Origin of the sequence: Bacteroides salyersiae WAL 10018 = DSM 18765 = JCM 12988, from assembly GCF_000381365.1 — a bacterium.
GTDB lineage: Bacteria > Bacteroidota > Bacteroidia > Bacteroidales > Bacteroidaceae > Bacteroides > Bacteroides salyersiae.
On the sequence record NZ_KB905467.1, the window covers coordinates 1,414,315 to 1,471,845 of the forward strand.

59 protein-coding genes and 1 tRNA gene (2 of these 60 cut by a window edge) are annotated in these 57,531 nt (G+C 49.3%); 9 read left to right on the plus strand and 51 right to left on the minus strand.

Annotated features, from left to right (window positions below; all coding sequences use genetic code 11):
• Positions 1-1,084, plus strand: partial view of a long-chain fatty acid--CoA ligase gene (locus tag HMPREF1532_RS17185; protein ID WP_005932357.1) — the 3' portion only. The gene continues 581 nt to the left of window position 1, outside the view; 1,084 of the gene's 1,665 nt are visible here — the last part of the coding sequence; its start codon lies beyond the left edge, outside the window; its stop codon occupies positions 1,082-1,084.
• A gap of 26 nt (positions 1,085-1,110) precedes the next feature.
• On the opposite strand, the gene HMPREF1532_RS17190 is transcribed toward HMPREF1532_RS17185, so the two are convergent.
• The 23 genes from HMPREF1532_RS17190 to HMPREF1532_RS17300 form a co-directional block, all read right to left on the minus strand.
• Positions 1,111-2,709 (minus strand): glycoside hydrolase family 31 protein, encoded by a 1,599-nt coding sequence (locus tag HMPREF1532_RS17190; protein ID WP_005932360.1) that lies wholly within the window; start codon positions 2,707-2,709, stop codon positions 1,111-1,113.
• Between the two features lie 10 nt (positions 2,710-2,719).
• On the minus strand, positions 2,720-3,103 hold the full coding sequence (locus HMPREF1532_RS17195; protein WP_005932363.1) for a DUF3037 domain-containing protein: 384 nt from the start codon (positions 3,101-3,103) through the stop codon (positions 2,720-2,722).
• Positions 3,081-3,863, minus strand: coding sequence for a HipA family kinase (locus tag HMPREF1532_RS17200; RefSeq protein WP_044094033.1), 783 nt, complete (start codon positions 3,861-3,863; stop codon positions 3,081-3,083). The genes HMPREF1532_RS17195 and HMPREF1532_RS17200 overlap by 23 nt, the downstream gene beginning before the upstream one ends.
• A 269-nt stretch (positions 3,864-4,132) precedes the next feature.
• On the minus strand, positions 4,133-4,537 hold the full coding sequence (locus HMPREF1532_RS17205; protein WP_005932369.1) for a hypothetical protein: 405 nt from the start codon (positions 4,535-4,537) through the stop codon (positions 4,133-4,135).
• On the minus strand, positions 4,537-4,851 hold the full coding sequence (locus tag HMPREF1532_RS17210; RefSeq protein WP_244266435.1) for a LytTR family DNA-binding domain-containing protein: 315 nt from the start codon (positions 4,849-4,851) through the stop codon (positions 4,537-4,539). Before HMPREF1532_RS17210 ends, HMPREF1532_RS17205 begins: the two co-directional genes overlap by 1 nt.
• A 230-nt stretch (positions 4,852-5,081) precedes the next feature.
• A complete protein-coding gene (locus HMPREF1532_RS17215) occupies positions 5,082-5,936 on the minus strand; it encodes a DNA adenine methylase (RefSeq protein ID WP_004326018.1) in 855 nt (284 codons plus the stop codon).
• A gap of 95 nt (positions 5,937-6,031) precedes the next feature.
• The gene (locus tag HMPREF1532_RS17220) at positions 6,032-6,676 is read right to left on the minus strand and encodes a thymidylate synthase (protein ID WP_004326020.1); all 645 of its coding nucleotides are present in this window, start codon (positions 6,674-6,676) and stop codon (positions 6,032-6,034) included.
• Between the two features lie 72 nt (positions 6,677-6,748).
• A complete protein-coding gene (locus HMPREF1532_RS17225; protein WP_004326021.1) occupies positions 6,749-6,991 on the minus strand; it encodes a hypothetical protein in 243 nt (80 codons plus the stop codon).
• A gap of 179 nt (positions 6,992-7,170) precedes the next feature.
• Positions 7,171-7,656: a DUF4376 domain-containing protein gene (locus tag HMPREF1532_RS17230; RefSeq protein ID WP_004326022.1), complete on the minus strand. Its 486-nt coding sequence runs from the start codon at positions 7,654-7,656 to the stop codon at positions 7,171-7,173.
• Positions 7,653-8,957 carry a reverse transcriptase domain-containing protein gene (locus HMPREF1532_RS17235; RefSeq protein ID WP_005932374.1) on the minus strand — a complete coding sequence of 435 codons (1,305 nt, stop codon included), beginning with the start codon at positions 8,955-8,957 and terminating at the stop codon, positions 7,653-7,655. The genes HMPREF1532_RS17230 and HMPREF1532_RS17235 overlap by 4 nt, the downstream gene beginning before the upstream one ends.
• Before the next feature lie 516 nt (positions 8,958-9,473).
• The gene (locus HMPREF1532_RS17240) at positions 9,474-16,211 is read right to left on the minus strand and encodes a leucine-rich repeat domain-containing protein (RefSeq protein WP_005932377.1); all 6,738 of its coding nucleotides are present in this window, start codon (positions 16,209-16,211) and stop codon (positions 9,474-9,476) included.
• A 26-nt stretch (positions 16,212-16,237) separates the two neighbouring features.
• A complete protein-coding gene (locus HMPREF1532_RS17245; protein WP_005932379.1) occupies positions 16,238-20,254 on the minus strand; it encodes a hypothetical protein in 4,017 nt (1,338 codons plus the stop codon).
• 46 nt (positions 20,255-20,300) lie between these two features.
• Positions 20,301-20,765 (minus strand): hypothetical protein, encoded by a 465-nt coding sequence (locus HMPREF1532_RS17250; RefSeq protein WP_004326780.1) that lies wholly within the window; start codon positions 20,763-20,765, stop codon positions 20,301-20,303.
• A gap of 1 nt (position 20,766) precedes the next feature.
• Positions 20,767-25,158 (minus strand): tape measure protein, encoded by a 4,392-nt coding sequence (locus HMPREF1532_RS17255; protein WP_005932381.1) that lies wholly within the window; start codon positions 25,156-25,158, stop codon positions 20,767-20,769.
• Positions 25,159-25,359 (minus strand): hypothetical protein, encoded by a 201-nt coding sequence (locus tag HMPREF1532_RS17260; RefSeq protein WP_005846360.1) that lies wholly within the window; start codon positions 25,357-25,359, stop codon positions 25,159-25,161. It abuts the gene before it with no gap.
• A 38-nt stretch (positions 25,360-25,397) separates the two neighbouring features.
• Positions 25,398-25,889 (minus strand): hypothetical protein, encoded by a 492-nt coding sequence (locus HMPREF1532_RS17265; protein WP_004327425.1) that lies wholly within the window; start codon positions 25,887-25,889, stop codon positions 25,398-25,400.
• 3 nt (positions 25,890-25,892) lie between these two features.
• A complete protein-coding gene (locus HMPREF1532_RS17270) occupies positions 25,893-26,453 on the minus strand; it encodes a hypothetical protein (RefSeq protein WP_004327424.1) in 561 nt (186 codons plus the stop codon).
• An 11-nt stretch (positions 26,454-26,464) separates the two neighbouring features.
• On the minus strand, positions 26,465-26,788 hold the full coding sequence (locus HMPREF1532_RS17275) for a hypothetical protein (RefSeq protein WP_025066778.1): 324 nt from the start codon (positions 26,786-26,788) through the stop codon (positions 26,465-26,467).
• Positions 26,754-27,233 (minus strand): hypothetical protein, encoded by a 480-nt coding sequence (locus HMPREF1532_RS17280; RefSeq protein ID WP_004327423.1) that lies wholly within the window; start codon positions 27,231-27,233, stop codon positions 26,754-26,756. The genes HMPREF1532_RS17275 and HMPREF1532_RS17280 overlap by 35 nt, the downstream gene beginning before the upstream one ends.
• Before the next feature lie 27 nt (positions 27,234-27,260).
• Positions 27,261-27,647 carry a hypothetical protein gene (locus HMPREF1532_RS17285; RefSeq protein WP_004327422.1) on the minus strand — a complete coding sequence of 129 codons (387 nt, stop codon included), beginning with the start codon at positions 27,645-27,647 and terminating at the stop codon, positions 27,261-27,263.
• Between the two features lie 12 nt (positions 27,648-27,659).
• The gene (locus HMPREF1532_RS17290) at positions 27,660-28,124 is read right to left on the minus strand and encodes an N-acetylmuramoyl-L-alanine amidase (protein WP_004327421.1); all 465 of its coding nucleotides are present in this window, start codon (positions 28,122-28,124) and stop codon (positions 27,660-27,662) included.
• Positions 28,124-29,347, minus strand: coding sequence for a BACON domain-containing protein (locus HMPREF1532_RS17295; RefSeq protein WP_004327420.1), 1,224 nt, complete (start codon positions 29,345-29,347; stop codon positions 28,124-28,126). Before HMPREF1532_RS17295 ends, HMPREF1532_RS17290 begins: the two co-directional genes overlap by 1 nt.
• An 11-nt stretch (positions 29,348-29,358) precedes the next feature.
• Entirely contained in the window at positions 29,359-30,396 is a 1,038-nt protein-coding gene (locus tag HMPREF1532_RS17300; RefSeq protein ID WP_005846345.1) for a head maturation protease, ClpP-related, read from the minus strand.
• A 196-nt stretch (positions 30,397-30,592) separates the two neighbouring features.
• Between HMPREF1532_RS17300 and HMPREF1532_RS17305 the strand changes: the two genes are divergently transcribed.
• Genes HMPREF1532_RS17305 through HMPREF1532_RS17325 form a run of 5 tightly spaced genes read left to right on the plus strand, consistent with a single transcriptional unit; the run spans position 30,593 to position 35,876 of the window.
• A complete protein-coding gene (locus HMPREF1532_RS17305) occupies positions 30,593-31,039 on the plus strand; it encodes a hypothetical protein (protein ID WP_004327418.1) in 447 nt (148 codons plus the stop codon).
• A gap of 1 nt (position 31,040) precedes the next feature.
• Positions 31,041-32,609, plus strand: coding sequence for a hypothetical protein (locus HMPREF1532_RS17310; RefSeq protein ID WP_005932391.1), 1,569 nt, complete (start codon positions 31,041-31,043; stop codon positions 32,607-32,609).
• Between the two features lie 18 nt (positions 32,610-32,627).
• Positions 32,628-33,053, plus strand: a complete 426-nt coding sequence (locus tag HMPREF1532_RS17315; protein ID WP_004327405.1) for a phage protein Gp36 family protein — start codon at positions 32,628-32,630, stop codon at positions 33,051-33,053.
• A 1-nt stretch (position 33,054) separates the two neighbouring features.
• Positions 33,055-34,443: a phage portal protein family protein gene (locus HMPREF1532_RS17320; RefSeq protein ID WP_004327406.1), complete on the plus strand. Its 1,389-nt coding sequence runs from the start codon at positions 33,055-33,057 to the stop codon at positions 34,441-34,443.
• A gap of 17 nt (positions 34,444-34,460) precedes the next feature.
• Positions 34,461-35,876, plus strand: a complete 1,416-nt coding sequence (locus HMPREF1532_RS17325; protein ID WP_004327407.1) for a phage minor head protein — start codon at positions 34,461-34,463, stop codon at positions 35,874-35,876.
• On the opposite strand, the gene HMPREF1532_RS17330 is transcribed toward HMPREF1532_RS17325, so the two are convergent.
• Positions 35,859-36,074: a hypothetical protein gene (locus tag HMPREF1532_RS17330; protein ID WP_225683884.1), complete on the minus strand. Its 216-nt coding sequence runs from the start codon at positions 36,072-36,074 to the stop codon at positions 35,859-35,861. The genes HMPREF1532_RS17325 and HMPREF1532_RS17330 overlap by 18 nt on opposite strands.
• Before the next feature lie 86 nt (positions 36,075-36,160).
• Here HMPREF1532_RS17330 and HMPREF1532_RS17335 point away from each other — a divergent pair, with 86 nt between their 5' ends.
• A complete protein-coding gene (locus HMPREF1532_RS17335) occupies positions 36,161-36,793 on the plus strand; it encodes a hypothetical protein (protein ID WP_004327409.1) in 633 nt (210 codons plus the stop codon).
• A gap of 4 nt (positions 36,794-36,797) precedes the next feature.
• The gene (locus tag HMPREF1532_RS17340; RefSeq protein ID WP_004327410.1) at positions 36,798-37,244 is read left to right on the plus strand and encodes a hypothetical protein; all 447 of its coding nucleotides are present in this window, start codon (positions 36,798-36,800) and stop codon (positions 37,242-37,244) included.
• Between the two features lie 9 nt (positions 37,245-37,253).
• Here HMPREF1532_RS17340 and HMPREF1532_RS17345 read toward each other — a convergent pair whose 3' ends face one another.
• From HMPREF1532_RS17345 to HMPREF1532_RS17425, 17 genes are all read right to left on the minus strand, one after another.
• Positions 37,254-37,523 (minus strand): hypothetical protein, encoded by a 270-nt coding sequence (locus HMPREF1532_RS17345; RefSeq protein WP_008652653.1) that lies wholly within the window; start codon positions 37,521-37,523, stop codon positions 37,254-37,256.
• 107 nt (positions 37,524-37,630) lie between these two features.
• Positions 37,631-37,846: a hypothetical protein gene (locus HMPREF1532_RS21650; protein WP_008652655.1), complete on the minus strand. Its 216-nt coding sequence runs from the start codon at positions 37,844-37,846 to the stop codon at positions 37,631-37,633.
• Positions 37,847-37,848: 2 nt separating this feature from the next.
• Positions 37,849-38,499: a DUF3164 family protein gene (locus tag HMPREF1532_RS17355; protein ID WP_004327411.1), complete on the minus strand. Its 651-nt coding sequence runs from the start codon at positions 38,497-38,499 to the stop codon at positions 37,849-37,851.
• Positions 38,500-38,520: 21 nt separating this feature from the next.
• Entirely contained in the window at positions 38,521-38,964 is a 444-nt protein-coding gene (locus HMPREF1532_RS17360) for a hypothetical protein (RefSeq protein ID WP_005932407.1), read from the minus strand.
• A 183-nt stretch (positions 38,965-39,147) separates the two neighbouring features.
• Complete coding sequence (locus tag HMPREF1532_RS17365) at positions 39,148-39,357, minus strand: hypothetical protein (RefSeq protein WP_008652657.1); 210 nt, start codon at positions 39,355-39,357, stop codon at positions 39,148-39,150.
• A gap of 20 nt (positions 39,358-39,377) precedes the next feature.
• The gene (locus HMPREF1532_RS17370; protein ID WP_004327414.1) at positions 39,378-39,890 is read right to left on the minus strand and encodes a hypothetical protein; all 513 of its coding nucleotides are present in this window, start codon (positions 39,888-39,890) and stop codon (positions 39,378-39,380) included.
• A 20-nt stretch (positions 39,891-39,910) separates the two neighbouring features.
• Positions 39,911-40,216 carry a hypothetical protein gene (locus tag HMPREF1532_RS17375; RefSeq protein ID WP_004327415.1) on the minus strand — a complete coding sequence of 102 codons (306 nt, stop codon included), beginning with the start codon at positions 40,214-40,216 and terminating at the stop codon, positions 39,911-39,913.
• A gap of 19 nt (positions 40,217-40,235) precedes the next feature.
• Complete coding sequence (locus tag HMPREF1532_RS17380) at positions 40,236-41,141, minus strand: hypothetical protein (protein WP_004326986.1); 906 nt, start codon at positions 41,139-41,141, stop codon at positions 40,236-40,238.
• Positions 41,142-41,144: 3 nt separating this feature from the next.
• Entirely contained in the window at positions 41,145-41,381 is a 237-nt protein-coding gene (locus HMPREF1532_RS17385) for a hypothetical protein (RefSeq protein ID WP_004326987.1), read from the minus strand.
• Entirely contained in the window at positions 41,378-42,055 is a 678-nt protein-coding gene (locus HMPREF1532_RS17390; protein ID WP_004325648.1) for a hypothetical protein, read from the minus strand. The genes HMPREF1532_RS17385 and HMPREF1532_RS17390 overlap by 4 nt, the downstream gene beginning before the upstream one ends.
• A gap of 2 nt (positions 42,056-42,057) precedes the next feature.
• On the minus strand, positions 42,058-42,456 hold the full coding sequence (locus tag HMPREF1532_RS17395; RefSeq protein WP_005932412.1) for a hypothetical protein: 399 nt from the start codon (positions 42,454-42,456) through the stop codon (positions 42,058-42,060).
• Positions 42,453-43,322, minus strand: coding sequence for an ATP-binding protein (locus tag HMPREF1532_RS17400; RefSeq protein WP_005932415.1), 870 nt, complete (start codon positions 43,320-43,322; stop codon positions 42,453-42,455). Before HMPREF1532_RS17400 ends, HMPREF1532_RS17395 begins: the two co-directional genes overlap by 4 nt.
• A gap of 35 nt (positions 43,323-43,357) precedes the next feature.
• Positions 43,358-45,397, minus strand: a complete 2,040-nt coding sequence (locus HMPREF1532_RS17405; protein ID WP_004327299.1) for a hypothetical protein — start codon at positions 45,395-45,397, stop codon at positions 43,358-43,360.
• A 15-nt stretch (positions 45,398-45,412) separates the two neighbouring features.
• Entirely contained in the window at positions 45,413-45,634 is a 222-nt protein-coding gene (locus tag HMPREF1532_RS17410; protein ID WP_005932418.1) for a hypothetical protein, read from the minus strand.
• Complete coding sequence (locus tag HMPREF1532_RS17415) at positions 45,624-45,824, minus strand: hypothetical protein (protein WP_004327297.1); 201 nt, start codon at positions 45,822-45,824, stop codon at positions 45,624-45,626. Before HMPREF1532_RS17415 ends, HMPREF1532_RS17410 begins: the two co-directional genes overlap by 11 nt.
• A gap of 26 nt (positions 45,825-45,850) precedes the next feature.
• Positions 45,851-45,933 (minus strand) — tRNA-OTHER (locus HMPREF1532_RS17420).
• A 10-nt stretch (positions 45,934-45,943) separates the two neighbouring features.
• Positions 45,944-46,135: a hypothetical protein gene (locus tag HMPREF1532_RS17425; protein WP_004327296.1), complete on the minus strand. Its 192-nt coding sequence runs from the start codon at positions 46,133-46,135 to the stop codon at positions 45,944-45,946.
• Between the two features lie 135 nt (positions 46,136-46,270).
• Between HMPREF1532_RS17425 and HMPREF1532_RS17430 the strand changes: the two genes are divergently transcribed.
• The gene (locus HMPREF1532_RS17430) at positions 46,271-46,690 is read left to right on the plus strand and encodes a helix-turn-helix domain-containing protein (RefSeq protein ID WP_004327295.1); all 420 of its coding nucleotides are present in this window, start codon (positions 46,271-46,273) and stop codon (positions 46,688-46,690) included.
• 399 nt (positions 46,691-47,089) lie between these two features.
• Here the strand turns inward: HMPREF1532_RS17430 and HMPREF1532_RS17440 are convergent, their stop codons facing one another.
• The 10 genes from HMPREF1532_RS17440 to HMPREF1532_RS17485 form a co-directional block, all read right to left on the minus strand.
• Positions 47,090-47,302, minus strand: a complete 213-nt coding sequence (locus HMPREF1532_RS17440; protein WP_004327294.1) for a hypothetical protein — start codon at positions 47,300-47,302, stop codon at positions 47,090-47,092.
• A gap of 559 nt (positions 47,303-47,861) precedes the next feature.
• Complete coding sequence (locus tag HMPREF1532_RS17445; RefSeq protein ID WP_005932425.1) at positions 47,862-48,884, minus strand: WG repeat-containing protein; 1,023 nt, start codon at positions 48,882-48,884, stop codon at positions 47,862-47,864.
• A gap of 783 nt (positions 48,885-49,667) precedes the next feature.
• Positions 49,668-50,750, minus strand: coding sequence for a vWA domain-containing protein (locus tag HMPREF1532_RS17450; protein WP_005932427.1), 1,083 nt, complete (start codon positions 50,748-50,750; stop codon positions 49,668-49,670).
• A 210-nt stretch (positions 50,751-50,960) separates the two neighbouring features.
• Entirely contained in the window at positions 50,961-51,491 is a 531-nt protein-coding gene (locus tag HMPREF1532_RS17455) for a hypothetical protein (RefSeq protein ID WP_005932429.1), read from the minus strand.
• A gap of 110 nt (positions 51,492-51,601) precedes the next feature.
• A complete protein-coding gene (locus HMPREF1532_RS20585) occupies positions 51,602-52,648 on the minus strand; it encodes a YqiA/YcfP family alpha/beta fold hydrolase (protein WP_005932431.1) in 1,047 nt (348 codons plus the stop codon).
• Between the two features lie 12 nt (positions 52,649-52,660).
• On the minus strand, positions 52,661-52,891 hold the full coding sequence (locus HMPREF1532_RS17465) for a hypothetical protein (RefSeq protein WP_005932433.1): 231 nt from the start codon (positions 52,889-52,891) through the stop codon (positions 52,661-52,663).
• A 406-nt stretch (positions 52,892-53,297) separates the two neighbouring features.
• Positions 53,298-53,732: a YkvA family protein gene (locus tag HMPREF1532_RS17470; RefSeq protein ID WP_005932439.1), complete on the minus strand. Its 435-nt coding sequence runs from the start codon at positions 53,730-53,732 to the stop codon at positions 53,298-53,300.
• A gap of 67 nt (positions 53,733-53,799) precedes the next feature.
• On the minus strand, positions 53,800-54,105 hold the full coding sequence (locus HMPREF1532_RS17475) for a leucine-rich repeat domain-containing protein (protein WP_081623173.1): 306 nt from the start codon (positions 54,103-54,105) through the stop codon (positions 53,800-53,802).
• A gap of 127 nt (positions 54,106-54,232) precedes the next feature.
• Positions 54,233-56,386: a UvrD-helicase domain-containing protein gene (locus HMPREF1532_RS17480; RefSeq protein WP_005932445.1), complete on the minus strand. Its 2,154-nt coding sequence runs from the start codon at positions 56,384-56,386 to the stop codon at positions 54,233-54,235.
• A 160-nt stretch (positions 56,387-56,546) separates the two neighbouring features.
• Positions 56,547-57,531, minus strand: the 3' portion of a protein-coding gene (locus HMPREF1532_RS17485) for an ATP-dependent nuclease (RefSeq protein ID WP_005932449.1). Its footprint extends 953 nt past the window's final position; the window shows 985 of its 1,938 coding nt (coding positions 954-1,938); the start codon falls outside the window, past its right edge; the stop codon is at positions 56,547-56,549.

A 57,531-nucleotide genomic window follows, 5' to 3' on the forward strand; every position in this document is an offset into this window, starting at 1 on the left:
TATGTTACCCGCCCGCAGTATGTGGTCCAATATCACCTACTGTTATGAAATGCGTCCTTTAAAAACAGGAGATACGGTCGTATCGATGCTCCCATTAGGGCACGTATTCGGTATGACGTATGACTTTCTTTATGGTTTCTCAGCAGGAGCGCATCTCTATTTTCTCACTCGGATGCCCTCCCCTAAAATCATAGCGCAATCTTTTGCCGAAATCAGGCCGAAGTTGATTTCATGCGTACCGTTAATTGTAGAAAAGATCATTAAAAAAGACGTATTGCCCAAACTTGACAATAAAATCGGCAAGCTACTTTTGCGTGTTCCCATTCTTAATGACAAGCTAAAATCAAGGGCACGGCAGGAAGCTATGGAGATATTCGGTGGTAATTTCAATGATATTATTATCGGAGGTGCCCCCTTCAATGCAGAAATAGAAGCTTTCCTGAAAAAAATAGGATTTCCTTATACCATCGCTTATGGAATGACAGAATGCGGGCCTATCATTTGCTCAAGCCACTGGCAAGATTTAAAGAAAGCCTCCTGTGGAAAAGCAGCCAGCCGCATGGAAGTAAAAATAGATTCTCCCGATCCAAACACGCATGCCGGTGAGATTATTTGCAGGGGAACCAATCTCATGTTGGGTTATTATAAAAATCCCGAAGCTACCGCTCAAATCATAGATAAAGACGGGTGGTTGCATACCGGAGATTTGGGTACAATGGACAATCAAGGTTATGTTACGATACGCGGTCGTAGCAAAAATCTGTTACTAAACTCCAGTGGACACAATATCTATCCCGAAGAGATAGAGAGCAAGCTGAATAACATGCTGTATGTCTCAGAATCATTGATCGTGTTACAAAATGATAAGTTAGTGGCACTGATATATCCGGACTTTGATGAAGCTTTTGCCAATGGTCTGCAACAACCGGACATTGAAAAAGCGATGGAAAACAACCGTATCGAGTTAAATCTTCAGCTACCATCGTACAGTCAGATAACCAAAGTCAAAATTCACTTCGAGGAATTTGAAAAAACAGCAAAGAAAAGTATCAAGCGATTTATGTATCAAGAGGCGAAAGGGTAATTCTTCCTTTCGTCTCTTTTTTAGTTTTATTTTATCTTCTCATAATAAGGTAAACGGTTCAAAGGAACATCCGTGTCAATTACTTTCGGACCTTTAAAAATTTGCCCTCTCTCATCTTTCCATTTACCTTTGGGCAGCTTCACCGTACGTTTTACTCCGGGAGTCACCATAGGAGCTACCAGATACTTGTCCCCCAACATATATTGATCTTTACAGTCCGTAAAGCCCTGATGGGGATACTCATACTCCATGGAGCGAACAATCGGCTCACCCGTTTCCGCTGCGCGTTTGGCCAACTCCAGAATATACCCGCTCATTTTCTGATGCAAATGGGCATAATGTGCACAAATATCAGCATTCTCTTTACTTAAAATCCTCCAAGGAGCTACAGAAAATTGCATCATAGGCATTAACGCATGTACCTGGCAAGAACGTACAATCAGTTCTTCATCAAACTCTTTTACATTGAGGAAAGCACTGTACTGCCCGCCCCCAATCATATCGGGACATGTATAATAATACCCCAGCAAACCGGCAGCCAACATATCCGGTATTAACATTCGTGTAGCATTCCATGAGTAATCCTTATCACCCAAACGCTGAACCAACGCCTGACCTCCAAGCTTCCAGCATGCCCGCAATTCATTGTAAGGAAAACTCAAACCTAACGCTGCCCATTTTTCCATAAAGGTATTAGGAGTGGCATCCTTATCATAAAAATCATATTCTCCGGGCGTCATATAACTGATATCCGCACCATCGAATTTAAAACCGTCTATTCCGTATTTCTCCTGATTGGCACGAAGTTGCTGTTTCAGATACTCCATAGCTTCCGGATTAGTAGTGTCATAGCAGGCACTGAAGCCATTCCACCAATGGATAATGGCAGGCTGCCCCGTATCCTTCTTCTTCAAGAGATACCCTTTCTTTTCCAATATCCGAAATTCCGGACTATCTGCCGATACATAAGGCGCTATCCATAACATCACTTTAAATCCCATCCGGTGCAGCTCATCCGTCATCCCTTTCGGATCCGGAAATTTCTCCGGTTTAAAATCGAAATTACCGTAATACCTCTGCCAGTTATCATCAATCATAAATACCCCTTGCGGAAAGCCATTCTCCACTACCTTATGGGCATATTGCATAATATCCCGTTGATTCTGATCATACATCAGTTCTATCCAAGTGTTGTATTGTGGCAATGAGAAAAATTCCTCTTTCGGTATTTGCCCTGAAGAGGGAAAGTGCTTTTTGGCAACAGCTAATTGAGCCTCTTTCAAAGTCGTTCCGGCAGATACAGGTTCCAGTTTTTCACTATCCGAATAAACGATAAGATCTCCGTTTTTCATTTCAAAACGGAAAGGATTTTCCGCCCATATATATCGTCCGGCAGAAGAAATCATGCAAGGGACAAGCTGGTTATTACGATTGTTACGGGCTAAATCCTGTAATGCCAGCTGCTGTCCGAATGGCATCTGGTGTCCTAAAGCAACCACTCCTCCCCACCATCTTTCGTTTTTAAGCGGAGAAACCACAGTTGTAAACACATTTTGCCCGTACACAGCCAGGCTATTTCCCAATAAAATGAACAGTAATAATAGTAAAGTGTTTTTCTTTTTCATATATGATCAATTAAAGTACCAATTCATTAAATAGCTTGTCCAGTGTTTCCTCCAAGTCAACAGAAAAACCTACATGCGGACGGGAAGTCTGGATACACGAACTTCTCATAGCTGTCAGCCAGCGAAATCGCTCCGGAATATCCAATGCAGCAATTGTTCCTCCCGTTTTATGACCGGAACAGACCTTACTGAAAGCCTCCATATGTTCACGAAAATCGTCTATATCCAACTCCGGAGAGAAGACTCTCAACCTGTTTTCATTAATAGCATAGCGCATCTTTATAAAGTTAACCTGCTTGGAAAACAGAATAACCCCCACATTGATAAACTCTTCGCGTTCCACTTTCGGTACAATGCGGATTACTGCATATTCATATAAGTGTTTTTCTGGCATCCTCTGCTTCTTTTACAAATATTTCAGAATGATGTATCCTTTCTGTTAGAAATTGAAAATAAATATCTCGTATATCTTGGGGAGTTTCCTCCTTATCTCTCCAATGCAACCAGTCATCGGGTATCAGTTCCACAATCTCACGAAGCTTTTCATCAGTCAATATCTCTTTGCATATTCTATCCGCTTCCTCCAACTCACTCGCTTCGGCCAGCAAGGCATGCTCCTTTATCTGTGTAAAAGGACTGAGCGCATGCTTCCTCCAGTTTACCCACGAATGATGGAAAAACAAAGATGCTCCATGATCTATCAGCCACAATTCTTTGTGCCACATCAACATATTCGTATTTTTTGCCGTACGATCTACATTGGTCAGCAAAGCATCCATCCATACTACCTGTGAGGCCAACTTAGCATCCACTCTGGTCACTACAGGATCGAAAGGTAATGCTCCCGAAAGAAAATGCAATCCTAAGTTCAATCCACGGCTTCCCTGTAGGAGGTCTTGTATCTCCTCATCCCCTTCCGAACGGCCGAAAGCTTCATCCAGATTTAAAAAGACAATCTCCGGTAAACGCAGTTTCAAGGCACGCGCCACCTCCCCGCCTATCAGCTCGGCTATAAGGGCTTTTGTCCCATGTCCGGCTCCCCGAAACTTCACAACGTATTTGAATCCGTCGTCCGCTTCGGCAAGTGCAGGCAACGAACCTCCTTCACGCAAAGGCATGATGTATCTGGTTACATTTACAGTGCGTATCTCTATTTCTCTGTTTTTTACTGTCATAGTGTTCCTTTCTCTTCTGTTTGTCAGATATTAAGTATAACAGTCGGTCTTCCGAAAAAGTTCCTGTTAAAAACCAAATGGAATCGGGATACAAATATATAAATAAAACTGTTATTCTTCCCTATAGGCAAAAAGAGAGATGGTAATTGCTATACAACAAATCCTCTATCGGATGCCATATATGGTTCATTGTCCGAATAACGATTCATATAAATAGCTTTCTCACTGACTTTTTTACGCTTCTCAGATTAAACTGTTTCATGAACTTCATTCAATTTTTCTATTCGCAGACATTCATAAATCATCCTGTCAACAAAATCCCGTACGAACTGCTCTCCTTTCTTAAAAGAGAATTGTCTTCTTATCTGGTTAGGAGTACCCACAAAACAGTTCGAAGATGAGTTTCTCTCTCCGGTAAATTCAATATTAATGCAAACCAGGCAATATCCTCCTCTTTTAACTTCTCTAATGTACTGAAAAGAAAGAGAGTTATAACAATCCTCCATCTCTTCATTCTTCTCCACCAACACAATCTCCTTATCAGAAATAAGCCCTTTCCTATCCCGTTTCACAATCTCCAGAAGTCTAGTGTTCAATCGGGATACGATTTCACAAAGACGGGAATAATTAAAGTCATTTTTTCTCCTGTTCATCAGATATTCGGATATTTTTCCATCAGTTTCTTCATAAATGATTTACTAATTTGTAAATCCTCCGCTTTATCGAATGGTGGAAGCATCATACAATTATTTCCCTTTATCAAAACCAGATAACTCACATTTATAATCATTGACTGGCTGATTTGGATCAAATGAGGATGGTAGCTCAATATTTTTTCTGCATTTGTCGTTCTTTTCAATGCCAAAGAACGATGATTACATAAGGCAGCTTCCCACAACCTGTTCACGGAGTTATAACGAAAATAGCCGATATGTTCCAAACGCAATAATTGTATATTTCCGGTCATTGTAGAAGACAGGAATATAAATCCGGAAAAACCAGACGTGCCGCTTAACAAAAACGATGCGTTTCAAAAAGTACAAAAACGACGCGTACAAGAAAAACGGTGAGCGCGGTCCTATTCAGCATGATCAAAGCCCACCGTTTTTCTTTCACTTGAACCCTCTTTAAATGGCTTTAAAATATCATTTAAAAGCCATTGCAGATTCAAAATAATTTCCTATCTTTATGCAATTGTTAGGCTGCTATACCTGACACCTCATCCGGCTTCGTGTACAGCATCATGTCTGTATATTTAGCTTGATAGTTTACGCTTGCACTAAACTCCACTTTCCTGCATTCCTTGAATGGGCTGCCGACAAATGGGTTTCGGTCCATCCAGTCGCACAGTTCTAAAATGGAGGACTTGTTCGAGGTGAAGTACACGAACGAATGCCCTTTCAGAACGGTTAGTACATCCAGATAGTCAGCCAGACGCCAGAACATCTTGTAAGTACCCACCTCGGTGGAGAGGTACGGCGGATCAACCAGGAACACCACACCCGGAACATCTTTGTAACGTTTGAATACTTCCTTGTAGTCTTCGCTGGTTATAGTCAGTCCTTCCAGATAATCCTTTGCTTCGGGATAGTCTGTCTGCCGAATCCTATTGTAGATGGCTTCTTTCTTCATTCCTTCCAAACTGGTCACATATTTCATGGCGAACAACAAGGATGCGGAAACCGTGATATAATCCACGTAACCGTGCTCTTTTTCTTCCCTCTCAATACGAGCAAACATTTTATCGCGAACCTCCCCGGTTATACGTTTGTTTCTGGGTTCCCCTTCAGCTATCCGACGCAAATCGGATAACAGCACATTGGTGGCCGGGATATTTACAAGTCGGCAGCGGTAGTTGTCGAAGTCATTATACACAACGGTGGCATCAGGCCTGACACATTTGGTAATATGTGACAGCAGGCCCGAGCCGCCAAACAAGTCCACAAACACGGTGCTGTCCGGGAACTGTCCCAGCACCTTGATAAATTCCCTCGCAAACATGCGTTTCTGCCCCACGAAAGGAAGCGGGGCGGACAAATACATCTTTCTCATTTCATTCTGCTTTAAAACGGCCGCAAAGGTCCACAGAATAAACGAAAAACAGCGGGAAACATGAACTGTTCCCGCTGCAAGACATATACAGCAAACTACACGTTCAACCCGAAGCGGACCGTCTCGTCACCGGCGATCAGCGCACGGGTGCCCGGGATATTATTCTCGTAGATATGTACATTGCCCAGATAGAGAGTGATCGACTTCAAGGGAAGTTCTATCTGCCGCGCCATCAGGTACAGGTGGTAAATATCGGAAGGTAGCCCGAGGTTTGCGTCACTGCTGCGCTGGTAGGCGGACAGAACCAGTTCACCGCCATCTAACTGGAACTGTACCAGACTCAAACAGGGTGCCTGGTTGCTCTCGGCACCGGTTTCGCCCAGAAAAAGCACGTAGTTCTTGCTGTTGCGCCTCTCCCGGTTAATTTTCGCTATCAACGGAGGCAGCTTCTCGAAATAGGTCGGGTAACTGTTCACCAGGATGGAGCCGCAATAGTCCCACCAGTTGATGCCGGCCTCCCGGTACTTCTCCACGTTGCGCTCACCCTGCATAAATAACTGCAACTCGCTGCGGAGCTTCTTGCGGGCGATATTATGCCCCTCGAATATGTCAAGCAGGTCCGCCGGTGTCAGTGACAGCTGCTCGTTCAGAAGGTATTGTATATTTCCCTTCTTGTTGGTCTGTGTTTTTCCCGTGGCAAGAATCTTGTCCAGGATACGGTAATACTTGTTCATAGCCATTTCCTCCTTCTAAATTTGAAACACCCTAAAGATAAGGGGAAACGGCACTCCCTACGACATAAAACAACCCGTTCACACTGCAAGCGTCTTGCAGTCGCTCTGGAATCGTTTCACCAAGGCATAAACCTTACGTTCGCTCACCGAATACTTTTCGGACAATACGGCCACAGCATACGAGACTTTTTCACCTTGATCGAGTAGGCGGGTATAGTCCGCGTACAGGTCGATATACCGGGCATCTTCCAGACGGATGCCGGCCGCCTGAAGCCTTTTCAACAGCTCCCGGTTAAAGTTTAATATCTCAATCACTTTCATACAACAAAAAAATTATATCTTTGCATCGCCAATCATTTTTTAGACAACAAAAAAAACGTCAAACCGTGACAGAGGGTATTTGCCCCCGGTCGCGCGGTTTGGCGTTTCATGTTTATAAAAGTGATTGGCGTTACTTTTTAACAGGCCGGGGGCTTTTTTCTTATCCTCCCCCGAAGGATTTATTCCACCCGGTACTTCTCCGGATCAAAAGCGTCTTTCTTCCTCCAGCCGTCAGACAGCGTGTCCTGAACATGCTTCATGGCTTTCGTGTAGAAATCGGTCAGTTCCTCCAGTGTGACGAACTCCCGATATTGGGGAACCTCATCCGTACCGAACTTGAATGTCACGGGAAGCGTAGCACCACCAGTCTGTACGGCCAGATCATACGCTGCCTTATAATTGAACTGGTTTTCACTTGACAGCCATACCGGCATACCTTCATAGAGAAAACCGGAAAGTATCTCACGGTCAATTTGCTCATTACACCAGTCTGTAATGACGGACTTTATAGTATCCATGTGAGGTCTGCCGACAAAGCCTTCCTCCATGTAGGAGGCGGATCCGTCCTCACGTTCCTGTACATCCCAGCGGATGCGCCATCTGTTGCGTGCCGGGCTCACGCACTCGATCAGTTTTATCCCGGATGTTCCTTCTACCCGTTTCATGTAAATATGTATTTAGTTCGACCCTTGCCGAAGGTTTCCGTCTTGATGGTGGTCTCGAACGGGAAGCCGTCGGGCATATCCTTCACTTGCAAGAGGATGTTCTTCATCTCCTCGCTGTTGGTAAAGAACTTTTTCGGTTCACCGTTCATCTCAATGGCCACGATACAGCGGTCCTCGCCCTGTTCGGTCTTGATGCCCGTCTCGAAGTCCTTCACCACAATCGGTAAGTTCACCAGCTCCCGGATGCTTACCACCACCCCGGGAAAACGTTTCTTGCCGTCCTCCGGCTTGTAGGAAACGTTCAAGTCTTTAAATGATCTCATGTCTTTGCCTGTTAATTTTTTAAACAACGTATGACAGTCGGCGTGCTTGGCCATCCCGTAGAACGACGCTATCAGCTCACGCCTCCTCCTTCTCGATTTTACCTCGTGCATTTTTCGGGCGAACTTCTGCTTGATGCGCTTGCGAAGGCGGACATGGTCCGCACCGAAAGTCACATACCCCAGAAAGTCGATGCCCTCGCCCGGCGGGAACACGCGCTCGTTCCCCTTCACCAGGAGACCGGCACACTCCATGCGCCCGTGGACGGCATCACGAATCTTCCACAGTTCCGCTTTCGTTTTACCCAGTACGACGCCGTCATCACAATAGCGGTAGAAATGACGCACGGCATACCTGTCCTTCAGATAATGGTCCAGATACACAGACAAAAGCAAATTGCCCAGCCCCTGCGAGCTGCGCAGGCCGATACTCAGACCTTCAGGCATCAGGCGGATAAAGCTCTCCAGCATGGTCACGAGCTTTGCGTCCTTGAACACCCGGCTGACGCAATACATCACAAAATCCTGCTTCACGCTCTCGTAGAATTTGGTGATGTCAAACTTGTAACAGTAACGTGTACCATCAGGGTCTTCGGCCATGTCACGGCGGACATACGCCAGGAGGTCGTGCATCCCCCGTCTCTTGATACTGGCGGAGGTGGTACGGATGAAAAGTTTCCGCAGATGGCGGTCCACCACCGCCATGATGGCATGCACGGCGATGCGGTCCTTCATCGGGATCACCTGAATGCGGCGTAGCTTGCCGCCCTCGATGATCTCGCGTTCACGGTAGTCCTTCACGCGGAAAGTACCGGATGCGATCTGCGCGACCAGCTCCTCCAACACCTCGGGCTTATGCGCGAGCAGATAGCACCCCTGGCGGCTGCGTTTACGCTTGCTGCCGCGAAGGACCTGCCGGAAGGAAGCCTCCATGTTGGAAGGCTCCACGATCTCCTCGATGATATACCCAACCCTGCGCATAAATTACTGTTTATTGCTTTTAATACGGGGCCTTCAATCCCCCGGGCCCGGCTTCTTCGAACCGTTTCCGGCCTACCAAACCCTACCCGACACTTTATTTTTCAGTTTTCCGGCCCTTACGGACCGCTGTTACTGCGGCTTGCCCCCCTCGGCACCACGGTGGGGACAAGTCCCCGGTGTTGTACGCCGATTAAAATTTCCTTTCGATTGTTGTTCAGACGAGAACCGATGTTCGTGTTCGTATTCGAGGAATCGTTGTTCGCATTCGACATCGAAACACCGCCATTCGGGTTCGCGTTGTTGTTGCCACGATAGACCACACGGCCTATGGGGAGGCGCCACCTTTCAAATGCAAAAGTACTATTTTCAAATTATTATTTAACAAACAGATACAAAACCTGACGTCAAAAAAATATTTTTCGACGGGCTGACGCCCGTAATGAACGGCGTTCCCCTGCTCGGGGAACACCGGATGTTTTGTCGCTTCGCTCCCGCTTTGACGCTTTACGCGGCCGATCATGCAACCTCGCTTATCGCTTTAAACGCCACGGCGCTCGACGCCTTAACGAGCCGGCCGCGGAAGGCCAGACGAGAACCGATGCTCGTGCTCGTATTCGAGGAATCGTAGCTCGCATACGACATCGAAACACCGCCATACGGGCTCGCGTAGTTGTAGCCACGATAGACCACACGGCTGGAGGCAGTGGATATGTAGTAGATGTCGCAGTAATTTGTCGAGGAGGAACCCGAAACGGAACCCACCGGAATCACGTCCATATATTTGCCATGCGCCACGGCGGTAATCCAGATACCGGAGCTCACGGAACCCTTAACCAGGCGGGTACTGCCGTCAGGCATCCAGATGCGCCACTTCCCGGAATTGCCCGTGTCATTAGGAAGATCCACGCCGTCCATCATGTCATATTTATGACCATAGATGTCCTCGTAGCCAAGGCAGCAAATATTATTCACCTGCGTAACCGTGGCCCCGCCGTAGTCATCCTTCTCACGGTACCACGCATACTGGTGGACGGAGTTTTCTATCAGGCTGTTCGTCACATTAGGGTTGATTGAGGAGGCTTCCTCGTAGCCGATCGTGTCCGTCATACCGCGGCTGGCAGTACCACCCGTAGTACGGTTGTTCGTGTGAGAGCCCGCGCCGCATTGTTCCTGGCTGTCACGACGACCGTACTTCGCGTAGAAAAGATTCGCGATGCGCGAGTGCATAAGGGCATCAATCTGCTGCATACCGCGCTGGACACTGTAATAGTGGAAATCAGCCCAGGTCATGCTCGCCGTAGTGCTCCCGCCGGTAATGCAGGCGCGAAGTTTGGAACCGACAACACTGCTGCCCACAACGGCACACAAGTGCTCGTCATTAGGCACCCATTCGGGTTCCATATCCTCGATCCTGTCACTGTTAGAAAGGACAACCTTATCGAACTCTGCCGTGTTCAGAATGGAGAAGTGAAGAGCAGTGGCACCCTCCGGAACATCGGCAATCAGGTACATACCGGCCTCGAACTTGTTGCTCAAGGTAGGGACGACGATTGAACTGATGACCGTGCCGGAATCGTCTGTGAAAATGCTTCCGACAAGGCTTGTACCGGGAACGCTCGGGAAACGCACACGCTTGTAACCGTCCACGTTCACCTTGCATACCGAATACGTACTGTCAGTACTGTAGCTGTTCGAAAGCGTATCCTTTCCGCTCATGATCTTACGACCGGAAAGATAACCGCCACTCGTGCCCTTAATGTCGTCAAGCGTAAGGACGTCAGCATCCGGAACGGAAGGCATGTTATCCGAACCGTTACTGCTGTAACAGGAGTAATGCTTGCCGTTCAGGTAATCATTGATACCCTTGCTCCAGAAGAAGGGCTCGTACATCATCCAGTCACCTTCAGTGCCGTCCAGTCTGGCAGCCGTGCCGTCGGCGTACTTGTTGCTGTCCGTGTCGTCCAGCGGGTAGTAGGTCATCTCACCGTCCAGGTTGTTCACCGTGGTATCAACGTTCGCCATGTTCACACCCCGCGTCGTCGCTTTTTTAGTCACTTTAGCAAGTACACGGTGACGCTGCTTCAGGATGGCGGAAATATGACCGCTCACCTCATACGCGTTGTCATACTTGTAGCCGGTACCGTTGTCAAGGTTGCTCACGTTCGCGTCATCCGATACCTCGTCGTCGAACTCGATCATCGTGTATTCCGGCTGCCGGATATTCAGTTCCGGGAAGTGCGCCTTCAGAGCGCTGTACGTATCGTCATCAATGTAGCGCGTGAGCTGTACCGTACCCACCAAGGCGCACGTGTCCGTAGTGTTGCCATCGGAATCCACACCGCCCATCCCGACAAACTTATCCAGCCACGTACCGTCATCCTCGCGGTCAATACCGGTTACTCTGATACGTTCCACACCCGTGCAACGGCCCAGCAGGGTTTCCCAGTCAATACCTGGACAACTGTCAAAGATGAAGGTCTTCACCTTGCTGTAGCTTTCCAATGTCAGCCCGCCGGTGGTCAGTCTGCCCAGATATTCCAGACGGAGGCTGGTCAGTGTACCGGGAAGGTGGAGCAGCGTCACGGGAGAACCCTTGGCTAGCACCACGCTCTGCACCTGCGTACCGCGGGCCTCAAGTTCTTCCAGCTTGGTCTGCGCACTCAAATCCAGCTCGGTACTGGTACTTCCCCCGGTTTTCGCCTGTGCCTGGTTACGAAGGTTGAGTTTACGTAGCTGCTTGCAGTTGCCGATGTTCAACCACCAGCCGGTACTGCCGTTGCCGGAACTTTGAAGGTTCAGTTCGCGCAGCACGGTACATTTGCCCAGGTCGAAAGCGTTTTTCAGGTGGTCGGCGGCCCCGCTCATATCCAGCACCTTCATACGGCTCGCGCCATAAACCCTCAAGGGATCGTTCACCGTATAGGCACCGGTGATGGAAAGGCTCGCAGCCGCATCTTTCTTGATGATGCCGGTATTCCCTATATTCGGGCTGTTGTTCGTACCGTAGCCGAAAGCATAAACCTCGTTGGCCGTAATCTTCAGCACGTCGGGGGTGTCAGCAGCCGTACGTGCCAGATAGAGGTCGATGTTGTCACTGGTGAAATTGCTCGTGCCGTACTTAGCATCCAGAAGGGCGAAACGATTACGCACGAAATATTCACGGTGCGCACGGTTACTGCCCTGAAGGGCGTAGATGAACGGCCACACCTTGCCGTACATCTCCTGCGTGGCGGGCAGGATGTACTTCAGCTCGCCGCTCTTGTTATAGGCACGGTCGCACCAGTTGCCCGCCTGCTCCACGTTCAGCATGTCCAGGACACGGCTGGTGGTAAGTACACCGCGAAGAGCCTGCGCCTGTGTCTTCAGGTCAGCGTCCAGGTTGGCCAGAACGAGGTTCCAAAGCCAGCTGTCACGGCCTTCAAAGGCATATTTCCCGGCCTCGGCGTCATAAGTGTCGCGGTCGGTGGTGTAGTCATACACCAGGAAACAGTCGTTACGTTTTCCCATCTGGGTATCACCGTCGTAGTAGGTGATGTACCATATCAGGCCGTCCCACGTGCGCAGCATCATGTTCTTCGCACGCTGGTCAACGGCAAGGAAATAGTCCGTCCAGAGGTAATACGTCAGCAGGAAAGCCTTGTCGAAATAGTCACTTATCTCGTCCCTGAACTTCTCGCTCTTAAAAGTGGAGAGGTCGGCGCTCGTCGCACCGTCCGGAACACACGAGCGTATCCATGCGTACAGCCGTTTCACGGCCGTACGCTGCGACTCGTCAAGGCCCGCCCATTTCACATCATCCGGAACGTTGGTCTCGGCACCGGCATCAAACACCTCCTCCAGATGAGCGTCACTTGTGGTCTTGAAAAGGCACATGGCCTCGGTATTGTTCAGCATTTCCAGAGTGAGGGGACAGGCAGGATCGTAACCCTCCACGCCACTAAGGCCGAACAGGTCGCCGCTCTTGCTTTTCTCGTTGTTGAAGTTGTATTGCCCCACATAGTTGTTCTCGCCGTCCTCCGCAGCCGCCACAAACATGTCGATAGGCACACCGTCGATAGCGGTACGCACGGTGACCGCGTTCAAATCGCTGCCGCCCGTCTCGTACTGGTAACGCTGCGGAGGGGTGAGAAGCCCCATCTCCTTCAGCACGTCGTTGAACAGTTTGGCACCGCCTGTGTTCAGCGACATGGACGAGTCGGAATAATCACTCTTCAGACAGATCAGGTTCATGGCGATGCCACCGGGACGGACGGGATATTTCTTTTCCGCCTGCTCCTTGCCGCCAACGGTGAAGCTAAGGTTCGTGCCGCCCTTGCTGATATAGATACGGATGTTCTTGCTCGGATATTTCGTGGAACTGGTACCCTGAATACGGATATAACAGTCACGAAGCACGAAGTCGTATTCGGATCCGAAAGGGGAGTAATAGAAGATATCCGCCGAAAAGTCCGTCTTCTTGTTGTTCTCGGCATACACGTCATCGAGCTTGTTCTGGCGCACGATACGCAGCACCCCCTTGCCCTTGGCACGCAGCTTGTCCATATCCACAGTGTCGGTATCACCCAGGATATCGTTCTCCTCATACAGCGCGATCATCTCCTCACCGTCCGCACTGTCCACCATCCGGTTCTCCAGTTCCTCGTCGTCACTCAACCGGCGGGTATAGATACGCACGCTCTTTACCTCCACGTCCGCCCCGGCGCTGTCAATGGTGATATATTTCGGATTGTCCTGGCGGAAGCTGAAGGCGTTGTCGTAGATGTCGGCACCGGTACGGTTGCCGTCCACATAAAGCTCCATCAGACGGCTCTCATTGCGGGTACCCACCATGAGGGCCACCTTGATCCACCGGTCTTCCACATAATTCGTGCCCAGCTTGATCTCACGCTCCACCAGCTCGTCGTCCTCGTTGGTATAGGACACTTTCTCACCGGTCTTGAAACTCGTTTCCGAAGGGGTGATATAAAGCCCCTTGCCACTGTCGAGACAGTCCACAACTGCGGTATCGCTGTCAGTGGGATTGCTTACCCGGAGGGTCAGTTCAATGGTCAGCCCCGTACTTTTCACATCGGTGGCAAAGGGCCGGTAGCCGATGACGGCTTTCGCACCGTTGGTCAGCTTCAGCGCCTCACCCGTCCAGCCGTTGCTGCTCCAGTCAAAACCCTCGAACGTGGTCTCCACGCCGTTCGACTCCCATGTTCCGGGGTTACTCTCCCCGTTGCTGCGGCCCGCCGCGTCAAGCTTGACCGCCAGGCCGTAGGTGGCCTCGCTGATATCGATACCGCTCTCACCCACGTCGATGCGCAAAGTGTACCCGGTCGGACCGGCTTTCAGGACAAGCGTCTGCGTGCCTTCCTCGGTAAACCGGTTACTGTAGGTCATCATGCTGCGGGGAGCGCTCACGGTACTGCTCTTGACGCCGTTTTTCCAGAACTCCACTTCAGCGGGCACACGGTCGGGATCATAGGCCACCCAGTCGAAAGTGAGCTTCTCGTAGCGGCCGGCTTCAAGGACCGGCTCCAGATGCTCGTCCCGTCCGAGGACATGCCCGTCGGCATGAATGAGCTTCAAACCGATGAAGGGCGCGCCGGTTCCGGCCTTCAGCAGGTCGATATGGATGCTCTCGCTTTTCAGCGTGAGGTCGTCAGTTTCCATCTCGGCCACCAGCTGGGCGGTATGCCGCCCCACGGACAGGCCGGTCATGGAAACCTCGAAACTGCCGTTCGTCGTGCCGCTGCGGGTGACCGTATGCGCGTTCTGCTGTACACCGTCCACGTACAGGCTGACGGTTTTCGTGCCGGTACCGCTCACGGCGTAGGGTATACTCGCGGAATCATAGGTACCGTAACCGCCGTTCTGGATGGTGGCCGCCAGGTTGTAACCGCAGGAAAGGGACAGGGTGACGCTCTTCACGCTCACGTACGCCTGCTTCTTCTGCGCCTTGCCCGTGGTGGGATCGGTAGTCTCGGCAATGACGTAGATATCGCTCGTGCCCACCAGCAGGTATTTGGTCAGGTCAAGGGTATAGGTACCCTTGCTCACTTCCTTCAGCGAGGAGGAATAAGTGGTGGTCGTCCCGCGCTTCACCTGGATGGTGACGGTCGCTTTCTGTCCGGTACTGCTACCCTTGTCATCACCGCCGGCAACCTGGTGGTCATAGGTATAGGTAAGTTTCACCGCTCCGCCTTCCTTCACGGTTTTCTTGTCGGTCTCGGCAAGCAGCACGATCTTGGTGGTGGAGGACTCACCGCCGCCACCGCTGCCGGCCGGGATGTCAACGCTCGCGATCTCCGCCCCGCTCTTGTTGGTCAGCGCAAGGCGGACACTGCTCTCGTCGTCGCTCACTTCCGCGCTCATGCCGAACACGGTACCGGCTTCCACCTCCTGGAATTTGGCGGCGACGGTCTTGTTCTGGACGGGATTGGTACTGTCGGCATCCAGGCTCTCGTCCACTTCCAGCTTGTCGATGGTCAGATCCACGTTGCCCTCGCTGTCGGGAACTTTCTTCTCGCCGTTCACCGTCAGGCTCTTCATCGTTCCGGCACCGCCGAAGTCCTCCCAGCTCGCCTCCTGCTCCCAGCTCGACAGACTTGTCCCCACGAACTGTTTGGTCTCCCATTTGCCCTGCGAGACTTCATAGGTGATGCAACGGCCCTTGTAACGGTATTTCTCATCCACGGCACCGATCGCGGAGGAAAGGACATAATAACCGCTCTCCAAAGGGACTTCCGCCGTCACATTATACGTGTTACCGCCACCGCCCGTACCACCGGGAATATCAACGGAGGCAATCTCCGTCCCGGTCTTCCCCAGCAGGGTGAGTTTCACCGTGTCGTTCTCCTCATCAGGGACGGCCGTCATGCCACCGACCAAACCGTCGTTCACACCGGCGGCGGCATCCTCCGCCTGTTTCGCAGCCGCGGATGCCGCTGCCGCGGCGGAATTTGCAGTTTCAGCAGCCTGATTGGCGGTACCGGCCGCATCAGACGCCATACCCGCAGCTTTATTCGCCAAAGCCGCAGCATTATCCGCTTTCGTGGCAGACGCATTCGCCGTGGCAGCGGCATCATCGGCCGGTTTACGCAAAAGGGTGAGCGGAGCACTCACCAGCTCACTGCCGCGAAGGGCGGGGAGACTTTTGATATTGTCAAGGGAGCTGACCTCCACAAGTTCATCAACGCTCTGGCTCTCGGCCTTGATAGCGTTCAGGATGTCGTTCTTAAGTTCCGTTTTCTCCGATTCTGTAAGTGCCATAAGTTATTCCTCCTTTTTTATTGTTGTCAGTCATTGTAATAATGGTATGAAAGCGCGCTGAAGCCAAGGATGCACCAGCCGCACTTGTTCAGGCTGTTAATGATGGCGGGCTCCTCCCAATCCTCGCCCGTGTAGAGCAGGAGGAAGCGGTTCACGGAGGTGACGTACAGCCAGTTCCTCTCCGGGTTCTCCGGAGCGGAAGAAAGCTCTCCCTTCCACGTGATGCGGAGATCATCGGAAGCGCCGCCGTAAACGGGGAACTCCACCCACGCGCCGTACCAGTAAAGGTAGTTGCGGTTCCTTTTCGTGTCGTAGTAAAGCCATCCGCTCGAGGGGGAAGCGGGGGGACCGGCCGACGCTCCCCGCCACGAAACCAGGTCCGCAAGGATTCTCCCGTTCAGCTCGGGGGTACCGACCAGCTCGATGATCCCGCTGATCCAGTCGATCCTGTAGGGGTCGGAATAGGAAAGCAGCGAATCACTGCTAAGGTTCACGTTGGAACCGCGGAGCAGCGTGCCGTCGTCCACACGGACGGAGCTGTAGCGGATAGAGCCCACCGTACGCGTATAGGGAGGGTGGCAGCCGTTGTAAAGGGTTACGCGCGAGCCGATATAACGCACGTCGTTCGGAAGGATGATGTCCGCACCGTTCGACGAACCGGCCATGTCCACCTTCAGGCTCAGCTCACGGCCGATCAGGTAGCCGGCCTCGCCGCGGCCCGAGCAGGAGGTCAGGACGGCGTCGCTCGACTCCACAAGGTGGAAGTTCGTGCGGATATGCCCGGAGAACGTGCCCGCGTTCGCCTCGATGCTCCCGTCCTCCAGGATCTTGAAATTATCGTTGGCCGTCACGAGGCCCTCCAGCTTGACGCGGTCACCGGTCAGCTTCACCACGCTGATCTTGTTGCCGTCAGCGTCCGTCCCGTCCACACTCACGCCGATAAGCGCCAGTTTCCCGTCCGCGTCCTGGGCGTAGATGCCCGCGCCTTCAGGCTTCACCACAAGCCCCGTCTCTTCCAGCATATTCTCGTCACGGTCAAAGACGGCGGCCGTTATCTTCACCAGACGCTCCGACTGCTCGAAAAGCGTCCGGTAGCGGTGTGCAAGGCTCTCCACCTTGTCAGTGGACAGCACGAGCATATACAGGTAGATGTCACCGGTAAAGGACAGTTTGAAATCACCGGTACCGTTCCAGAGGCCGCTACAGGTGTACTGCACGTAACCATCAGTTGCAGACAGTTCCTCCTCCACCTCCAGGCTGTTGAAGTTCGCGAAACCCGTCTTGTCAACGTCCAGGAACTGGACTCTTAGAGTCCCTTTGGTTGCGCAGCGGTAGAAGAAGGAAAGGTACACCGGCACGGCCTCCTTCTCCCCGTCACCGTTCACAGGCATGGAGGGGATGCTTTTCAAATTCGCCCGTTTCTGGAGGATGTACTTGTTACGGATGTGCACCACCGTCCGCCCGTCATCCACCGTCACGCTCGCCCCGTCGCCCTTTCTGGTCAGTACGTTGTTGTTCGCCCAGATCCATTTGTTACCTGCCAGGAAGAACACCGTCTCGTTCTCCGTGTTCCATTTCTCCAGCCCGTCATCGAAGGCGGGGTTGTTCAGGTAGCCCTTCTCCGTGGCGAAGTCGTTCCTTAGGGCGGTCACCGCGCTGGTGATGCGCCCCTCCACGATCTCGAACTTGGTCTTGATGTCCTCACCGGTCACCAGAAGGAAAGTCCCGCGCAGGTAGGCGTTGTCGCTGTAAAGGCCGTTGCCGTGCGGCTGGTTGTCAGCCGGGAACCAGTCATCGCTGATGCCGTCCAGGTTGCCCAGGCGCGCACGAAGGCAGCCGGTGAAGTTCTTCGCCTTCACCCCGTCCATCACGTCCACGCGGGGCTGACCGTCCTCGGTGGCGGAGATCAGGATCAGGTTCTGACGCAGCGGGTTCTCCGTGTTGCCCATCAGCACGCACTCGTCACCGGCCTCCGGAAGGGAACCTGAAAATTCATCCTCACTTACGAGAATGGAGTCACCCTCCACGCCGGCCACCTCCACCCAGTACCCTTTCAGGTTCCCGCCGCTGAACGTGGCGCAGCGCATCAGGTCATGGGCCTGGAAACTGTTGTCCTGCTCGAAAGTGATCCTCCAGTAACCGTCCTCAAGTACGGCGGTCTTTATTTTCCCGTTGGCGGCGCTGACGCACAGCTGGCCGCCAACGCTGCGTACCTTCTCGATAAGCAGCTCCAATACTACCATGACCTGGCGTACCGTCAGCTTGTCGATGGTAAGATGGGACAAAGCGTCCTCCATCCACAGCCGCCACCCCTCACCGAAAAGACCGTCCACGAATTTCGGGCTGCGAAGGAACTCACGCACGACAAGGGTCAGCAACTCGGCATTGCCCTTGTCATCAATACCCGCATTATCCTCCTGTCCGAAAGAGGCTCCCGCTTCGAAGGTGATCTTCCCCTTTGCACGGTCATTCTTTTTTTTGCTGATGTGTTCCGCCTGACTTCTCCGCGCGGAAAAAAGATTGTTGTCCGTAGGCAGTGTCTTGTCCCAGCTACGGATAATGTCAGGAAGCGCGGCACCCTCCGCCTTTGACTTCGTATAGTTTTTCAGTTCCCCGATACTGTCATTCACCCGTTCAAACGCACCACTATGCAGGGCATCGCTGATCTCGATGTCCATCTCCCCGGGTTGGTTCACCTTCCGGGTAATTTTCGTGATGCGGCTGCTGCGATAACCGGTTTCGGGGAAATACTCCTCGCTTTCAAGTCTCACACGGCGGCCTACGGACAGGGAAACACCGTTCTCCTCAATCCACACATGGTCGGTCGGGGCCTTGTAAACGGCAAGATCCTGCCAGCATTCGGTATTGAACTGTTCCACCGCCGTAAGAAACTCCTCCTCGGCAAGCGGGTAATATTCGTCCGGCATACGGATATTCCAGAGAATATAACGGTCACCGGATTTCGGAATAAGTTTGCCGCCGGGGAGTTGCGTGTCATCATCATAGGGCCATATCGTAATAATCTCGAACTCACGGGTGGCACTGTTGAAATTCACCTCGAAATAGTGGTCCTCACCCTGCCCCAGTCCGGAAAGGTCACCGTCCTGGAACGATACACGTTTGGTCTCGTCGGGCAGCTCGTAATCGTTCGGATCGAAATTCAGGCTGTCGTCCCTGAAATAATAGACCGTGAAAGGGTTGCCGTCGTCATCTTTCACATCTTCGCTGCGCACACTGCTGACAGCCCCGATCCTGCGGGGATAAATGCCGCTGAAGGCGTCTTGCTCGTAACGGTCATAGATGCCGTACTCCTCCGTATGTATCTCGACATATTGCCTGCCCCCCGGAAGCATCAGGCGGCTATGCCCGTATTTTGACGGATCTATGTTCCGCGTGCTGCCTACCGGGAACAACCGGGTATAAAAATTGTCGGTACCCGTCGTGTCGCGTTCGATTCCGGTCAGTCCCTTCCCGTAGCCCAGCGTTATTTCCTCGCCATGCTCACACCGGCACACGTTCACGGTCTGGCCTTCCACCCACCATTCAGCCTGCCCGCCGACCGCTTCGGCTATCTCTTTCAGGGCTTCGTTGCAGTACTTCCCCTCGTAATCGATGACGATAAGGTCCGTACCGTCCACCCGCCCCACTTTCCAGTCGGTGGTGTGGTTCATTCCGTCATTGATACACTTCACGATCATGGCCACGTGTTCACGCGGAGTCGCTGTCAGCGTGAACACAGGCTCGGTGTTCCCGTCGGTGGTCTCCAGCACAAGAAAACGTCTCACCAGGCTCTCGATACCGTAAAACTTCAAATCATATACCCACTCCTGGCCGCTCTTCTGCTTCGGGATGTACCGTTCGGTCAGCCAGTAGCGCTCACCCTCAAAGTCCACCCGGTCATTCACGTCCAGGGCGATATATTCGTAATGCGTGAAAGAGAGTGTCAGGACATTGTCACCCTGCACCTCCTTCACCTGGGTGGAGCTGTCGCCCGCCTCGATATCGGTCCGTCTGTTGCCGTTGCTGTCATAGATGGTCAGCATGTCTGTATCTTGTTTAAACGTCGTTTGAATAGGGTTTGAATCACATTTATATGACCGGGACAGGTTCCCGGAACTTCACCTTGAACTTGCCGGCGTGCACGCCTTCCTTCCAGAGATAGGTCAGAGGCTGGAACTTGCTGCAATCCGTATATTTCACACGGAGAGTCAGGGCAAGTTGGGGAAAGGAAATCTCAAGCCACCCGTCACGGCCTTTCTTCAGGAAATTGATGAACTCGAAATACTTCTTCAGCCAGCCGGCCTGCGTTTTGCCAAACAGGGCGAAATGAAGCGTCACGTCACGGGCCTCGTTCCTGGGCGTCAGCACGGAGGAATATTTCTCCCCGTCCTCCTCCCGGATATTCACAGCCGTGTCCGTTTTCGTCTTGCTCGGGGTCAGGATGGCGGTCAGGTTATCCATCCCGCCGCGCTTGTCCTCAACGAGGAACACCCCGTATGTACTCCAGATGTCGGTACCGTTGACAAGTACCAGACCGCCTAATATCTTTTCCATATCATTTGCATTTTACTCCGTCACGATTGATTTTACGAATCTCTTCCTCTATTTTGCCAAGGTGCGACGCGCTCGTGCCGGTGTTCTCCTCGATACGGGCAAGATGCCCCTCGGCGGTGTTCATCTTGTCGATGACGCTCTCCATCTTCTCATCGATGCTCGACCAGTGTTGCAACCCGCTGGTGAACATGCCGTCCAGTTTTGTACCCTGGTCCTGTGTCATGGCTGAAAAACCGCCGGTTTTGGCGCTCTGGCTCGTACCGCCCGAGTTATCGTACCCGGTGGCCGCGGCAAGATTGTCACGAAGAGCGATGGCTTCCTCGACATACTTCATGTACTCGTCCTGGAGGGCCTTACGCTCGGCTTCTGTAAGGTCATTGTCTTCCATCGCCTTGCCGAATTTCTCCCACCAGCCTTTCAGCTTGTCGGAATACAGCTCACCGATCTTGTTTGACAGCATCGCACGCATGAAATACTCGGATATGTCCTCCGCCGCGGCTGCGGCATCATACTTCATATCCATCAGGTTATCCACGAAACTGCTGTACATGCTGTCGAAGGAAATACCGGTGAGACCTTCATACAGCTGGTCGGTAAGTTCCTCCAGCTTGCCCGCCTGGTCGATATAGTCATCCAGCTTCTCGGTCAGACGACCTCCATATCCGCCCTTGCCGGTATCCTGGATCTGCGTCCACATGTCCACGTTACTGCGCAACTTCTTCATCTCCTCCGGACTTAGGTTCCAGATGTCACCGTTCCAGCTACGCCCGATCTGACCGCTCAAACGGTCAATCTGTTCCTGTGAGAAACCGCCCCAGTAATAATTCCAGCTGTGATGCGAACCGTGATAGCCGGCCTGCGACATGGCCATGTCCAGATAGTTCGAGTTCGTCTCCTGCTGGAGCCTGTAGGCATCCCGGTAGGCGGCCACGGACTTTGTACCCTTGCTCGCCTTGATCTCCTCCGTCAGGTCCTCGATAGCCGTCTGCAAGGTCTCGTTGCGCTCGGTCAGCCGGTCGATGGTTTCCTGGACCTCTTTGGCATTGCTTGAAGTCGTCCAGGAGGAAAATCCGCCCCAGGTCAATGCGTCGAATATCTTGCCCACACCGGAAAGCAGCGATTTTCCGATAGTCACAAAAAGATCACCGGAAAGCACATCGTCAAGAATACCGCTCACGGCATTGAACACCGCGTCGAGCAGGCCACCGATGACCACACTCAAACCATCTTTGAAAAGGTCTATAATACTTACAATCCAGCCGACAACAGGCACATCCTCAAGTGTTTCGGAAACCTTTCCGAAAGCCTCGCCCAGTTTGCCGTCCACTTCCTTGGCACCTTTGCCGAGTGTGATCAGGCCATTATACGCCCCGCTGATACTGCCGGAGGCAATCTGCTGCAATCCGTCCCTCACATTCTCCATACTGGTCTTCAGACCGGAGGCAGTATTCGAGAGGGACTGCCGGGCACTGTCAGCCGTTTCCTGCAAGGCGTTTATATTCTCACTCGCGGCATCGGCATTAGCCTGCGCCGTTTCCAGGGCTTGCCGGGCGGACTCCTTCTCCTGTTCGGTTCCGGACTGTTGCGCCTCAATGTATGATTTCTGGGCGGCAATGAGTGCCGTATAGGTGTCCGCATACACCGCCTGTGCCTCCTTCAGGTCTGAAAGGGCTTTCTGGTAGGCAGTAACCTCGGCACCCAGTTTCTTGAAACTGACCTTGCCGGAACCGCCCAAAGCCCTCTCCATCTGCTGGACGGCAGAGACAAGCGCGTCCTGGCTGGCATGGTCGGCATTTCGGAACTCGTCAGTGAGCATGTATTTTCTGGCATCCGCCAATACAGGCTTTATCATATCGGAAAACATCCCGCCGAATTCACCGAAGACAGTACCCCAGTCAATACGGGCTTTCAGTTCCTGCACTTCGATGCCGGCAAGTTTGCTGTCACGTTCAACACCGAGAGAGAGCTTCTCGCTGCCGGACGTCGTCTTTTGTATCTTTTCCGCATATTCGGTCGCGATGGCGAGTTTCTGCTGCTGGAAGGTGCCGTAGGCCTGCAAATATTCCTGCATCACTCCGAACTCTTCCCGATAAGCTTCCGCTATTTTCTTCTGTCGGCCGGACTCGTTCAGCTCACGGGCCTTGTCTATTTCGGACTGCTGATCTTCCGACAGCGAACCGGACTGCCCCGCTTTCGCGTTGTCACGTTTCCAACCGGCTTCCTGCCTGGCTATTTCATCCTTGCGTGCCTGGTATTCATTGTCTATCTGGCGCAGCTTCTTCTCCAGCCCCTCGGTCATCATCTCAATCTCCGCCTCGTCATTCTTCCTTTGCAGCCCGGCGAGTTCCTGGCCCAGCTTTTCAGAAACCTGTTTGCGGCGTTGGGCTTCTTTCTCCGCCTTGTCCGCCTTCTTCCGTTCGGCCTCGGAATCCTTATCCTCACCGGGCTTGACCTTGTCGTACTCCTTTTTGGCGGTATCGACGGCATCCTTCAGTTCTTTCGCCTTCTTCTCAAACTCCTCACGGGAAAGGCTGTTGGACGTTTCCTGAAGAAAGGCGTTATAAGCCTTGAGCGCATCCTGGTATTTCTCTTTTGCCGCAGCCACCCAGTCAGTGCTTGAATCCGTGGGCAGGTTACGCCGGTTTTGTTCCGAAACCAGTTTGTTCAGCTGATACTTCAGTTCGTCACGGGAATAAGTTCCGGTAAGATTTTCGTCACCCTGCGTAATCTTTCCGTATTCCTTCTCCTGGACAGACATCCGGGCAAGCAGGGTTCTACGCTGCTTTATCTGCTGTGCAAGGGTCTCGTTACTCACACCGGTCAGGTTTTCGAAATAGGCATTTACCTCGTCCTTGCGGATTTGTCCGTTCAGGCTCTTGCGTTTTCCGTACAGATTCTGAAGCTCTGCCTCCTCATCCCTTGAACGTGCGGATTTCCGGACATATCGGGCTCTTTGCCGCCCGTAGCTGTCCTGGTAATATTCGGTTGCCAACCGGGTCTTGCCTTCAAGTTCTTTTATCCTGTCATCCACACGTTTCAATTCATTGGCGGGATTGGATATGGACTCACCGGCTTCCAATCGGGCTATCTCTTCCTTGATTTTCTTGATATTCTTCAGTTTCTCATACTCGGTGTCGTATTTGGAGAATATATCCGGATATTTCTGTTCCAGCTTGTTTAGCGCCTCACGCCGGGCATCCGTGGACACGGCTTCATCCCCGGCAATGGAACACAGTTCCTCTATTTTGCGCCTGTGCTCTTCCTCGGCCTCTATGGTTTTCTGCTTCTGCTGCTGATACCTTTCCTCGGATTCCTGCAAACGTTCGGTTTCCGTCTTCATGGAGATCAGTGCCACGGCAACACCGGCAAGCAGGGTCGCAACCAGCACATAGGGATTGGAAAGCATGGTCCGGTTGAGCATTTTCTGCGCTTTCTCAACCAGCAGGAGCCAGTTGTAATGCAACGCCTCCGCAGCCACCGCCCAGCCTTTCACGGCCGTGACTGTCATGACGGCGGTCCGGTACACACCATACGTACCGACAAGCCCGAGCAGGATACGGCCGAAACGTTCGTAATGCTCCACCATGTAGGAAACACCGGAAAGCGTGGTGTTGATGACACCTTCCGACTGTTGCCCGATTTCATTGAACATCATTGAAACGGCATCCTCTATATTGGAGATCTGTCCGGTTATCGTTTTGGATTGTGCCTCCATCAGACCACTGAATTTTCCGCCCTCGTCCGTCAGGCTCTCTATGACCTTCTGCACTTCGGGAAAACCGACCTTGCCTTCCTCCACAAGCTCCTTCACCTTGCTTTCAGCCACGCCGAACTGCTTGGCCAGTTCGGCGATCATAGGGATGCCCCGGCCGGTGAACTGGTTCAGGTCCTGTGTATAAAGCCGTCCCTGGGACATGGTGGTGCCGTAAAGATAGACCAGATCGTTCAAATGGATGGAAAGTCCGGCAGCGATGTCACCCAAGCGGATCAGCGTCTCGTTCACTTTCTCCGCTCCAAACCCGTAGGCAAGAAGCTGCTTGGCACCCTGCGCGACATCCTCCAGGCCGAAAGGAGTGGTCGCGGCCGTATGTACCAACTGCTGCATCAGGGTGTCGGCCTTCTCCGCACTGCCGAGCATGGTCTGAAACGACACCTCCAGCTGCTGGAACTCGCCGCGTACCTTGGTGATGTTCGACACCAGCTCCTTGATAGTAAAGGCGGCCGCCAGCTTGCCGACGGTGTTGTTCAACAGGGAACCGCTCCTGTCAAGTTCCCGGATCTGTCTGTTGGCGGACGATGCCTGCTGGGACATCCGCTCGATCTTGCCCACGGCCTTGTCAAGACGGGCGCTCAAATGGTCCACCATAAGGAATTCTATTTGTACCGGTTTCATCTATTTTAGCTTGCTTTGAAAAAATCCTACTATTCCATCCGCTTCATCCTCGGCGCTCCGCTCATCCGCAGGACCGGAAGATCCGGACTTGTCACGGACATACCGGGGAGCGTCACTAAGCATCATGATCAGGGTCTGGTAATTCACCTTGTTCAGTATATAGTCCACGCTCCAGCCGGTGGCACTGGCAATCTGCCACACAAAACCGAAAGGGCTATGGGAGCCTTCATAACGGCTCTTTAACTCCCCTTCTTTCTTTGGCTCAGTCTCAAGCTCATCGGATTCGTCCGCTCGGCTGATCTGATAATAGGTATAAAAGGGTCGGTACCCATCAGGCTGACAAAACGCTTGATCGCACCCACCAGATAACGCTGTTCCATGAAGTTCCTTATGAGCCATGCCACCGGGCGCAAAAGCACGCGGCGGCTGAAAGGGCCACGACAAAGGGTATAGGCCACCATACGGCTCACCGCCTTGCCGTGAGAGGCCAGAAACTGCATTTCCTCCTCCTTGCTGAACCCCCACATCTCCTCACTGGTGATCCCCATCGACAAATATGTCCGGGCAAAAAGAATCTGACCGGACATATAAGGCCGCCTCATGGTCACGCGCAGCTCCAGCGGGGATTTCCTGAAAGGGATATGAAACGCTTTCAGCGGGACGCTCACACCGATATCCAGCAGCGCGTCCGCACCCTCACGCTGGATCTGCTTGATGACAGCTTCGTCCATACGCTACTCCTCGGCCAGGTTAGTGGAAGCAGCAGCGGCAGATTCAGCAGGAGGCAGTTTATACTGTTTCCACTCTTCCGGGATAGAATCCGTATTGAATACGCCATGGGGCTGGGAGCCGTCTTCCGGCATGGCCACTTCCAGCGTGCATTCGATTTTCGCCGTTTCTGTCAGGGTCAGCTTGCCGCCGAGATTGGAAAGTAGCGTGCCATTGGGAATCAGGATGCTCTGCCCCGAAACAAGGGCTATTTCCCACGGACCGGTCAGCAACACGGCTGCCGTCGGGGCCGTCCAACCAATCGGGGTTTTCTTTTCCGAGTCCTCTTCCTTGTAGTGCATGGTACCACCCAGCAAGCTATGCAGGTTTTCGTAGTTCAGCTGGATAACGTTGAACGTGGGGGCGATGCTGCCATTCGACTGGGGAATGATAAGCACCGGGGTTCCCGGCACCTGCTCCGCCTCGATTTTGGCGGATTCGGGTTTCTGCCCGCCCATGTCAAACGAATTCTTCTCTATGTAACCCACCACAAAGTCCTTGTATTTCACGGCACCGACGCCGTACATGAAATTCTTATTCATTGTTTCTTGATTTTGAAAGTTAATACTATGCCGGCAACACATCCGGTTATAAAAGCGGCCAGCGCTATTTTAACGGGACTAAAGCGACGTTCAAATTCCGTTTCAACTGTGAATGAGTCCTCATGTGTCTCATTACGGATACGGGTCAGTTCCTCCTCATAACACAGTACCAGCCGCTGGAGGCTGTCGCAGGATGCCTCCGCTATGATATTGCCGGCCGCATCGCTCTTCACCGTCAGGCCCGCCTGCCCGTTCCTGGAATGGTAGGACGAACCGGAGGGAAGTTTACGGAGGCTGTCCGGAGGGATCGTCAGGCTCACCGCCGATTTCGGAATCCCCGCCATCAACAACCCCCGCCTCACGTTTGACACGTTGTCGGCGCTTGACGACAGGCTGCTGTTCCGGTTCACCTCCGTCCTGCTCTTTCGAGTACTCGCGCATCCCGTAAAGAACAGGACAATCATCATGATGCCTGCAACTGTTGGCAGTATCAATGGCTTTCCGGAGGCGTGCCATTTCACGCCGGGTCGCCTGCAAAGCTTTCCTGTTTTCATTCAGTTCCTCTTTTAAGGGTTCTACAATATTCTCGATCAGGATACGGGTGGCATGTTCGGTATTGTCAATCCGTACCGTCTCGGCTTCGGCGGTAGCCTTCTCCGCTTTCGCCCTCGCTTCCCTGACCGTTGATTTCAGGGTGATGATGGCTATTATCGTGGCTACCAGACCACCGCCCAGCACCAGATTCATGACAGCACTGAAGTCCATACGCACACTGGTCTTTCAGGTCAAAGCCTATTTACCGGCATCCTTACCCGCAAACAGTCCGATGAGCCACTGGACAAATCCCGTATCGGCAACACCATTGGACACAAGGGACGCACCGAACCCGTAACACAACGCGATATACCACGTGGCATCAGCGACAAAGCCCGCATCCAGCCACCATAAAAGCATGGCGGCCACAATGCCCACACACCAGCTGACAATCTGTGTCGCCAAGCCCTGCATTTTTGGAAACAGAGCCTTGATCCCTTCCGTGAGCAACACCACGCCACCGACAAAACCGGCAAAGGTGGTGATCATCGCGCTATAATCGACTTCCGGTACTGTACCGGTCTGGGCAAAAGTTGCTGACACGAATCCGAGTATCAGCACAAAGAATAAAAGAAATCTTTTCATGTTGTTGTTGATTTATTGAGTTATACCTATTTGTTTAAGCCATCTCTGTACATCAAAACTGGGGCAGGCTTTGGCCGCCAGTTCATTGTGACCGACGATTCTCACATCGGGAAAACGACGATGGAAATCCTTCACGTACTTCTCAAGCGCCTTTTTCTGCCAGGAGGTACGGGTGTCCGCAGGCGTTTTACCATCCTTTGCACACCCGCCGGCATAGACGATATGGCGGCTCACGGAATTGTAACCGGCCACGCCGTTGGTCACTTCCCACGGGTCCACATTCGCGTCCTCGTTATTGTTCACCAGGCGTTCCACTCCGCCGTTCAGATGGAACAGGTCGGTATATCCGACCTGCTTCCAGCCGCGGCCGCCCTTTGAGACGGGGTTCGTATGCCAGGCGCGAATCTCCGCACCGCTTACCTCACGCCCTTCAGGAGTGGCCGTGCAATGGATGACAAGATACTTCAGCTTTCCCATCACTCACCGCCTTCCTCTTCATCAACGGCCGCCTGGGACAGTGCTATCTCCACCTTCTTCTCCGGATCGGCGTCCAGGCCCAGTACAAGTGTGCCGGATACCGCCTTGCCGCTACTGTTCACACCGGCGGTGACCGTCAGAGAGCCATCGGTACCGACTGCCGTGAAACCGGCAGGAATGGAAACCACGCTGTAATCACCGGAGGCAGTGACCTTCACCTCCTTGCTCTCACCGGCGGCCTTGAAAGAAAGAGCGGCCGGATCGGCAGAAATGCTGCGTTCCACTACCTTGAACACCGGAGTCTCACGGGTGTCAAGCACCACGAACTCCTCGCCGAAGGCGATTTCCGTGTCGGCCTTCATAAGCAGCTTGAAGAAGTACAGCTCGCTGGAGTTCATCCACTTGTCAATCTGGATCACCTCCTCATCGTCCTGGAGGTTCACACCGGCAAAAAGGTTGCCGTCAGCGCTCATCGAGCAGAGCGTGGCTACGATAAGGCCATCAGGCCAGGAATTCAGCGTCTCGATGGTGATACCCTTGTAACGCTTCTTGTTGATGTCCGTCTCGCTCGTGTTCTTGTACTCGCGTTCGGTCAGCTCGTCATCGTACTTGTCGAAGTCGTCAATACTCATCAGGATACGCAGGTTCGGATTCTCACGCAGGGCTTTTGGAATAGCCTTGCGGACAGCCTTCAACTTGCCGATCATGGAAGTATCGGAAGGAGCCGGAACCACGATCACATCCGGATCTTTAGCCGCCTGGGTCAGGATACCGTTGAAAAGGTGGTCGTCGTCCGAACCGAACTCGCCGTTCAGGTAATGCCAGCCCAGCTCGAACTTCACACTCTTGCTAAGTTCATCCAGAAGCGTGTTCTGCGCTTCGGGGGGAAGTTCGGCAAACACGAGGTTGCCCTTCGGCTGCCACTTGCGCCAAACATGCTCGAAGGCACGGGGATTGAAAGTCGTGAACGCCATGAAGTCCTCCGGATCCAGTGATTTCTCCGAGTAATTGAAATTGCCTTTCGAGTCTTCCAAAGTCGGGTTCTCCTTACGCTTCTGGAGCATCTTGCCCGTCTTGATACGCGGCAGGCTGATTTTTTTCTCCACACCGGGGATCACCATGATCAGACCTTTTTCTACAAGGTCATTCCCGGTGGTGGCCAGGACCAGTATTTTCTCCAGTACCTCGCCGTTGTAATTCGTGTTTCTTACTACTATTGCCATGGCAAATGTTTTTATTTATGGTTCAACTTGTCCTTAATCTCGCTCATGCGCTTGTTCCAGGGGCTTTCACCCGTCGGATTCACACGAAGGTCGGTCATGACACTACGTTTGGGGGAAAGCTTCTCCAATGCCTTTTCCCCGTTCTCCCGGTCTTTTGCCAGAAGGTTCTCATAGATGGGGCGGGTGGCGGCATCGATACGGCCGTCCTGTTCCGCATCATCAAGCAGTTTCTTACGCGCGGCAGCGTCATCCGCATCCGCCTTGTCCTGGAACACCTTCAGTTCGCCCTTCAGGCGGGTGACCTCGGCATCAAGGGCCGGGACTTTGCCAGCCTCCGTTTCCAGCAGTCCGATTTCACGCAGGAAATCGTCATCCGTCGCACAGTTCTTGAACCGCGGACGTCTCTTGAGTTCGTCTAAATTCATGCTATTCTCGTTTTGTGGCTTGTGCAGCCGGTTATTGAATATTTGAAATACTTGTTCGGGGGTACTGTCCTCCGGTACCGGGTCAGCGTCATAAATACCGTCGATAAGCCCCAGCGCCAGCGCCTCGTCGGCACGCAGCCAGTGATCCTTGCCGTCAAAATACATCGCGCGGATTTCCTCCTTGTCCTTGCCCATACGGGTGGCATACATCTCGCAAAGGGTATCCTCAAGCGCCTCGATCTCACGGATGCAGTCCTTCATCTCATCCTTGTTGCCGTAACAGCCGCCCTGGACACTGTGAAGCATCAGACGGGCATAACGGCTCATCTGCACGGGCTTGCCGCAAAGGGCGATGACGGAGGCCATGCTGGCGGCGATGCCGTCCACGTAGATGGTAATGTCGGCCTTGCTGTTCTTCAAGGCATTGAAAATGGCGATGCCCGAATAAACCTCGCCGCCGTTGCTGTTGATACGCACGTCCACCTTCCCGGTCAGGGCTTCCGCTTCCAGAAGTTCACGGGCAATATCACCGCTGCGCACGTTATCATCGTACTCACCGATGTCACCGTAAAGAAGGATGCAACAGGCATCGGTTCCGGGTATCATATTGAAAAATCTACTCATGTCACTATCGTTTTGGCAGGTCCTTCCCTGCAAAGTTTACGGTGCGAAATTAGGGGGATTAAAAGCCTTTTTCAAACCGCGTTTTCATCATGGAGACTTTAAAGGATTGCCATGACGCTTTAAAATGTCATCATGCGGAGCGCGTTTTTTTTCGCTCCTTTTCCTTATCAATTTTGCACGTAAAAAAGGAGGTAATATGGCCGAACTTACAAACGAGCAGAAAAAGGCATGGGCGAAAACGCTCTACACCCGCGAAACGCTCACGCAGGCGGAAATAGCCGAGCGTGTGGGGGTTTCACGGGTGACTGTGAACAACTGGATAGGCAAAGGAAACTGGGAGCAGCTGAAGGCTTCCATAACCATCACACGGGAGGAGCAGCTGAAGAACCTGTACCGGCAGCTGGCGGAACTCAACAACGCCATCATGGGAAAGCCGGAAGGGGAACGGTTCCCGAACGCCGCGGAAGCGGACACCATTTCCAAACTGTCGAACGCCATCAAGAAACTGGAAACAGAAGTGGGGCTGGCGGACATCATCTCCGTGTTCTCCGACCTGCTCAAATGGGTGCGGACCTACGATTCCACGCAGGCGAAGGAGATCACCCCGCTTCTGGACGCGTTTGTCAAATCAAAATTATCCTGACATGGCAAAGAAAAGACTCACACCCCAGGACAGGATCGCACTGGACAACTGGAACGAGCTGGTGGCATCCGTGCGCGAACATTCGGACATCAACCCCACGGACACGGAAACGGAAATCAGGCAGAGGCGGGAAAGACTGGAGAAGAACGACGAGGAGTGGTTCAAATACTACTTCGCCATGTATTGCACCTGCGAGTCCGCCGCCTTCCACAAAAAAGCCACCGGGCGGCTGATGAGGAACAACCGCTGGTACGAGGTAAGGGCCTGGTCACGCGAGCTGGCGAAATCCGCACGCTCCATGATGGAGATATCCAAACTGGCACTGACAAAAAAGATACGCAACGTGCTGCTGATCTCCAACTCGGCAGACAATGCGGAAAGGCTACTGCTGCCGTTCATGGCGAACTTCGAGGAGAACCAGCGGATCATACAGGACTACGGACAGCAGAAAAAACCGGGAGCGTGGGAAACCGGGGAGTTCACCTGCATGTCCGGATGCTCCTTCCGCGCCATCGGAGCCGGGCAGTCACCGCGCGGTACGCGTAACAAGAACTTCCGGCCGGACTTCATTCTGGTGGACGATATAGACACCGACGAGGAGTGCCGGAATCCGGAACGGATCAAAACCAAATGGAAATGGCTGGAGGAGGCGCTGATACCGACCATGTCCGTATCGGGAAACTACCGCATCCTGTTCAACGGGAACATCATCGCGCCGGACTGCTGCATCAAAAGGGCCATCGAAAAGGCAACCGAACTGAAGGCGAAAGGAATCGGGCACGTGGATATCATCAACATCCGGGGAAAGGACGGGCTGTCCGTATGGCCCGAAAAGAACTCCGAGGAGGATATAGACCTCTTCCTCTCACTGGTCAGCGCGGCGGCGGCACAGAAAGAGTTCTTCAACAACCCGGTGGTGGACGGCGGCGTGTTCGCGGAAATCACCTACGGGAAAGTGCCGGCACTTTCCAAGTTCAAGTTCCTGGTGATATACGGGGACCCCGCACCGGGAGAGAACAAGACGAAAAAAAGTTCCACCAAAACGGTGTGCCTGCTCGGGAAACTCGCGGGAAGGCTTTATCTGATAAAAACGTTCCTGGACAGGGGGCTGAACGCGGAATTTGTAGAGTGGTACATCAAGCTGCTGGAGTTCGTGGGCGGGAAAACCACCGTATACTGTTACATGGAGAACAACAAATTACAGGATCCTTTTTTCCAGCAGGTATTCCAGCCCATCGTGCGGCGGATACGCAGGGAAAGGAAAATATCACTGTACATCACCGGGGACGAGGAGAAGAAGACCGACAAGGCCACACGTATCGAGGCGAACCTGGAACCGCTCAACCGGGAGGGGAACCTGGTACTCAACGAGGCCGAAAAGGACAACCCGCACATGAAACGGATGGCGGAACAGTTCAAGCTGTTCAACCTGCAACTGACCTATCCGGCAGACGGACCCGACTGCGTGGAGGGGGGAAACAGAATTATAGACCGCAAGGCCAGACAGTCGGAAAAGCCCGTCATTGTCACAAGGAAAAGCACGCGGTCACAAAACAAGTACAGAGTGTAAACTTCAATACCTATCATTATGAGCAAATTTATCGAACTTTCAGACTACGACGCGAGCATACACCGCGAGATTCTGGACGCACTGACAAGGGAGGACGACGCCGTCGTGGAGATATGCGAGGACCGCGCCGTCGCCGAGATGCGCTGCTACCTTTCCAGACGTTACGACTGTGACAAAATATTCACGGCAACCGGTGACAAACGCAACCAGCTTGTCCTGATGATGGCCATCGACATAGCCGTGTACCACATCTTCTGCATACATAACCCGAGGAACCTGTCACCGCTGCGGAAGGAACGCCACGAAAGGGCGGTCGAATGGCTGAAAGCCGTGGCGGCCGAGGAGATATCGGTGGACGGCCTGCCCCTGCTGTCCGAAGAGACGAGGGCGGCAAAATCAAATTTCCTTATCAAAAGCAACCGTAAACGTGTAAACCATTGGTAATATGAACAAAAGAAAGAAAGGGGCCGGAAAGATAACCCAAAGCGGGAACCTGCCGAGGCCCGGGCAGAAAGGACCCGCAACCATCATACTGACACAGCCCAGAAGGTTCGGTATAGACATAGCGGACTACATGCTCGCGGTAAGGGCTTTCGAGAATGTGGACTACTCCAGACGCTTCAGGCTGTACGACCTGTTCAGCGACATACTCATGGACACGCACCTGACAAGTGTCATAGAGAAACGGAAGAATGCCGCACTGGCATCTTCCATAGAATTCCGCAGGAACGGGAAGCCGGACGAGAAGGTGAACAAGCAGATCAGGTCCCCATGGTTCCGGAAGTTCATAGGGGACATCCTGGACGCCAAATTCTGGGGGTTCTCACTCGTGCAGTTCTACCGCAAGGGGGAATGGGTGAACTACGACCTGATACCGCGCAAACACGTCGATCCCGTGCGCAGGCTCATACTGCGGCACCAGACGGACACCACCGGGACGTCCTGGGACGAGTACCCCGACCTGTTGTTCATCGGTTCACCCGACGATCCCGGACTGCTGGTGAAAGCAGCCATCTGGGTGATATACAAACGTAACGACGTGGCGGACTGGGCACAGTTCGCGGAAGTGTTCGGAGCGCCCATCAGGGAGTACACGTATCCCACGGATGACGACGAGGCACGGCAGAGGGCGCTGGACGACGCGGACAGCACCGGAAGCCTGTCGGTTTTCGTGCACGCGGAGGATACGGTGCTCAAGCTCGTGGAAGCCGCGAACAAGACAGGGAGCGCGGACCTCTACGACAAGCTCTGCGAGCGCTGCAACAACGAAATCTCAAAGCTGTTCCTCGGAAACACGCTCACCACCGAAGCCTCCGACAAGGGCACACAGGCACTGGGAACCGTACACAAGGACGTGGAGGAGAAAGTGACGCTCTCCGACAGGCAGGACATCCTCGACGTGCTCAACTATGACATGGCCGACATATTCGCAATGCTCGGAATAGACACCACAGGCGGGGAGTTCTGCTATCCGGAAAAGAAGCTTATCGAACCGGAGAAAAAGATGTCCATCCTCACACAGCTGCGTACGAACTTCAACCTGCCGGTAGGTGACGACTACCTCTACGAGGAATTCGGGATCGAGAAACCGGCAAACTATGACGAGCTGAAGAAACGCCAGGAGGAGAAAGCGGCGGAAATCGAGGCAGCGAAGGCCCGAGAGACCGAAAAGGCGGAAGAGGATGAACCGGATCCGGAAGAAGAACCGGAACTGGAAAAGCACGGTAAAGGAACACCCAAAGAAAAGAAAAATGCCCTTAAAAACGCATACAACTGGCTGAAACGTTTTTTCGGGAAAGCCCCGGGGAGAGACGGGGCAGCTTTAGAATGGTGATAAACGACCTCTACAGAATGGAGGACAAACAGGTGGAAACTTTATTCTCGTTCGATGAAGAGGTACTGAAGAAAGCCCTGAAGAACATATACAGCAAAGATTTCCATCCCATGACCGACATCGAGGAGAACCTGTTCGAGGCCACGTGGAAAACGATGAACAAAGCCACCGACAAGGGGTTTGGGACACGGAAAACCGATGATCCGGATTATGACTTCTACCGTGAAATCCGAATGAACAACGCCGTGTTCGCAGCTTTCAAGGTACACAGGGCACAGAACGACATGGCAGCGCTGCTGCTGGACAAAAACGGAAGTTTAAAGCCGTTTGAACAGTGGGTGAAGGAAGCCATGCCCATAGCCGACCACCAGATGATCCATTGGCTGCGTACAGAATACGACACGGCCGTCATACGGGCACACCAGGCCGCGGACTGGAGACAGTTCGAAAGGGAAAAGGATGTATTGCCGAACCTCAAATGGATGCCGTCCACAAGTGTGACGCCGGGAGCCGACCACCAGATTTTCTGGGGGACCATACGTCCGATAGATGATCCGTTCTGGAACGAGCACAGGCCCGGAGACAGATGGAACTGCAAGTGCACGCTCTCATCAACGGATGAAGCGCCGACAGCGGTACCGGACGAAAACGGGCAGAACAAGGCACATGACGGTCTGGAAAACAATCCGGGAAAAGACGGCAAACTGTTTTCAGACAAACACCCCTACATTACTGAAGCGCATCCGGGAGCAAAAAAAGCCGTGGACGCACTGACCAGGCGCATCAACGAAATGATAGCCGAAATGCCGGACAACCTGACGCTGGAGGAAAAAACCGACATCGCCCGCAACAATCTCAAGATAGAAAAGGCACTCGGCGTTACCAAAGGCAAGCCGATGACATACGAACAGGCGAACAAGGGAAAGGAGAACCCGAAATTCGGAAAAGAGGAAGGATACCGCGTGAATTGCCAGACCTGCACCGTGACACACATGCTCAGAAGGTTGGGGTTTGACATCGAGGCAAAACCCAACATCAGACAAAGCGCATACAATGAAATGGCAAAACAAGGTATCACATGGGAAGAACGTTTCCTGAACCGGGACGGAACAAAGCCGGATTATGACTATACCTATAAATGGCAGGTCAGAAAGGGATATCAAGTAATGAATGCAAACCGGCTGAAGGAATACTTCAGGGAAAAATTCAGAGAGGATGGAATATACGAGATATATTGTGCCTGGAAAGGCGGCTCCGCACACGTGTTCTGCGCAGAGGTGACTGAAGGAAAGACAAGGTTCTTCGACCCGCAAACCGGAAAGGATGATGCAAGCAATTACATACAGAGCATGAAAGCGGGCCGTGTGGGAGTGATAAGAATAGACAACAAACTGGTAAATCCCAAAATCATGGGACTATTCATCACCAAATAAACGGGAAGAAAGTGCCAGCCCCTCCTCACCGTCCACCAGACGGCAGGACTGGCCGTCGAACAGAATAAAGGCGGGAAGACCGACAGGCAACTCAAAACCATCCCCGTCAACACAGCCCACGGAATAGATGCTTCCTTCAGGGGAACTGGCTGATAAGACAACGGAGTTGTAACCGCTACTGTTTGCTAATTCCGACACTTGTTTAGGTATTTCCATAACGCAAAAAGGCACATAAAAAACGCCTTGCTGCAAAAGTATAAAATTATTTTTTAATTCAGTCATTCATGGACATAAAAGAATATTCAAAACTGATAAAAGCCAAACGGAAAGAACTGGATGGGCTAATGAAACGGAAAATGCCGGTTATCGCTGGACGAATGGCAAAAGACCATTTCCAGGACAACTTCCGCCGGGAAGGTTTCGTAAACGGAGGATTACACCCGTGGCCGAAAGCGAAAAGGCTGTCCTCGGGACGGACCGATGCGGCAGGGAGCTACGGGACGCTGCTCTCCGGAAGGAACCATCTCTTCAGCTCCGTCAAATACATGCCGGGAGAATACCGAGTGAGGGTGGCAAACGAACTCGTCTATGCGCCGGTCAATAACTGGGGAGGAGAAGTTCATCCGACTGTTACGCCCCAAATGCGGCGTTTTGCATGGGCGAAGTATTACCAGGCTTCAGGCAAGGCTAAAAAAGCCGCCACGGGCAAAAGAAAAGGCAAAAAGAAGGGTTCTGCCGCAAACAATGAACCGCAGGAAAATCAGGAAGCGCTGAAATGGAAAAGGCTGGCGCTGACCAAAAAGAAAAAGCTCCGGATAAAAATACCGCAACGCCAGTTTATCGGGGAAAGCCGGGAACTGTCCGAAAAGATAGACCGTAAAATGGAGAATGAAATCAGAAATATTTTAAACTTATAACAACATGGAAGAAATTTTTATCGCGATCATGGAACGCATCGCCGAAAAGATGCCTGAACTGTCATACATTGACGAGGACTACGGACAGCTTGAAGCCGGGGCGGAGGAGGACCACTATCCGGTAACCTTCCCCTGCGTGCTTGTCGGGAACGCCGAATCGGACTGGAATGACCTCGGTTACGGGGTACAGAAAAGCGAGTCACTCATCACCATACGACTGGCCATTGACTGCTACGATGACACCCACTACACCTCCGGAACCTATGACAAGGTAAGGGAACGGCAGCTGAAGGCCAAAGAGCTGTACAAAGCCTTGCAGGAGTTCCAGTGCACGGAAGAGACCAGCCCGCTGGTCAGGGTAAAGAGCCGGGACTATTCGCTGCCGGGAAACATCAAGGTGTACGAGACGGTTTATTCTTTCACGCTGCATGACGAGTCGGCCATGCAGTAAGGGGAAGGTTCATTCCCCCGTGAACAGGGAAAGCTGGACGGCTGTCAGGCGGGGTTTCTTAACCTTTGGGACGGGCTTCACCTCCAAGTCCTTCAGCTCCCGGCACTTGCACCGGATAATGGACATGATCCGCTCCTCGGAAATGAAAAACTCCTGGCGGGACAACACTTTCAGGGCATCATCAAAACGCAGGCGCTGCACCTCCGTCCAGTAATAGTAACGGCGGCACAGGGCTTCATCACGGAGTTCTATCAGTTTTTTGTCTCGTCCTTTAGCCATAAGTTCAGGTATATGCTGCAAAATTAGGCATTTAACCGGGGATGTTAATAAAAAAACGCCGCATCGTGTATGAATGCGGCGTTTTTCTGTTTAGAGTGTGAACAAAATCACATGGTCATCAGTTCGGTGTCATCCTCACCCGGAACAAACGGCTCGATGCGGGTGATCACCTTGCTCTGTACCTTCACCCGCCCGCTGCCATTACAGACCGGACATTTTGCGGATAAAGGAGCTCCTCCCTGGTCCAGGTAAAAGATACGTCCCTTGCCTTCACAACGCTTGCAGGCCATGACGTGCGGCGCGATGTTCTTCGTCTTCTCCATGACTACAACCGGCAGAATGAGGGTTCGATACGGTGCCAGACACCGTTTTCGTCACGTTTGTGGAAATAGTAGTTCACCGCGGTCTTGTACACCACGTTGCTCTCACGGAAGAGGTCCATGATCTCCGTGTACTCGCTGTCGAAACGGTCCTCGAGCTCGTACAGCTTACTCACGGACTTGTAGTCCAGATCGCCCTGGCGGTTGCGCTCGATCATGGTCATGCCGAGCTGGTACATCGGGTCGTCGGTACCCAGCTCGCGCCCCATGGCGTAGCGCTTCAGGTAATCCACCAGGCGTTCGGCGGCAAGGTCGGCACGCTCGTCGAAACTCTTCACCTTGTTGCTCCTCACCTCCAGCTTCATGTCACCGTCCACGATGGTGAAGCTCGCCTGCTCGTCCTTACGCAGCTGGCCGTATTCACGCATCACCGCACGGAAGGCGGCGGCCTCTTTCTCCACCCAGTCGCGGAACGCCTTCACGTCATCCACAACCGGGAGCAGCCGGTTCTTCACTTCAAGCATGAACTGCGCACGGAGGCCCTCATAGGCATCGCGCCGGTTACGCTTGCTTTCCTTCTCTTCCTGCTGGAGCTGTTTCAAAAGCTCCTTCCTGTCCTGGGCGGACAGGCTTTTTAATTGTTCTTTCAAATCCATAGCTAAAAAATTAAATGGTTGCTATTGTTGTTTATTCTCACGTTTACGGCGGATGGCACGCAGCTTCACCTGCAACGTGTCCAACGCCTCACAGTCAAGTTCACGGAACTCCTTGCCGGCGATACGGCTGTCCCGGCAGAAGGCGTTCACCCAGTCCCAGTCGGCCGTATCGATACCCAGCAGCTGCATCTGGTGCAGTACCGCGGAACGCTTCTGACGGAGAATCTTCCGGAGCTGTTCCTGATAAGTGGGCGGTACCAGCTTCTGCATGGCGGACACGGCGGCACTGTATTCCTTCAGTGTCATGTCACGCAGACTCGTGGTACGTCCCTCCGTGTACTGGGAAACGATGCTTTCCTTCAGTGCGTCACGATCCGATGTCGGAAGGCGGTTCAAAAGGCTGTAAAACGCCGCATAATTCTCGGGTTTATTTAACTGCTTGCGGCTGTTGATGTCTATCTGCATGGCTATACTGTTTTTTTGTTTATTTTAAGGTCATTGATTTCCTTAATCACTCTCTTTACTCTGATAGTACACAAATAATCAAGAAGATGCTCTTTTTCATTTTTTGTACACTTATACTGGTCGAAAAATTCAAGTATGCCCATTCTATTCAGATTTTCATTAACTCAAACTATTCATACCACATCAGCACAACTCTATGATTTCACCCACGGCAGAGCGTAGAAGAGTACGCAAAACCGAAGGGTTTCCGCTATCATAGATGACTTCCACACAACACTCATGGCGTGCGTTACGTGACACAACCAGCTCGCAAGTCATATTCTCACAGAGCCATTTTTCCACTACTTTACGGACACCAACTGCGGTGACCACAATTACCATTTTTTTACTCATAATATTGACCGTGCTGTATGTTATTCAACTCTTATCCTCCCGGTGTACTGGTTTCCCCGAAACTTCATCCCCTTGGTGAAGCCGCCCGGATATCCCAGTTCCTTGCTTCTCGCGTTTGCCAGCAACAAATGTTCCCGGCTAAGGGAGGCTACAAAACCTTTGTCCTTTTCCAGTCCCATCTCTCGGGCCTTCCGGGTGACGCTGCGTTCGGAAACACCGAGCATTTCAGCCAGCTCCCGGTTGAGGGTATTGTGATAGTGGCGACGCATGATGGAAAGCATATTACCGTTCCAAAAGATACGGGTGGAATATCCCTTATGCTCGACGAGCCGTCCCAGTGTCCGGTGCATGAAAGTACCGTCAGCAACCTTCCGGTGCTTGCGGTACTGTTCACGCTTGTACACCAGCACACATTCATGACACCAGGAACTCCGTCCCCCATTCTTCAACGGATAGAACTCACGCATCCACAACTTTCGGCCGCAATGCGGACAGACACGTTTACGTTTCTGCTTGTTGTTATTTTCACTCATAGCTGTTTATGCTGCATTCATCAGTTCATATTCAAATTTTCACCGAACGGAATAGTATTAATGTCAGCCTTTCTCGTGTAGGCCTGCATAAGTCCCACGGAAAGCAGCATATAGACATTCTTATTCGCTTTGACAACCCCGGAAATAGAGCCGACAATATGTTCAGTCTTGCCGGTAATGATTGAGCCGGCTATCTGCTCAAGCCCGTCTGGATGGTCCTCACTGGCCGCAACGCTCATAAAGGCACTAAGATCGTTTTCCTTACAAAAGTTATCCACGTATTGGCAGAGTTCCTTTACTGCCTCTTTCTGTTTTTCTGTAATCATTTCTGTTAAATTTTAATGGTTAATAATTATATGTTGAAATCGCGAAATCTCTTTTTTGATACTGGCTGTACATAGTTTCCTCCCAATCCGTCTCTTCCTCCTCCGGAAGGTCATCCTCATCAAGTTCTACCTCCTTACGGTAAATCAGATACCGTGCCTCCAGAAAGAAGAGGACCACGCGGCGCAGGAACTCACGGGCGGAGGCGATGCCGTGCTTTTCCATGAAGGAGGCGATACGGTCCGGACCGATAGTGTTCGTGCGGATGCTCACCAGACACTGCCGGCGGAAGTCCTTCAGCGTGCTGCCCCTCACCTCGAACACGCGGTCAGCGATACGGCCGAGACTCTCCGGAATATGGTATCCGGAACCTTCGTCATCCGTTCCCACCAGCAGTTCAGCAGCAGCCGTCAGCATACCCTCCACGCTCATGCGCTGGGCAGCGGCCGTCTCCTTCAGGAACACGTACTGGTAATTGCTCACGTAGGTATGTATGAGGTAGCCTTCAGGACGGCGGAACACCTCTTCGGAGGCAAGCTCCATCGAAAGGTTGTTCAATGTCACACCGGCACCGCAGCAGAAGGCGCACACCAGGCGGACGACAAGACGCTGGCGGTTGCCCCAGCCGCCAGCGATGATGGCACGCTGCAGGCTGCCGGCAACGGCCGGATCCATCTCGAAGAACAGCACCGACTTCTCCTGACGGCGGAAGAAGAACGACATGTCCGGAATACGATCCATGCAGAGGAGGATGCGCCGGGTGGCCGTGGAGACCCTGCCACCATCCGTCATGCGGATGTAGGACTTCACCAGGTGGTTCATCACTACCGTCATGTCGGAAAAATGATAGTCGGCAACCTTCCCGCGGAACAGTTCATGAAGCAGAACGGGCAGCTTCACAACGTAGTTGTAATACTCCTTTCTCATGGCTCACTTGCTTGAAGGTTTCCAGTCCACTGTTATAATCGCATCCAGCTCACCGCTGCCGCCACACACCGGGCAGGATACATGCACGTCCTCGCGGCTGCCCTCTTCCGTTCCCCAGAACCAGCCGTTGCCCTTGCAGTAACCACACTTGTGGCCGGTACTGACGAAGTTCTCACGGTTAGGCCCCTTACACATATAGGCGGGAGGACAAATCTCCAGCTGTTTCTTTATCCTGCTCATGCCTGGCCTCCTTTCTGTTTCGGTCCCGCCACATTCCAATAGTCATAGGCGCCCTTCTCCCAGATTGTGTATTCACCAGTGGCCCCCTGATAACGTCCCTTACTGAAGGCGACGTAGCCCTCTACCCATATCTTCAGGTCGGCATCATACATCACGCTCGTGGCCGCATCACCTTTAGGATTCTTGCCACGGGCATGGCTGATGAAAACAAACAGCTTGTCCGGAAACTCCTCCTTCAGCTGGATATAGTCACGATACGTCATCTGTGTGTATTGGAAGCTGTCAATGATCACGATGTTGAAACTCTTATGACGCCGGAGCCTGATCTTCAAGGTGGGGATGTCCTCCTTGATGAACGCCAAATGGCGGCTTACCTCGGCCATACCAAAGCGCCGCAGGTTATTCTGGACTGTCAGAGAAGTTCCTTCCTCCAGGGAGTTGAACGCCACACGGTCATACTTGCAAAGTTCCTTGCAGAGCTGCATCACGAAAGAGGTCTTACCGTTACCGCTGTTGCCCCACACGAACCAGCAGCCCCGGACTTCCGGAGTGTCGAAGGCATCCTTCCATTTCCCTTCGAAAGGGAATACGTCATACTTCTTGTTCAGGATGTCCCTGACATTCAAGGCACGTCTCATGCCCGCTTTTTTATTATCCTTTTTCTCTTCTTCCATGGTCAGAACAGTGTTAGTTGTCGGATATTGTCAATTCGGTCAAGTACGGCCTGCCGTGCGGCACCCCGCAGTTTCTCGTGGCAGAGCATCCTGCCGAGTGCCCACAAAAGGGCATTCTCACGGGTGGCAAACTGTCCCCATTTACGTCCCGGGTTGAAACCACCGCCGGAACCGCCCACCTCCATGTGAACGCCGGCAACCCACCAGCCGTCCTGCTGTCCCACAAGGGCGTCCAGGTAGTCGCGACCATTCCGGTAAACGGTCACCGTCTCGTATTCCCTCAAGACTGGGTAATCGCTCCAGGGAGCGGGAAGCTGCTCGCGACCGTCGATCTTTAAGTATTCAAATTTGTTTTCCATATCCTTAAAATTACGTTTGAACGGTATTTGAACGGGGGTCATTCCCCCGTCATGCGTTTCACCTTGTGAATGGACTTCCTCACACGCCGCAAATCAAAGTCACATGTCGAAGCCTCCTTTATCACCTTATCGATGTCTTTCCTGTCAGTCACACCGTTGGCGGAACAGATCGCAAACACGTCGTTCACGTCCGTAGGCTCCAACTCATAAAATTTCCGTCCGATACGGCTGTAGAACTCCTTGTAGCCGGGCTTCTGGTACCGCAAGCCGTTGCTGATGCGCTTGGCAATATAATCGGTACTCAAGAACACGACACCGCATTTCTCCTCCAGCTTGTTGTACAGGCTGATGAAATAGTGGAACACCGGTTCGGTCAGCTTGTCCGCCTCGTCGAACACCAGCAGGGGCGCGTCCATCTGGATGATGTCATCCAATATAAGCCCCCACACCTCACGGATATTATACCCTTCGGTCCGGATTCCGACCGTACGGGCGATCTCGCGGACAAAGTCACCTTTCTTCATGTCCTCAGAGCAGAGGATATAGAAAACCTCCTTATGCTCCTGGAGGTAAATACGGGCGGTGGTACTCTTGCCACAACCGGCCTCGCCGGTCACCCAGGTAACATTGCGCCAGCGCTGCGCATCGGAGAGTACAGCCGTGATCTCCTGGTAAGCACCGGTCTCCACGATCTGCCAGCCGGTAGCGCTTACACCACCGACCTGCGAGGCGACATTACGGAACATCTCGTCGCTGATATTCTCATAACGGCCATTCAGGATATTGCTAACAGTACCTACACTAACCCCCTTCAGGCTGCCAGCAGCCTTCGTCTGGCTCGGGTATTTCGCCACGTAAGCCCGGAGGCTTTCACTGATGGCGTCCTTTTCTTTCATTGTAATTTCCATAATCAATATTTTTTATCTTGTTATAAATCTGTTCCTTATAATTTCCCGACCACCTTGCGGATGCTCACTTCCTTCTTCTCAAAGCTGTCCCATGTCACGTTGCTGATGACTTTCATGTCTCGGCCGATGGAAGGACGGGCCGGCTGGCTGTATTTTCTTGTGCGACGGTCAATCTGGCGTTGCGCCTCCTTTCCGAGACCTTTCAGGTCAGGGGTACGCAGACCGTTCTGTTCCGGTGCGACACCATGTTCGTACTCGATGTCCTTGGCAACGACCTGGCGGTTTATACGCTCGTTGATGACGGCCTCCTGCTGGGCGCGGATGAAACGTTTCTCGGCTTCCGTCTGCTCCTGCTGGGCACGGTGGATCATCAGCGGGAACGAAGCCACACACTCAAAGCGCATCGCTCCGCCCTTATCCTTGTACAGCAGACGTACGCTGCTCATGTCATAAGGATCGTACTGGACATAGAACTTCTTGTAGGTGTTACGTCGGCGCCATTCCAGATCAGGCTCACCGGGGGCGGAGAAAACCTCGTAAGGGTATTTCTTTCCCTGTACCGTGATCTCGATACCGTTGGCGGTGAACAGCGACGGTTTCTCGGTCGTGTACCAGAACATCTCCACCATATCCGACACACTTACCGCATCGGTAGCCTCGTTCACGCTGGTATTGTACATCTCAATCCGGGAGATGCCGGTGGCAGGGTGTTTCATTGAATTCCACTGCTCACGGGCGGCGGCATACTGTTCCTTCAGTTCCTCCAATGTGGGGAGGGAGTCGATGTTCGCGTTGATGAATTCCAAATTCGGACGGCTTGTATCTCTCTTTGCCGTAATATTCTGCCCGGTGAAACCGAAACGTTTCTTCAATACCTGGCTCTGGAAGCGGTAGAAAATGTTCTCAATCGTCTTAGATTCGCCATTATACGGAGCTGTCGGGCGGTGGATACGGCTGATCTTCGAGAAAAGGCCCAGCGCCGCGTTCTTCTTATGACCGCCCTGGTTGTCGCACACGATCTCGTAGGGTTTGTGCCGGCTCGTCTGGATAGCCATGCGGAAAGCATGGTACTGGGCGATATAGTCCTCGTTGTCGCTGATGTAATAACCGAGCAGGACTTCACTATAGGCATCCACCACCTCGTACACGCTTGTAGTGCACTTGTTTCCGTTCTCGTCACGATAGTAGAGGTTCAGCTTCGTGCCGTCGCCATACCAAAGGCTGTCACGACGGCCCGGAAGGATGGTCCGGTGCTTGCGGTCATAACGCTGGTGTGCCTTCATTTCCCCATAAACGGCATCGTACCACAGAGGTTCGACACGCGGGCTGTTGAACCATTCGCGGAGGCTGCGGGGACTCTTCAGGGGCTTCCAGCCACGTTCCGGAGCGACACGGTTGTACTCCTCGAAGATCTCCATGTCAGTATAAACCGGAACGCGGCTGCGTTTCAATGCTACAAGGTAACGCCCGCCGTCCTCCTCGATCTTCAGCGTGTTGCTGTTGCCGTATTTACCGCTCACAAGCACACCGTAGTTGTCGGGACGGAACTTGTTTATCAGGGCTTTCAAACGCCCCACACTGCCCGGAAGACTGTGCCCGTACACCGGACGCCATTCCTCACTCGTGACAAGCAGAAGTTCCCAAAGGTTACGGCGGAAACCGGTCAGCTTGTTATTGGATGAACTCAAGCGTTTGAACTCTTCCATCAACGCGTTCAGCACCGAAGCGTTCCAGGTGTATTCCTTCTTCACATCCTCGGGAAGAGCGACCATCTCACCGTTCTTGTCGTAACGGTAATCCTCGAAAAAGTTCTCGGCCTTCTCGTCTTTCTTCACTATGTTACGGATCATTTCCTGTCTCATTTGTTTCTCGGGTTCGCCATGACGCTCAACCCAACGTTTCTTGTATTTCTCGGGAAGGGAGGAATAGGCATACAGAGCCGGATTATTTTCACCACCGCCACGGGAAACGACATCCAGTTTTTCTCGGGACAGCTGGCTATTCAAAGTGCCTTTGGGCATTATATCCAGCAACTCTTTGTAAGTTACACACAATATATTATCAAAGTATTCCATCTCCCAGCTTGATTATCAATCCTCTAAATCATTCAAAGGGACATGCTTCTTCAGCAGCCGCACGGAGATCCCGAAATTCAACACTACGAGAAGTTCCAGCAGCGGATTAATAAAAAAAATAGAGAGCAGGATCCCGAAACTCATACAGAAGTAAAGCACGCAAAAGCGCTGTTTTCGTTTCAGACGAGCAAACCAGTGCAGCTGGTCGCTGAACAATGTCATCAAATCATTTTTCATGGCTACTTGTATTTTGAGGATTACCACCTACTTTGGATCCACCGCGCTCAATGGCGAGCTTACGAATGGAACGGGCCAGTTTGCTGTTCTTACGGAAGGCAAGCGCATGACTCACCATCACGTTTGTACAGCCCATCAGTTCGGCAATTTTATTCACCTCACCGTATTCTACAACTATTCGTTCTTTCATACTATCTAATATTTAAATTATCGTAGTGGGCAGTCGCGGATTCGAACCGCGGACCATAACCTCTCCATTATAGGAGTTTAGTTTGTTCTACCAGCTGAACTAACTGCCCGAGAAAATTATTAAAGCTCCTTTATCGCATCCTCCGGAACACATATTACAGTCCAAACCTGACCATTTTTCATATAATCGATATTATATTCCCGCACGAACGTACAAATGTTATAATCCCAGTCACGAACTATACCATCAATGATCTCACCATTTCTCTTGGTGATTCTCACACTTTGTCCCTTTTTAAATTTTACTTCCATTTTGCTTCTTTTTAAATTCTCATTGTTACCTCAAGCCTTTTTTGTAGCTTTGGGGCGTGTTTAAACTTTAATCACGTGGCAAATATAGTCTAAGTTTCTTAGACAACAAAGTGTTAATCCAAATAATTTAGATTTATGAGCGTTTTTTCTAAGAATCTTAGATATCTAAGGGAGAGTAGGGGACTTAAATTAGATGAATTTGAGTTTCTGGGCATCAAAAAAGGTACAATGTCAAACTATGAACTGGGTAATACAGAACCTAAATTGAGTTTGTTATGTGAAATATCTAAGTTTTTTAGAATATCAATCGACGACTTTCTTTTAAAAGATATAGAAGCCGAAAAAATTACACCAGTAGTAACGGAAACAGCTCCTCCAGAAACAGCTAACAATAATTTTAGGGAGCTTCTGGATGTTTTAAGGGAAAAAGACTCCACCATTCGAGAAATGGCAGAGGAAATAGGGATGCTCAAACAGACAATTACACAACTTAAACAGGACAAGTCGGGGCGTGTTTCGGATGCAAGCGATTCTACGGTTGCCAATGCCATCTAAAACGTGTTTTATGGGGAAAGGGAGGTAAAAACAGTTAAATCACTATTTTACAGCAGAATATATAAAAATACAGGGGAGTAAATAAATATTATCTATATACAATTTACCCCCTACAATATTATAAAAACCGATGAATACCAAATAAAAAAAAGATATTTCCCCGTTTTATTAGAACAAAATAGGCACAAAAATGAATAACCAAATGAATAAGCAATCAAAACATTTCGTTTTTGTAATAGCTTAAATGAATAACCAAATGAATAAGCAAGTGAATAACCTTTCCACTTTTTAAGACGTTCAAAGCGTTCAAACGGATAAATACAGCCTTCCATCATAGTTTGACACTTATAAGGGCAAAAAAAGCCGCTTTTGCGGCTTTTAATTGCGTTCTAAGGCATTTTATCCCTTTCTGGTACATGTTATCAAGCGAGACTGAATAATCATTGCACGTTTCGTGTATTTGGCAATGTCATCAACCAGTCCAGCATGTAAAAGACTACTCTTAGTGATTCCGACCTGTTTCTCCGTCAGAGTTTCAAAAATGGCCGATATACTACCAAAGTAGATGTTCTTTTTCTCAAAAATCAAATGTACATGGATAACTTTACTCATGATATATAGTATTTATTTCACTGCAAATATACCAAATATCAGCTATATGGAATAATTTTAATAAATAAAAATAGGAGAGAAGCGAAGCGCTCCCCTACTCCACTTGCATAAATTACACCATTTGGTTATCTTTGTATATGGAAGTATGGCCTGGGCAAAGCATCGGAGTGAAATAATACCATACTGCCTGAATTCTCCCCTACTCCACTCCTAATGTAAAGAGATTCATTTGAACGGCGTTCAAACAAGGTTCAAATGTAAGCTCGATGTAAAGCGATGTAAACGCTTCGTTTTTCCACCCAGCTCACTCCTACCCCGTTCTAACGCTTTGAAAACCAAAGCAATCAGATATTTTCAGACCGACCGAACTTTGACACGCATCGTTTCTCCCCCCTTAAATATATTATCCTGGTCTTTCGCTATATTAGTTAAGTATTCCATAATGAATACATCTTCTTTACGCTGCTCTTTCATTGTTTTATCTTGTTGGTTCCAATTTGTTCATACTCCATTTTCCAATTCAAGCAATACACTATTCGTATTGTATCAAACTGTAAGCTCAAGATTTTACCACTTCTCCCTTTTCATTCAAAAGTACATCCGACTGTCTGTCAAACAATGTGGCTCTAAATAAATGTTTATTCACTGCATAAATGCCACTATAATCAGGCGGAGTAACAAGTTTCCCCTTTTCGTCCATCAAGCCACGACAATTACCGACCGTATAACAATACAACCCGGTCGATGCCATTATTTCGGTACCATCGTCAAAGTATTTGCCCGTAGAATAATCCAACCGATCAATCATATCATACAACATCGGATTGAGAATCTCTCCCTTATATGACATCTGCATTCGCGATTCATCCCACCTGGAGACGATTGCATAATCCGAAGTCTGCGTAATATACCTATATTCAGCAGGTATTACGATGTGAAGCGAATCATCCATTAGTCCATACTTACCATCTTGTATAAAAACCCTCTTCCCGTACAATGGATTCTGGACATAGTCATATTGCGGCTTTACGACCCATTCACCTTTATTATTTATAATACCGCATTTACCCTCCTCGTCGTACATGCTGCAATATCCCTCATGAAATACAAAGTCCACACGCCGGTCATTATCTTTCAGATACGGATATTGAAAATCAATAACAACCTCCCCCCGACGATCGATAAATCCTACTTTATCCTCTTTGACCACCGCGGCCAATCCTTCCGAAAATATCCAGGCATGAGTATATTGTTCCGGAATAACCGCTTCTCCTGTAAAACGGTTAAAATACCCTCTTCTATAATTTTTCGAATAAATGACCAGCGAATCCGTATAAGCCTCCGATGCAAACATCCAAGTTATCCCTTTTAGTGTTATTTCACCGGTTCGAAGATTTTTAATGCCATATGTGCCGTCACTATAAGAAATTGAACGGCACTCACTACTATACAATTCACCCTCGTATTCGCGAACGCGACTTTCCTTATTATACACCTTAACCACAAGAACGGTTATTATGCAAAGACATAAAACGGCAATCGCTCCCAAAACCTTTCCCAATACTTTCATAATCTTTTTCATCGTACTCTATATTTTTAAATTATAACCATATTATATACCTGTGTCTTTACTACTTTGTTTTCTGTTTTTACCTCTTCCATAATTGTATATTCTTTAAAATGTTATTGATTATATATCTTTATGATTATAGAGTATAAAAAGTAACCTTAATCTATCAGAGTTTATCGGTTTTTATTAAAAAATCCTTTCGGGCTATTTCTTGTTGCTGTAATCTTTCGGAATTATTTTTCCTGGTGCAAAATATATAGATAAAAGTGCGCATTGCAGGTAAAAATTCAATTTTCAAAAGTGCGTATTACAGGGTATTTATAGTACTATAAATTTGCGTATTGCAGAAAATATTAAATCTAACAACAAATACACTATTCGTTCGCTCACCTGATTCAGCGAAAGTGCGTATAGGAGAAAGTTATGTGATTCATCCCAAGAATCTGATCGTAAAAGAAGGAGTGGTATATTTTCCTGCCTATATGATTTTCTGTTTGTATTGAAATTTCTTATTATTCCAATCTTTCAGAATTAAATTGACTGAAAGATACTGTTATCCTGGATTTTGTCATTTGCTCATTCACAAGTGTAGATATGCTATTATATCCGGCTTCTATCAATATATTTTTTAGCAACAGTACGTTCTTATCACCATTTATTTTCCTTAACTCGCATCTTCTTGTGTACCCAAACCAATGATTAGTACTCTTTTTGTCTGTACTGTTGCAAGCACAGACAAAAAGAGTATTAAAATTGCCAATATGTAGAGCTTTTACTTCTCAATCGCATTACCATTCAAATGTCATTCCGTTCTTTTGAGTAAGAGCAGAATACCTGTCGCATTTCTTCGTCCTCACAGTTATCTGCAAGTTCATCGAATTTCGCACGAGACATCACAGACCCACGAGCCATTGTAGCAGCTTCAACCAACCGTGCCGTCTTATTACCGGTTTCAAACGGGACGCTGATACCGTTGGTCATTGCAGACAACTCTTTGTACCATGCGGCATTAGTGATGGTTACCGTATCAATCTTTATCTTTTTTCGAGCTGCTTTCTCTGCTTCTTTCCGCCAATCTATCTGGTTACCCACCACATAATTCTCATAGGTATAACCCAAAGGATGGGGATCCGCATCCGAGATAAGCAATATCGCTCGTGTGGAATTCTCACGCCAGGGAGTCTCTTCAACGATTTTCTTGATAACCAATTCATAAAATTCATCACCATCACCCCCGCTCGTATTTTTAGTCTCACGAATAAATTTGATAAGATCATTCTCATTATTGGTTAACGTCATACACTGATAAGCATCGCCAAATTCGTGGGCACTCTTCATGTCGCAATAATCCCCAAAAGCGACGATACCAAGCCGTAAATCGTCATTTTCCTTAAAGAGACGGGGTACGAGATCCGCCACTTCGCTACGTACTGCTTCAATATAAGCCGCCATCGAACCGGTCGTATCGAAAGCAATAACCATATCAAGTTTACCTATCTCCTTAAAAGTGACTTTTTCAAACGTTTTGGTTTCTTCCGTTGTCATTTCTACAGGATAGTTAGTGTCACCTCCCCAATACCCCATCGGATGCAATTCGTTATTAAGTTTCTTAAAGTTACTACCAATTACCGGCATTGCCTTAAGCTTTTGCATTCTATCCTTTAACTCGGTTTTACTCTTGGCAAAAACAAAATTCCAATAATAACGACTTTCAGATGCATAGTCCTCACTATCGAAACACGGATAACGTTGAGATTCTTCTCCCACATACACACCATCTTTTGAAATACCCTTCAATGCATGCAGAATGATGTCGTTTACACCGTCAAACATCGCGCCATAAACCTGAATTTTTCCTTTGTAGTCAAACTTTTCCATAATCACTTATTTTTAAAATTATTCTATTCTCACAGAAGTGAGTGTATCACTAAGCAAAGCAGCGATGGCAACCGTATCATGCGTCCCTCTCTATTAACAATGCCGATATCATTTCAATTCGTGTTATCTAAAAGTATACTTTGCTATCTAAAATTAATTTCAATGTTTTATGATAAAAGAATACAAGAGGTAACCCGTTTCAATCAAATTTTATCGTTTAAAAAAAGAATTTACGCTTCGCAACACACTTTTCACATCATCCATCGGTTGAAACGGAACGATAATTTCAAGGTTTGTATTGATGATACAATAAACTTTCTCCTCGTCATTGTCTTCCATACCGAATCCATCCTCATTCGCAAAGTAACGACCATCGGGATAGGTTGTCCAAACAAGAGCACAAAGTCCGTTTTTAAAATCATTGTAACGATTGAATCCGAATTCTACACGTTTACAGTCAACACAACAATGATAGTGATTGTGATGTCGATGGATACTATCATAATCGATGTCTTTATCTTCAACCAAGAGCTGCCCGTCCGCATTTACGAATTCACGTAGTTTGCCGGTCCGCATATTAACAAGTATGAAAGTTTTGCCTTTTCCCCAGAAAGCGGCGATATCGTTACCTAAGTCCCGGCCGTGATTATCACCATCCAAAGCCGGGATACCACAGGCTATGACATCTTTGTTATCTGTTATCTTGAAATGAGATTTAAAGTTCTCCATTTTTTTCTTCATATATCCTTAGATTATAATACACTCATAATTATTACTGTTTATTTTTTACTTATAGAGTACATTTTCTTAATTTATCTATCTTCTGTCGCCTCCATTTTTATTTTCTTTTTCTAACTTTGATGCTTGCCTATACCTATAATAATGAAAGTCTCAATTGTATTTTCAGGAAAGGCGTTATCATATGAAATTATATGTTCTATTTTCTCGGTATTACTGCAACCAACTATACCGAAAAGGAAGTTGGAATATGTTTGTAAAAATTTCTCATATCCAATCTGTTCGAAATTGGTTGCATGTTGTGTGGAAACCAACAAGTATCTACACCTATCACTGTTCTTTATCAATTCTGTTTCTAATTTATGCAACAATGTTTCATGATTGCCATCTTCTACACGTGCATAAATCGCGGTATAATTATTACATAACATCCGTAAATAACAAAGTTTTAAAGGATCGCTGCAGACCATTTTTTCTAAATCCCGAAATTTGGAATAGTATATCCGCTCAATCACATCTTTATCTGAAATAATTTCGCAGGAAAGCGGACTGGTAGCAATTCGTGATTGGATAGCAGCTACTTCATTCAAGATAATACGTTGCTGTTCGATAATCGGCAACACATACTTTCGAATGACATCCTCCGTTAATCGATGCCCCCCGGGAAATGAAAAATATTTAATATAATGCTCACAATACTCTTCACGGCAATTTACCGTATCATCACCTATACCAAATAGTGCAATCGTATTATCTCTCTCCTCACCTGAATAAGCCATACATTGTGTTTGCTCAAGTTCTTCGTAACGGTCACATAACTCCGGTGTAATTTCATATTCAGAAATACCATCCTGCCTTTCACTGAAGAATCTGTTGATGCCTAATTTACACCGCATTGATCGTGACACATGAAGAGATGGATTTACCAAAATCTTATATGTACCTTGAAGTTTTTGGGCAAACATTCCTCCCATGGAGGTACCGATTACGAGATTTATCTTCTCTTCTTTTACAAGTCTTTTCAACATCTCCAATGCCACCATTGGCTCAATAGGAAGGTCTGGAGAAAAGATGGTGTCATTTGGCAATAGGCGGCGCAAATGCTCTGCCGTTCCAGAATTACCGGATGAGGAAAGTCCATGTATATATAAAATCTTCATACTGTTTATACTTTAAGCTATTTGTACCAAAACTTCCGTGTAATTACCGTTACCAAATCGAATCCATTCACCTTTAAATTCCCGTACTCCATTTTTACCACGATCATCGATAAGATAATCATCTTTGCATATATCATTCATTACTTTATTTTCCATTGTAGCTATGCTTTTAATTTCAATATCTATTACCACCTCGGTCACCTTCTTCCACACAAATCCTACAAACAAGAGTCTTTTCATCATATAGTTCCAAATCTAGTTGTTTAGGTCTGGAATTGCTCAACATTTTCTCACACCATACCAAGAAAGCACAATATTCATTATCAAATCTAAAGCTATACCAAAGAGGGAGGTTCCTTTTGCTCTCACTTTCTTTTCTCAAATCATCCGGGTTAGGGATTTTGAAATCTTTATCCGTTAACCGGACATATGCTGTATGAGAATAATGGCTGCTTTTTATAACTTCTACGACCTCTTTCCAAGGTGCAGTAAGAGGAAAATGGATGTGTTCATAATATCCTGATGCTTCCGGTCCTCATAAATCCTTTGCTTGACTATTACGCATTGTTTCCGAGTAGTCAAATATATGCTTTATCATCATCTCGATTCTACTGAGTTCATCCCAAGGTATAATAGCTTTCGTCATAAGTCATCCTTCTATTAATTCATACTCAACTCCGAACCATTCGTTTAATGTATCTTCAACCTGGGCATTGATTTCAGGTGTAATCTTATCCTTTATCTTCTTATACACATAGAGAACGGCGACACCTTCATCCAATACACCCAATAGTCGATATACGGCACTTGGTATCAAACTTACCGGAGATACGGTGTAGATGATTGCAGCATAAATCAATACCCTGTCTAATGTGGTCGTTTTTTCATCAACCATCACATAATAGAACTGTAACAGCGGCCGGGTTGCTGTTCGTCCGGCTTTCAGCGCATATGGCCGGATCTTGATATACAATTCATTAATTTTACCGCGCCAATCATAGTTCTTCACTTTCTTCAACAGTGAGTCAATCTCTTTGCCCATAATCCAATAGGCCAAAATCGTAATACAAATAATCGTCAACATATTCTTTCTTGCTTTAGTTTCTTATATAGAGTCTTATCTATATGGATACCTATCTCCTATAGTCAATTTAATCCCAAAAACCGAATTTATCCAAAGATGTATTTTGCTCAAATACATTTTCCGAAATAACCAACTCCTTCGGTTTCTTTACACTTTGGAAAATCGGATGGCCAGCAAAAGCGGCTTCATCAATACTTACCATAGAATTAAACTCTATTCTACGCATGGATTCATTATGATAGAAAGCCTCGCAGCCTATCTTCTCTAAAGATTTTGGAAATACGGCAGAACGTAGTTTAGAGGGGTAAAAAGCCCGTGTACCAATTTCCTTCAATCCTTCAGGGAAATTGATTATACTTAGAGATTTACTTATTGTACTGTATTTGTAATCCGTTTTATATCAATAGTTTGCGAATTAAATGGTAGAAAAGTGATGATACTGATTCTGAGGATGTCGGAAAAGATAAAGATTTAGTATATTTAACCTTTATTAAAAAACTCTACGCCTCTACCACATCCCATATATCTCTTAACTCTTGACAGTCTATAGTATGAAATCTATCCTTTTGAATGGCGACACATAACAAGTAGCGAGGCCTACTCATGCCAACATATACCACCCTAAGGCTTTTTAGCGTATCATCATCAGTCCCCATGTACGCAATCCCCTTAAATTGCTCTTTTAGCCGTTCAGACTCATAATACTTGTTGAAAAAGGTTTCAAGGTATAACGTAGCAGCATGTGTTTCAGCTTTCACGGCATGAACCGTGGCTATCTCAATCTCCATGTCATCTTCTTTGTATATGTTCCCATGTTCAAGATTTTGTCCGCCTTGGTTCCCGTCTGCAACGGCATTAAAGAATGTATTAGCAACCACAGTCACCTCATTTTTACCAAATAGAGGCAGAAGCGTACCCGACAAATACTGATAAATATCTTCTTTAAGATGTTGTCTTTCTTCTGCATTATTTCCAGTTGCCGCAAGCATAGCCCAATTCATCACTTTACTAAGAAATTCTTCTTTATCCTTAGCATCTATCAATGTCAGATAGCCAAGCAATGATGTTCTGGTATAACGCTTGGTATCATTATTTACATCACATAGATCCAAAAATTCAATAACACCTTGTATAATAGACGATGCACAATCTTTTACTGTTCCTTGAGGGCTTTTATATAAGAAATCATCAAATGAATCTCCCTCTCCCCTTGTTTTTACATTCTTCTTTTCAAATGATGGGTAATATGATTCTATATATATCTTTTGCTCGTTAGCTCCTTTCTTGCCCACCCATCCACATGCTTTGATATTTACTCTGTGCAACGGATCTTCATTTTTTTCTTTGTCGGCAAGATTCAGCACTGATATGTTATCCATCTCAGGGATGGTTGTCGTTCTCAGCAATTCTGCATACTTGGGTAGTACCGTCAGCGGGTCTTCATAGGTAAGAATAACAGGTTTTACCGAATATACATCTTCATTTCCAACAAGAAGATGATTATCTTCCATACACAAAAAACGTAATGGCCGGGCAATTTTCTCTCCGAATCGATTACTATTACGTATATATAGTACATTTTCGTCTCTCAATTCAGTATTATCGCTCCCATCGCTTCCATCTCCATCATAGATTGCTTGGCAATAATCCCCAAACCGCTGAACAATGACTTTATCATCTGCGAATAAACTCTTTATTAGTTTAACTTGCTGTTTGTCACAGTCTTGAACTTCGTCAATAAAAAGGTATTTGAACCTCTTATCTGAGAATCTGCAAAAATCAAGCCCCTTTTCCCGTATATATCTAAATGCCAGGTCGTATGCATCTTCAAAAGATAAAATACCATCTTGGAACATCTCTTCTTTTAGCTTTAGATACTCAGCACCAGATTCAGAAGAAAAACCAATTGGTCTTTGGTCTGCTATGATTTGATTATTTAGCCAATCCACCTTAAAGGAAAGAATAATGTCCTTCCATTCATTATCAAGTATTTCTTTCTTTTTTGCCCTAATTTGCTGCACTATATTTCTGGGGATATTTGCGTAAACATGACCGCTCAACTGAAAATCATACCAAATAACACGTTTGCCTTTCTGCTTTATTACATTAGCAGCCTTCAATAAATCAACCCCTCCCCATGCATTTATTTCTTCTTCTCCTAACCTATGCTTTTTTGCTGCCATACGAGCAAAAACCAAACCTTTTAACTTGTTTTCAAAAGGTAAACTGCTATATTTCTTCAGCAGAACGGCCATGGCAATATCATTATCCACATATTGGATCTGACTTCCATAGAAATAATGAAGTGCCGCACCTGCAATGTACTTATGCAGAAATGTCTGTATAGTTCCGAAGAAATTAGGATAGCTGAAAAGCACTTCTGCTTTAGGTCCAACTTTTGCCTTTATTTCGTCAATGGCCACGTTGGTGTGTGTAAGTACGCATACTCCCCTTCCATCTGCCAATGGTAACTTGTTTGCAAGAATAATCAACTTTGCAAGCAAAGACGTTGTTTTACCACTTCCTGGACAGGCTTGGACATAGCAACTGCTATCCTTTTTGATAATCTCAACTCTTGGATTATCAAAAGGTTTCTTCTCTTTCAAAAGAATATCATGGGCTATTCTTATTTCATCATCTGTTGCGAATGACATACATCAAATACCTTTTTAAGAATTACGCAGTGACATATTCTATGGCTTCCTTTAGATATTTCATCCTATCGTCAGTCTCAATAATGCCTTTAACCTTTCCTTTCATCTCATCATTTCCTTTTACCGGCGGTAGCTCACCTGAAATCATCCCTGACAAATACTACGCTGTGATTGCTTTACTCACCACACCCTCATTCAGAGGCGCAAATATACGATAAATGTCCTCTCTTGTTGGTACATGTCCGTCAGGATAGTCCTCTTTCACCTTACTCCACAATTCTAGCAAGGTCTCGTCTGTCATCTCCAAATCCGGATTATCAGTTTCTATTTTTGCAGCTCTGGTAGCAGTAACCAACAGCCTATAAAGACCACTCCCTGCTATCTCATATTCCAAAGTCCAATCTTTGGGCAGGTATATTTTGGTCTTCCCTTTGTTGATTTCACTTTTCAAACGCTTAATCCGATCTTCTCTGATTGTCGAAAGCATTGCTTCGTCAAGCTTTGTCTTCTTATCATCCGTCAGAACTGCTTTCAAACGTTCAATAGTCTCTCCTATAGGAACAAAGTTCTCCGTCTTATTAGACCGAACTTCTTTTTCAAAAACAGTTAGACTACGGTACACATTTGCCATAGCTTCATAATCAACTTCTTCCGTGATGGCTTTTAATTCCGTAAGAACGGTATCTTTCAACCAATATTTAGGAATCTTACGGTCTTTACTATTGTCATCATAATATTCAAGAGCCTTAACATCGAGGTCAGATATGACAGCAATGGGTATGTCAAATGTTTTTTCATCCTTGCGCTTAAAGATATTAACATACCGTTTGTATGCCGTACTTCCCACATTAACAATAGAGACTCCATGTTTATGCAGATGCCTATCCATCAATTCTGCGATGGCTGGGATTAATAAGTTCTCAGCATCTCCCTCAACCATTATCAGTCCCTTAGCAAAGAAAAGGTTAGCTTTTATAGCATCCAGAAAACGTTCCAAAAAATTATAGTCAGCTGGATCCATCATCGTGTAATCCGCAGACATTGGATATGCTTCCTTGTCTTTTAGAATAATAAGGTTTTCAAGTCGTATTTTCGATGCCAACGTAATGCTATGGGTGGAAAGAATAAACTGTTCATTGTTTTGT

Bases quoted from the DNA above. Each gene is read 5' to 3' on its own strand.
- HMPREF1532_RS17445 (WP_005932425.1), bottom strand. From the start codon at position 48,884: ATGAAAAAGATTATGAAAGTATTGGGAAAGGTTTTGGGAGCGATTGCC.
- HMPREF1532_RS17295 (WP_004327420.1), bottom strand. From the start codon at position 29,347: ATGGCAATAGTAGTAAGAAACACGAATTACAACGGCGAGGTACTGGAG.
- HMPREF1532_RS17220 (WP_004326020.1), bottom strand. From the start codon at position 6,676: ATGGCTATGAACAAGTATTACCGTATCCTGGACAAGATTCTTGCCACG.
- HMPREF1532_RS17360 (WP_005932407.1), bottom strand. From the start codon at position 38,964: ATGCAGATAGACATCAACAGCCGCAAGCAGTTAAATAAACCCGAGAAT.
- HMPREF1532_RS17450 (WP_005932427.1), bottom strand. From the start codon at position 50,750: ATGGAAAAGTTTGACTACAAAGGAAAAATTCAGGTTTATGGCGCGATG.
- HMPREF1532_RS17255 (WP_005932381.1), bottom strand. From the start codon at position 25,158: ATGAAACCGGTACAAATAGAATTCCTTATGGTGGACCATTTGAGCGCC.
- HMPREF1532_RS17215 (WP_004326018.1), bottom strand. From the start codon at position 5,936: ATGAGAAAGATGTATTTGTCCGCCCCGCTTCCTTTCGTGGGGCAGAAA.
- HMPREF1532_RS17355 (WP_004327411.1), bottom strand. From the start codon at position 38,499: ATGGATTTGAAAGAACAATTAAAAAGCCTGTCCGCCCAGGACAGGAAG.
- HMPREF1532_RS17325 (WP_004327407.1), top strand. From the start codon at position 34,461: ATGGAGGACAAACAGGTGGAAACTTTATTCTCGTTCGATGAAGAGGTA.
- HMPREF1532_RS17455 (WP_005932429.1), bottom strand. From the start codon at position 51,491: ATGAAGAAAAAAATGGAGAACTTTAAATCTCATTTCAAGATAACAGAT.
- HMPREF1532_RS17440 (WP_004327294.1), bottom strand. From the start codon at position 47,302: ATGAGTAAAGTTATCCATGTACATTTGATTTTTGAGAAAAAGAACATC.
- HMPREF1532_RS17230 (WP_004326022.1), bottom strand. From the start codon at position 7,656: ATGAAACGGGTAGAAGGAACATCCGGGATAAAACTGATCGAGTGCGTG.
- HMPREF1532_RS17425 (WP_004327296.1), bottom strand. From the start codon at position 46,135: ATGGAAGTAAAATTTAAAAAGGGACAAAGTGTGAGAATCACCAAGAGA.
- HMPREF1532_RS17380 (WP_004326986.1), bottom strand. From the start codon at position 41,141: ATGAGAAAGGAGTATTACAACTACGTTGTGAAGCTGCCCGTTCTGCTT.
- HMPREF1532_RS17390 (WP_004325648.1), bottom strand. From the start codon at position 42,055: ATGGAAGAAGAGAAAAAGGATAATAAAAAAGCGGGCATGAGACGTGCC.
- HMPREF1532_RS17250 (WP_004326780.1), bottom strand. From the start codon at position 20,765: ATGGAAAAGATATTAGGCGGTCTGGTACTTGTCAACGGTACCGACATC.
- HMPREF1532_RS20585 (WP_005932431.1), bottom strand. From the start codon at position 52,648: ATGAAGATTTTATATATACATGGACTTTCCTCATCCGGTAATTCTGGA.
- HMPREF1532_RS17480 (WP_005932445.1), bottom strand. From the start codon at position 56,386: ATGTCATTCGCAACAGATGATGAAATAAGAATAGCCCATGATATTCTT.
- HMPREF1532_RS17290 (WP_004327421.1), bottom strand. From the start codon at position 28,124: ATGGGAAAGCTGAAGTATCTTGTCATCCATTGCACGGCCACTCCTGAA.
- HMPREF1532_RS17405 (WP_004327299.1), bottom strand. From the start codon at position 45,397: ATGGAATACTTTGATAATATATTGTGTGTAACTTACAAAGAGTTGCTG.
- HMPREF1532_RS17395 (WP_005932412.1), bottom strand. From the start codon at position 42,456: ATGACCCCCGTTCAAATACCGTTCAAACGTAATTTTAAGGATATGGAA.
- HMPREF1532_RS17335 (WP_004327409.1), top strand. From the start codon at position 36,161: ATGGACATAAAAGAATATTCAAAACTGATAAAAGCCAAACGGAAAGAA.
- HMPREF1532_RS17310 (WP_005932391.1), top strand. From the start codon at position 31,041: ATGGCAAAGAAAAGACTCACACCCCAGGACAGGATCGCACTGGACAAC.
- HMPREF1532_RS17265 (WP_004327425.1), bottom strand. From the start codon at position 25,889: ATGGACGAAGCTGTCATCAAGCAGATCCAGCGTGAGGGTGCGGACGCG.
- HMPREF1532_RS17465 (WP_005932433.1), bottom strand. From the start codon at position 52,891: ATGATGAAAAGACTCTTGTTTGTAGGATTTGTGTGGAAGAAGGTGACC.
- HMPREF1532_RS17245 (WP_005932379.1), bottom strand. From the start codon at position 20,254: ATGCTGACCATCTATGACAGCAACGGCAACAGACGGACCGATATCGAG.
- HMPREF1532_RS17370 (WP_004327414.1), bottom strand. From the start codon at position 39,890: ATGAGTGAAAATAACAACAAGCAGAAACGTAAACGTGTCTGTCCGCAT.
- HMPREF1532_RS17285 (WP_004327422.1), bottom strand. From the start codon at position 27,647: ATGAAAAGATTTCTTTTATTCTTTGTGCTGATACTCGGATTCGTGTCA.
- HMPREF1532_RS17415 (WP_004327297.1), bottom strand. From the start codon at position 45,824: ATGAAAGAACGAATAGTTGTAGAATACGGTGAGGTGAATAAAATTGCC.
- HMPREF1532_RS17375 (WP_004327415.1), bottom strand. From the start codon at position 40,216: ATGATTACAGAAAAACAGAAAGAGGCAGTAAAGGAACTCTGCCAATAC.
- HMPREF1532_RS17430 (WP_004327295.1), top strand. From the start codon at position 46,271: ATGAGCGTTTTTTCTAAGAATCTTAGATATCTAAGGGAGAGTAGGGGA.
- HMPREF1532_RS17240 (WP_005932377.1), bottom strand. From the start codon at position 16,211: ATGGCACTTACAGAATCGGAGAAAACGGAACTTAAGAACGACATCCTG.
- HMPREF1532_RS17385 (WP_004326987.1), bottom strand. From the start codon at position 41,381: ATGAGCAGGATAAAGAAACAGCTGGAGATTTGTCCTCCCGCCTATATG.
- HMPREF1532_RS17305 (WP_004327418.1), top strand. From the start codon at position 30,593: ATGGCCGAACTTACAAACGAGCAGAAAAAGGCATGGGCGAAAACGCTC.
- HMPREF1532_RS17340 (WP_004327410.1), top strand. From the start codon at position 36,798: ATGGAAGAAATTTTTATCGCGATCATGGAACGCATCGCCGAAAAGATG.
- HMPREF1532_RS17235 (WP_005932374.1), bottom strand. From the start codon at position 8,957: ATGCGCAGGGTTGGGTATATCATCGAGGAGATCGTGGAGCCTTCCAAC.
- HMPREF1532_RS17410 (WP_005932418.1), bottom strand. From the start codon at position 45,634: ATGAAAAATGATTTGATGACATTGTTCAGCGACCAGCTGCACTGGTTT.
- HMPREF1532_RS17195 (WP_005932363.1), bottom strand. From the start codon at position 3,103: ATGCCAGAAAAACACTTATATGAATATGCAGTAATCCGCATTGTACCG.
- HMPREF1532_RS17315 (WP_004327405.1), top strand. From the start codon at position 32,628: ATGAGCAAATTTATCGAACTTTCAGACTACGACGCGAGCATACACCGC.
- HMPREF1532_RS21650 (WP_008652655.1), bottom strand. From the start codon at position 37,846: ATGGAGAAGACGAAGAACATCGCGCCGCACGTCATGGCCTGCAAGCGT.
- HMPREF1532_RS17365 (WP_008652657.1), bottom strand. From the start codon at position 39,357: ATGAGTAAAAAAATGGTAATTGTGGTCACCGCAGTTGGTGTCCGTAAA.
- HMPREF1532_RS17270 (WP_004327424.1), bottom strand. From the start codon at position 26,453: ATGTACGGCGTCGGTGCCGTGAAATACAAGGACTTTGTGGTGGGTTAC.
- HMPREF1532_RS17345 (WP_008652653.1), bottom strand. From the start codon at position 37,523: ATGGCTAAAGGACGAGACAAAAAACTGATAGAACTCCGTGATGAAGCC.
- HMPREF1532_RS17470 (WP_005932439.1), bottom strand. From the start codon at position 53,732: ATGTTGACGATTATTTGTATTACGATTTTGGCCTATTGGATTATGGGC.
- HMPREF1532_RS17320 (WP_004327406.1), top strand. From the start codon at position 33,055: ATGAACAAAAGAAAGAAAGGGGCCGGAAAGATAACCCAAAGCGGGAAC.
- HMPREF1532_RS17225 (WP_004326021.1), bottom strand. From the start codon at position 6,991: ATGAAAGTGATTGAGATATTAAACTTTAACCGGGAGCTGTTGAAAAGG.
- HMPREF1532_RS17210 (WP_244266435.1), bottom strand. From the start codon at position 4,851: ATGACCGGAAATATACAATTATTGCGTTTGGAACATATCGGCTATTTT.
- HMPREF1532_RS17190 (WP_005932360.1), bottom strand. From the start codon at position 2,709: ATGAAAAAGAAAAACACTTTACTATTATTACTGTTCATTTTATTGGGA.
- HMPREF1532_RS17300 (WP_005846345.1), bottom strand. From the start codon at position 30,396: ATGAGTAGATTTTTCAATATGATACCCGGAACCGATGCCTGTTGCATC.
- HMPREF1532_RS17280 (WP_004327423.1), bottom strand. From the start codon at position 27,233: ATGGACTTCAGTGCTGTCATGAATCTGGTGCTGGGCGGTGGTCTGGTA.
- HMPREF1532_RS17205 (WP_005932369.1), bottom strand. From the start codon at position 4,537: ATGAACAGGAGAAAAAATGACTTTAATTATTCCCGTCTTTGTGAAATC.
- HMPREF1532_RS17400 (WP_005932415.1), bottom strand. From the start codon at position 43,322: ATGGAAATTACAATGAAAGAAAAGGACGCCATCAGTGAAAGCCTCCGG.